The 41723-nt window shown below is 39.6% G+C and carries 37 protein-coding genes and 1 pseudogene; 23 read left to right on the top strand and 15 right to left on the bottom strand.

The annotated features are described in order from the left end of the window. Positions 1-201: 201 nt before the first annotated feature. Both ubiM and U0839_RS02280 read right to left on the bottom strand, forming a co-directional pair. Positions 202-1443: a 5-demethoxyubiquinol-8 5-hydroxylase UbiM gene (gene ubiM / locus U0839_RS02285; RefSeq protein ID WP_198184632.1), complete on the bottom strand. Its 1242-nt coding sequence runs from the start codon at positions 1441-1443 to the stop codon at positions 202-204. A 20-nt stretch (positions 1444-1463) separates the two neighbouring features. Next, complete coding sequence (locus tag U0839_RS02280) at positions 1464-2054, bottom strand: nitroreductase (protein WP_162988599.1); 591 nt, start codon at positions 2052-2054, stop codon at positions 1464-1466. Between the two features lie 246 nt (positions 2055-2300). On the opposite strand from U0839_RS02280, the gene hisB reads away from it, so the two are divergent. The 9 genes from hisB to nth are packed head-to-tail and all read left to right on the top strand — an operon-like array spanning position 2301 to position 7476. Then, complete coding sequence (gene hisB, locus U0839_RS02275) at positions 2301-2897, top strand: imidazoleglycerol-phosphate dehydratase HisB (protein WP_198192870.1); 597 nt, start codon at positions 2301-2303, stop codon at positions 2895-2897. Next, on the top strand, positions 2894-3256 hold the full coding sequence (locus tag U0839_RS02270) for a DUF2628 domain-containing protein (RefSeq protein WP_155565663.1): 363 nt from the start codon (positions 2894-2896) through the stop codon (positions 3254-3256). The genes hisB and U0839_RS02270 overlap by 4 nt, the downstream gene beginning before the upstream one ends. Beyond that, entirely contained in the window at positions 3253-3912 is a 660-nt protein-coding gene (gene hisH / locus U0839_RS02265) for an imidazole glycerol phosphate synthase subunit HisH (RefSeq protein ID WP_155565664.1), read from the top strand. Before U0839_RS02270 ends, hisH begins: the two co-directional genes overlap by 4 nt. A gap of 19 nt (positions 3913-3931) precedes the next feature. Then, positions 3932-4486 carry a GNAT family N-acetyltransferase gene (locus U0839_RS02260; RefSeq protein ID WP_370533601.1) on the top strand — a complete coding sequence of 185 codons (555 nt, stop codon included), beginning with the start codon at positions 3932-3934 and terminating at the stop codon, positions 4484-4486. A gap of 28 nt (positions 4487-4514) precedes the next feature. After that, positions 4515-5279 carry a 1-(5-phosphoribosyl)-5-[(5-phosphoribosylamino)methylideneamino]imidazole-4-carboxamide isomerase gene (gene hisA, locus U0839_RS02255; RefSeq protein WP_370533602.1) on the top strand — a complete coding sequence of 255 codons (765 nt, stop codon included), beginning with the start codon at positions 4515-4517 and terminating at the stop codon, positions 5277-5279. After that, positions 5273-6031: an imidazole glycerol phosphate synthase subunit HisF gene (gene hisF / locus U0839_RS02250; RefSeq protein WP_155565665.1), complete on the top strand. Its 759-nt coding sequence runs from the start codon at positions 5273-5275 to the stop codon at positions 6029-6031. Before hisA ends, hisF begins: the two co-directional genes overlap by 7 nt. A gap of 26 nt (positions 6032-6057) precedes the next feature. Beyond that, complete coding sequence (locus tag U0839_RS02245; protein WP_155565666.1) at positions 6058-6402, top strand: phosphoribosyl-ATP diphosphatase; 345 nt, start codon at positions 6058-6060, stop codon at positions 6400-6402. 11 nt (positions 6403-6413) lie between these two features. Continuing rightward, the gene (locus tag U0839_RS02240; protein WP_155565667.1) at positions 6414-6779 is read left to right on the top strand and encodes a histidine triad nucleotide-binding protein; all 366 of its coding nucleotides are present in this window, start codon (positions 6414-6416) and stop codon (positions 6777-6779) included. Between the two features lie 13 nt (positions 6780-6792). Beyond that, positions 6793-7476: an endonuclease III gene (gene nth / locus U0839_RS02235; protein ID WP_230880509.1), complete on the top strand. Its 684-nt coding sequence runs from the start codon at positions 6793-6795 to the stop codon at positions 7474-7476. Position 7477: 1 nt separating this feature from the next. Here nth and U0839_RS02230 read toward each other — a convergent pair whose 3' ends face one another. Beyond that, positions 7478-9526, bottom strand: coding sequence for a ComEC/Rec2 family competence protein (locus tag U0839_RS02230; protein WP_155565668.1), 2049 nt, complete (start codon positions 9524-9526; stop codon positions 7478-7480). 180 nt (positions 9527-9706) lie between these two features. Between U0839_RS02230 and gltX the strand changes: the two genes are divergently transcribed. From gltX to U0839_RS02190, 8 genes are all read left to right on the top strand, one after another. Continuing rightward, positions 9707-11110 (top strand): glutamate--tRNA ligase, encoded by a 1404-nt coding sequence (gltX, locus tag U0839_RS02225; protein ID WP_413549999.1) that lies wholly within the window; start codon positions 9707-9709, stop codon positions 11108-11110. Further along, positions 11103-12038 (top strand): aspartate carbamoyltransferase catalytic subunit, encoded by a 936-nt coding sequence (locus tag U0839_RS02220; protein WP_155565670.1) that lies wholly within the window; start codon positions 11103-11105, stop codon positions 12036-12038. Before gltX ends, U0839_RS02220 begins: the two co-directional genes overlap by 8 nt. Then, a complete protein-coding gene (locus U0839_RS02215; protein WP_155565671.1) occupies positions 12035-13327 on the top strand; it encodes a dihydroorotase in 1293 nt (430 codons plus the stop codon). Before U0839_RS02220 ends, U0839_RS02215 begins: the two co-directional genes overlap by 4 nt. Beyond that, positions 13324-13968, top strand: coding sequence for a glycerol-3-phosphate 1-O-acyltransferase PlsY (gene plsY / locus U0839_RS02210; RefSeq protein ID WP_155565672.1), 645 nt, complete (start codon positions 13324-13326; stop codon positions 13966-13968). The genes U0839_RS02215 and plsY overlap by 4 nt, the downstream gene beginning before the upstream one ends. A gap of 5 nt (positions 13969-13973) precedes the next feature. Beyond that, the gene (gene dprA / locus U0839_RS02205; protein ID WP_155565673.1) at positions 13974-15143 is read left to right on the top strand and encodes a DNA-processing protein DprA; all 1170 of its coding nucleotides are present in this window, start codon (positions 13974-13976) and stop codon (positions 15141-15143) included. 171 nt (positions 15144-15314) lie between these two features. Further along, complete coding sequence (topA, locus tag U0839_RS02200; protein WP_155565674.1) at positions 15315-17885, top strand: type I DNA topoisomerase; 2571 nt, start codon at positions 15315-15317, stop codon at positions 17883-17885. 220 nt (positions 17886-18105) lie between these two features. After that, positions 18106-19662: a S41 family peptidase gene (locus tag U0839_RS02195; RefSeq protein ID WP_230882767.1), complete on the top strand. Its 1557-nt coding sequence runs from the start codon at positions 18106-18108 to the stop codon at positions 19660-19662. Between the two features lie 298 nt (positions 19663-19960). After that, a complete protein-coding gene (locus tag U0839_RS02190; protein WP_155565675.1) occupies positions 19961-21118 on the top strand; it encodes an OmpA family protein in 1158 nt (385 codons plus the stop codon). Between the two features lie 68 nt (positions 21119-21186). Here U0839_RS02190 and cysK read toward each other — a convergent pair whose 3' ends face one another. After that, positions 21187-22164 (bottom strand): cysteine synthase A, encoded by a 978-nt coding sequence (gene cysK / locus U0839_RS02185; RefSeq protein WP_155565676.1) that lies wholly within the window; start codon positions 22162-22164, stop codon positions 21187-21189. A gap of 196 nt (positions 22165-22360) precedes the next feature. Between cysK and U0839_RS02180 the strand changes: the two genes are divergently transcribed. Beyond that, positions 22361-22810 (top strand): RrF2 family transcriptional regulator, encoded by a 450-nt coding sequence (locus U0839_RS02180; protein ID WP_110438269.1) that lies wholly within the window; start codon positions 22361-22363, stop codon positions 22808-22810. 21 nt (positions 22811-22831) lie between these two features. Here the strand turns inward: U0839_RS02180 and U0839_RS02175 are convergent, their stop codons facing one another. Then, the gene (locus tag U0839_RS02175) at positions 22832-23395 is read right to left on the bottom strand and encodes a hypothetical protein (RefSeq protein WP_413549998.1); all 564 of its coding nucleotides are present in this window, start codon (positions 23393-23395) and stop codon (positions 22832-22834) included. A gap of 392 nt (positions 23396-23787) precedes the next feature. Here U0839_RS02175 and U0839_RS02170 point away from each other — a divergent pair, with 392 nt between their 5' ends. Both U0839_RS02170 and parE read left to right on the top strand, forming a co-directional pair. Further along, a complete protein-coding gene (locus tag U0839_RS02170; RefSeq protein ID WP_155569444.1) occupies positions 23788-24345 on the top strand; it encodes a hypothetical protein in 558 nt (185 codons plus the stop codon). A 67-nt stretch (positions 24346-24412) separates the two neighbouring features. Beyond that, entirely contained in the window at positions 24413-26434 is a 2022-nt protein-coding gene (gene parE / locus U0839_RS02165; RefSeq protein ID WP_413549997.1) for a DNA topoisomerase IV subunit B, read from the top strand. 112 nt (positions 26435-26546) lie between these two features. Here parE and fumC read toward each other — a convergent pair whose 3' ends face one another. The 10 genes and pseudogenes from fumC to U0839_RS02115 form a co-directional block, all read right to left on the bottom strand. Next, a complete protein-coding gene (gene fumC / locus U0839_RS02160) occupies positions 26547-27992 on the bottom strand; it encodes a class II fumarate hydratase (RefSeq protein WP_413549995.1) in 1446 nt (481 codons plus the stop codon). A gap of 119 nt (positions 27993-28111) precedes the next feature. Continuing rightward, positions 28112-29653 (bottom strand): complex I subunit 4 family protein, encoded by a 1542-nt coding sequence (locus tag U0839_RS02155; protein ID WP_370533603.1) that lies wholly within the window; start codon positions 29651-29653, stop codon positions 28112-28114. Between the two features lie 131 nt (positions 29654-29784). Then, complete coding sequence (mutL, locus tag U0839_RS02150; protein WP_413549993.1) at positions 29785-31608, bottom strand: DNA mismatch repair endonuclease MutL; 1824 nt, start codon at positions 31606-31608, stop codon at positions 29785-29787. A 60-nt stretch (positions 31609-31668) separates the two neighbouring features. Continuing rightward, positions 31669-32193, bottom strand: a complete 525-nt coding sequence (locus U0839_RS02145; RefSeq protein WP_155565682.1) for a DUF3035 domain-containing protein — start codon at positions 32191-32193, stop codon at positions 31669-31671. Positions 32194-32267: 74 nt separating this feature from the next. Then, the gene (lspA, locus tag U0839_RS02140) at positions 32268-32774 is read right to left on the bottom strand and encodes a signal peptidase II (RefSeq protein ID WP_255487682.1); all 507 of its coding nucleotides are present in this window, start codon (positions 32772-32774) and stop codon (positions 32268-32270) included. 20 nt (positions 32775-32794) lie between these two features. After that, a complete protein-coding gene (gene ileS / locus U0839_RS02135; protein WP_413549990.1) occupies positions 32795-35671 on the bottom strand; it encodes an isoleucine--tRNA ligase in 2877 nt (958 codons plus the stop codon). Positions 35672-35777: 106 nt separating this feature from the next. Beyond that, a complete protein-coding gene (locus U0839_RS02130) occupies positions 35778-36728 on the bottom strand; it encodes a bifunctional riboflavin kinase/FAD synthetase (protein WP_155565684.1) in 951 nt (316 codons plus the stop codon). Between the two features lie 140 nt (positions 36729-36868). Continuing rightward, a pseudogene (locus tag U0839_RS02125) lies at positions 36869-37042 on the bottom strand (twin-arginine translocase TatA/TatE family subunit); the annotation flags it as partial. A 166-nt stretch (positions 37043-37208) separates the two neighbouring features. Then, positions 37209-37676, bottom strand: coding sequence for a CHAP domain-containing protein (locus tag U0839_RS02120; protein WP_230873441.1), 468 nt, complete (start codon positions 37674-37676; stop codon positions 37209-37211). 6 nt (positions 37677-37682) lie between these two features. Further along, on the bottom strand, positions 37683-38258 hold the full coding sequence (locus tag U0839_RS02115; RefSeq protein ID WP_413549988.1) for a regulatory protein RecX: 576 nt from the start codon (positions 38256-38258) through the stop codon (positions 37683-37685). Positions 38259-38385: 127 nt separating this feature from the next. Between U0839_RS02115 and U0839_RS02110 the strand changes: the two genes are divergently transcribed. From U0839_RS02110 to U0839_RS02100, 3 genes are all read left to right on the top strand, one after another. Continuing rightward, positions 38386-39576 (top strand): aspartate aminotransferase family protein, encoded by a 1191-nt coding sequence (locus tag U0839_RS02110; protein ID WP_155565687.1) that lies wholly within the window; start codon positions 38386-38388, stop codon positions 39574-39576. Positions 39577-39585: 9 nt separating this feature from the next. Continuing rightward, positions 39586-40569, top strand: coding sequence for an ornithine carbamoyltransferase (argF, locus tag U0839_RS02105; RefSeq protein ID WP_155565688.1), 984 nt, complete (start codon positions 39586-39588; stop codon positions 40567-40569). Positions 40570-40653: 84 nt separating this feature from the next. Next, complete coding sequence (locus tag U0839_RS02100) at positions 40654-41574, top strand: Hsp33 family molecular chaperone HslO (RefSeq protein WP_155565689.1); 921 nt, start codon at positions 40654-40656, stop codon at positions 41572-41574. The last annotated feature ends 149 nt before the right edge of the window (positions 41575-41723 follow it).

Below are 41723 nucleotides of genomic sequence, written 5' to 3'. Positions count from 1 at the left end.
ACTGTGATATCATCTTCAATGTTAACTTCCTGTTCCTCTGTAAAAGATTTATACTTATGAATTACTACTTTCTTAAGCTTAATTGCTCTTTTAATTTTCATAATCAATCCAATAATAATTTTATTAAATTATAAAAATTATAACGATGATATAAAAAAGGCGAATAATTTTTTATTATTCGCATTAAAAATTTAACTATAATCAAAATCTTTTCGATAAAATCGATTTTGGAGAAGGCAATGTTGTGGTTTTATCAATTAGGGTATCCACGACTTTATTCTTAACAGGCTTTAGTAAATTGGCCGTTTTAATACCTAACCTCCTTAATTTCCACAATCCCTTTTCTTCACGTGTATAAAGCGTTGCAATAGTGTTTGTCAGGGTAAACATCGGCATGGTTTTGATTCTTAACCGTTTTTCGAAATGACGCAATTGTTTCGATGTGCCGATTTCCTCTCCCCTTTTTAAACCTGCCAAAACTTCATCTGCCAGGATTTCCTGGGCAATCAGGGCAAAATTGTAACCATGGGCTGTGATAGGATGCATTCCAATAGCCGTATCGCCGACCAAGGCAGCATGTCTTGTTTCAAACCGGTTGGCAAATACAGTTTTCAAAGGATAAACATGCCGGGTGGAAACAAGCTCCATTTTTCCAAGCCGTCCATGTATGCGTTTCATTATTTCCAGATTGAATTGTTCGGCTTCCAACGATCTGACCCGATTCATTTCATCAGGAGGAAGAGACAATACAACAGAAGTGACATTATTATTCAATGGCAGTAAGGCAACAGTCTGTCCTTTGTCAAACCATTGCAAGGCAACTTGATGATGAGGCAACTCATGCTTCATACGACATACCATCATATGACGATGAAAATCATGCAGCAAATATCCAATTTCAAGACTGTCTCTTATTTTGGAGAAACGTCCGTCACTTACAACAGCCAGTTTTGTAGAAAAAACTGCATCGTCCTGATCTGCATTGGAATATTCAACCCGGGCATAATCAACAAAGCAATTTAATTTATTACAGCGTGTCTTGGATAAAACAGTAATCCCTTCACGAGATTGAACCTCTTCAAATGTTGCCTTTCGGATCAGATGATTTGGGACAAGATAGCCAAGAGCCTCTTCGCCCTTTCCCTGCGTGTCAAAAATCAAAGGATTGTTTTCTTCCCCATTCTCAACCCTGGCCTCCCTGAGCGAAGAAATTTCATCTTCAGGAATACGGTCCCATATCCCCATTGATTTCATCAATGAAACGGAATGATGGGTCAAAGCTATTTCACGACCATCAAAAGAAGGTTCTTGCAAAGCTGTCATTGGGGCTGGATCAATAACAGTGACTTTCAGTCCAATTCCTTCCAGGGACAATGCCGCACTTAATCCTGCAGGACCCCCGCCAATCACAACAACATCCATCATATCTTTAATCTTTAACATCGTTTCATCTCTTTAACTATTTATGAATCAATTTTGAAATTTACTGCACTTCCCTGCCAGTTAGCGACATAATCATCCACTGAAACCCGTGGAGGTGCCTCAGATCCTTCCACTGGTGTTCCGATAAACATAAACCCGATCATTCTATACGGTTTTTTCAGTCCCAATAATTCCGTAATTTCAGGAACATCAATGGGGCCTGTAATCCATTTTGCACCAAATCCCAGAACATGGACAGCATTCAATATATTCATGGTTGCTGCTGATGCTGCCATCAACTGTTCATCAAGGGAGATAGACGTCTTGTCATCATGAAATTGACGAAATCCAAGTGCCAAGATCAAAGGGGCATTCGAAAAATTTTGCACTATTTTGGTTATATAAGCGGGGGGATAACAAGAATCCGGTTTTGTAAGGATCTTTTCCAATGATCTTACCCATTTTTCTCGATACTCTTTACCAATAATCACAAAACGCCAGGGACGTAAGCGCCCATGATCAGGAGCCCGCATCGCTGTTGATAAAATTTGATGCAATTCATCGTCATTTGGCGCAGGTTGAGTTAATGAACCACATGAAAAACGAGAAAGCAGAAAATCAATATTTGACATAAAATTATCCATTACAATAAAGTTATTTATAATTTTACCATTTATAATGTAAGTTTCATATCAAATCTAAACTTACTGTAATTTCCTCGAGACAAAAATACGTAAAAAGTATTATGAATTTAAGTTTTATTCATAAGAAATTCATCATTTCATAATTTCATTTCTTACTCTTTAATCTTGGCATTCCGGCAAAAGCAAGTTATTAATTGAATGTCAAATATAATTTATATTTTAAAGTTATCTTTTATGAATACGCAAAGACAGGTATCCGTACATCGCAAAACCTCGGAAACAGATATCCAGCTCACCCTGAATCTTGATGGAGCAGGTCAGTCCAATATCGAAACGGGAATCGGTTTTTTTGACCACATGCTGACAGCTCTTACCAAACATGGCTTGTTTAACTTGGACATAATGGTCAAAGGCGATCTACATATTGATTTTCATCATACAGTGGAAGATGTCGGCATAACTTTGGGTCAAGCATTCCAGAAAGCGATTGGAGAGAAAAAAGGAATCTGTCGGTTTGGACAAGCCTCTGTTCCTCTGGATGAGGCCTTGAGCGAAGTCGTTATCGATATTTCTGGTCGCCCATACCTGGCATGGAACGTGTCTTTTCCAACAGAAAAGATAGGAAAGATGGATACCGAATTATTTGAAGAATTTTTTCGTGGGTTTGTGATGAGCGCCCATTTGAATCTGCATGCTATATTGCATGCGGGTCGTAATTCCCATCATATTGCCGAGGCAACATTTAAAGCAGCTGCACGTGCTTTGCGAATGGCTTGTGAATTCGATTCACGTGCTTTGCATTCCATTCCATCAACCAAAGGTGTGTTGTGAAATATTTTACTGTCTATGCAAACCAAAACCAACCTTCCGAATTAAAACTAGTGCCTGAGGGTTTTTCCTGGCTCGTATTTATACTTGGACCTGTTGGTCTTTTTGTCCAAAAAAGCTGGATTCATGGATTAATTCTTTTAAGTATTTGTTTTTCACTGGTTATCTGGATACATCCATCTTTCTTCTTGATGGCTTTGGTACATTTTATAGTAGGTTGCTTTGCCTTCCACTTTCAAAGAACGGAATTGCAATGGGCAGGATGGAATCTTCAAACCGTAATTGCCGCACCCAATAAGAAATTTGCCCTTCTTCGTTTACTTGATAAAAAACCCCGTTTAACAAACTATATCAATTCATGAAACATAAACCCGACAGCATTATTGTTATTGATTATAACGGCGGAAACCTTGCCTCCGCTCAACGCGCCCTGATTGCGGCGGCCCACATGATCAATCTGCCTGTTGATGTTGAAATCAGCAACAAACCAGAACATATTCAAAATGCGGACCGTCTTATATTACCTGGTCAGGGAGCGTTTGCAGATTGCATGAGTGGATTGCAATCCATTCCCGGTTTGCTTGAATCGTTAAATGCCAAAGTTCGGCAAGGGACCCCTTTCCTAGGAATTTGTGTTGGCATGCAAATAATGGCTGAACAGGGATTGGAACATAAAACAACCAAAGGTTTGGGATGGATCCAGGGTAAAATAAAACCTATCGATACAACAGATTTACCTTTACCCCATATGGGATGGAATGAACTAAATTTTAAAGTAAATGCACATCCTGTTATGAATGGAATAAATCCAGGTGATCATGCATATTTTGTCCATTCATATGCTTTGTCCGCTGAAGATAACAAGGATATTATCGCCACAACCGATTATGGCATATCCATTCCGGCCATCATCGCCAAAAAGAATGCGATTGGCACGCAGTTTCATGTCGAAAAGAGTCAACAGGTTGGATTACATATTTTGGCAAATTTCCTAAGATGGAATCCTACCCCCGCTTAGCAAGTATTTATTAATTACAATGGATAACATCAACTCAAACCTACTTCCAAAAATCGAATTAGAACAAATTACCACCCTTGATAATGATGATGATTTGCATGCAATCTGTGAATCTCTGGAAGCCGCGATATTGGCTGGTTATCATTGTCGCTGGGTTAAGGCACCACCAAGACAATTGTTGGAAAGCTATATAAAGGGATCGTTACTTGTTCCCGAAAAAACTCTTTTCACAGGTCGAATGGATGGACATATTGTCGCATTTTGCGAGGTTGAAACACCACTAAAGGAAGAGGAAACTCCCTATATTGCTGCAGAAATCACCATTTTTGCAGTTGCACCCTATGCCATAAATGTCGGCGTCAGTAAACGTTTACTTCTAAAAATCGAACAGACTATTGCCCAACTAGGTTTCCCGATCATTAATGTGCAAATTGATGAAAGTCAGAAAAAATTATTTCAGTTTTATTTGAAAAATGGATATCATCATTGGGCAACCCACCCTTATTATCGAAAAATCAACGGGCAAATTTTCAGGGGATATTTTCTATATAAATCCTTTTTGAACCTACCATAATTTTAACTTCATGAAGTGTAACTTATTTATGTCCAGCTTTTCTTCAGCAGTCCATCCCCTAACATTATATCCCGCGATTGATTTGAAAAATGGTCAATGTGTTCGATTACGTCAGGGTGAAATGGATCAGGCAACAATATATTCTGACAATCCCGGTGAACAAGCTCGAAACTGGAATAATCAGGGTTGTAAATGGTTACATGTTGTTGATCTTGATGGTGCCTTTGCAAAAAAATCTGTTAATACAGAAGCTATTTTAAGCATTCTTGCCAATTCTCAGGTGCCTGTTCAACTTGGAGGTGGAATACGGGACCTAAATGCTATCGAATATTGGCTTTATAAGGGCATAAAAAGAGTTATTCTCGGTAGTGTCGCCGTTAAAAATTCCAGACTAGTTTATCAGGCCTGCAAATCCTTTCCTGGTCAAATCGTGATTGGTATTGATGCCAAAAAAGGATATGTATCCACCGAAGGTTGGGCGGAAACCTCTGAAATGAAAGCCCTGGACCTCGCCTTACGTTTACAGGACAGCGGTGCTTCTGCCATTATCTTTACTGAAATTGAACGAGATGGCATGTTATCCGGACTTGATCTTGAACAAACTGCCAATCTTGCCCATCATCTCCAGATACCGATTATCGCCAGTGGAGGCATTGGTAACCTTGCACATATTGAGGCATTACGAAACGTTGCCAATCAGGAGCCAGGAATAGAGGGTGTAATTGTTGGTCGAGCCCTCTATGATGGACGCATTCGGATCAATGACGCTTTAAGGGTGTTGGAAACATGTTGAAAACCCGTGTCATTCCCTGTCTTGATGTCAAGAACGGACGTGTGGTCAAGGGAGTCAATTTTATCTCCCTACGTGATGCCGGTGATCCCGTTGAACAGGCATTGGTTTATGATAAGGCAGGTGCCGATGAATTGACATTTCTGGATATAACCGCAAGCAATGAAAACAGAAACACCATCATTGATGTGGTGAATCGTACAGCGGAAAAAATTTTTCTTCCTTTGACTGTTGGCGGGGGTATTCGTACACCGGACAATATACGTGCGCTTCTTTTAGCAGGAGCGGATAAATGCGCCATTAATTCCGCAGCCATTAAAAATCCGGATCTTGTTAATGATGGAGCCAATAAATTTGGCAGTCAATGTATCGTTGTTGCTATTGACGCACGATCTGATAATAAAGGTTCATGGGAGGTCTACAGTCATGGTGGTCGTACTCCAACGGGTATTAATGTCATTCAATGGGCAAAGGAAATGACCAGACGTGGTGCTGGTGAGCTTTTAATTACCAGCATGGATCGTGATGGTACGGGAAAAGGTTTTGATCTTGATCTTCTGAAAGCAATTAACAGTAATGTTAATGTCCCTGTGATTGCTTCGGGGGGTGTGGGTCAATTACAACATTTTACCGAAGGCGCGCAAACGGGAGCAACAGGATTACTTGCAGCCAGCGTTTTTCATTTTGGCCAATTTACGATTGAGCAGGTAAAAAAGTCTCTGGCAGGAAACAACATTCCCGTCCGCCTTTCCTGATCTGTATTTAATAAAGGAAACAAGGTATGAAATCCAATCTAAATGGTGAAATTCTTGATCGTCTATATAAAAAGATTGAAGAAAGAAAAAATAATGACCCTCAAAAAAGCTATTCCGCCAAATTACTGAAAAAAGGGTCACACAAGGTTGCACAGAAATTCGGTGAAGAAGCTATTGAATGCCTGATTGAATGTGCCACAAAAAATCCACAAAACCTGATCAGTGAAAGTGCCGATGTTTTGTATCATTTGTTGGCCATGTGGGTTATAACAGATATATCGCCTGAAGATGTTTGGGCGGAACTTCATAAAAGAGAGAAAATAAGCGGGATCGAGGAAAAGGCTTCTCGTAATTTAAAATCTTCAAAATAACAGGTGAAACAATGGCTTCAACTTCAGTTCGTTACGATTCTCAAAATATATTTGCTAAAATTTTGAAAAAAGAAATTCCAGCAAAAACAATTTATGAAAATGAATATGTGTTGGCGTTTCACGATGTAGCCCCCAAGGCACCAATTCATGCCTTGGTCATTCCCAAAAACCCTTATACCTCCTATGCTGATTTTTCTCAACGTGCAGCCCCCGAAGAAATTGTGGCTTTTACCAAGGCTGTTGCACATGTAGCCAATTTATTGGGTCTTGACAAAGATGGTTATCGCATTATCAGCAATATTGGCAGGAATTCCGGTCAAGAAATTTTCCATTTTCACTTTCATATTCTTGGTGGGAAAAAGTTACCATTTGCTTAATTAAAATTTTTCCATGATTATTAAAGCAGATAAAGAAACACCTTTAGCAAAGGCAATGAATAAGAAAGAAATCAAGGAATTCATTCGTCTTCTTGCCAAGGCACGTCCGGACGCTAAAACTGAACTGAATTATTCTTCACCCTACACGCTTCTAGTATCCGTTGTTTTGTCGGCTCAGGCAACTGACATATCTGTTAATAAAGCCACAAATAAATTGTTCAAGATTGCATCTACACCTGAAGCAATGGTTGCTCTTGGTGAGGAAAAATTAGTTCCCTTTATCAATTCCATCGGTTTATGGCGTGCCAAATCCCGAAATGTTATAGCGCTTTCCAAACAATTGATCGAAAATTATAATGGGCAAGTCCCGCAAACGAGAGAGGCTTTGGAAGCTTTACCCGGTGTTGGAAGAAAAACGGCGAATGTAGTATTAAGTGTTGCTTTTGATCAACCTGTCATGGCAGTTGATACGCATATATTTCGAATAGGCAATCGCACGGGTCTAGCTCCCGGCAAGACACCCCTCGATGTTGAAAAAAATCTAGTAACAAATATTCCCCGAGAATTGATTGCGAAATCACATCATTGGTTGATTTTACATGGACGCTATTGCTGTAAGGCTAAAAAACCTGAATGCTGGCACTGTCCTGTTGTGCAAATATGCCATTACCAAGATAAAAACATAAGTCCATTTTGATTTATTCACTCAAAGCTTCGGGTAAATTCGGAATACCACGTTGAATTGGTTCCATAACCCATGGACGATTGCCTCTTAATGACAAATCATTTTTGATCTTGTTTGAATTCAACCATATGCTATGTGATCCATATACCCAGTTTTTTTCTTTATCAACGAATGATATATCAGGACATAAACGCTGTTCCCATAATAAAGAAATTTCCAACCGCATAGCATGACATATTTCAGCTTGGGAAAAGAAATTCTCAGGTTTTTTTAATATGATCAAAACATGTTCATCCAGCAATTTGCAATAAAAATCCTTGCAAAGAATATTTCTGTCATGATTGTGAGAAAATTGAATTCTCACTTTTGATACACCCAAGTATCGTTTCCATCCCTCAATCGTATATTTGTTGCATCCATGCTGACAAATTACCCATATAAACCCAGTTCGTCGAATGGCAATCATTTGTCCATCCGCAGAGGTTACCAGATCAGGATTTTTACCCCATAAACAGGATATAATCCCTATCGTAATCAGAAGAATGCCGATACTTTTTAATCGTGTCACGCATAAACAGATAATGCATAATCCAATAAAATAGCATGTCAACCCCCATCCAGGCATATCCTTAACCCATATAACCGCATAAGGGAAATCATTAACAATTCGGGCTGTATTAATTACCAAATTAATTCCATACGCCATCAAATGTAAAAAATAATAATCAATTCCTGTCCCGATAGTTACCAGGGATAGTAATCCAGTTGGCATGATCAAAAACATTGTTACAGGAACCGCAATCAAATTTGCCAAAATAAAATATAAATTCAGTTCATGAAAATGAGCCATAACAATTGGACATACTGCCAAGCCAGCCAAGAAACTGATCCATGCAGCCTCCAAAATATAGAAAAAAAATTTTTTTAAACCAAAAGTGTTCTTGGATTTTTTCAAAAAACGGTCATATCCCCAACCATATCCTGCAATTATAGCCATCACAGCTGCCATAGACATTTGAAAGGATACGTTCATGATCGATGAGGGTGAAAAAATCAAAATCATCAATGCTGCCAGCATCAAATTATGCATTGATAAACTTCGACGATCCATAGACAGGGCGAAAACGATCAAACTTGCCATTATCAGACTACGAATTGCCGGCAAATGAACTCCTGTAAGAAGAAAATAGATACAACCTGCAATCCATCCAATTGATAACGCAATCATTTTCACTGGCCAATGCAAGGCAATATACTCACTTCGCAATAAAAGCCAGCGTACTGTACCGCCAACAATCAACATCACCGTTCCCAGATGCAGACCAGCAATGGCCAATAAATGGGCCAGTCCGGCCACAGCAAAAACATGTCTGTTTTCTTGAGATAAATTCGCATCAATTCCGGTTAATAGAATTTGCGCAATTGCACCAGTCTCACCAGGCAATAAAATCCTGATACGACAGGCTATTTTTTCACGTATCAATTGTATTGAGTTTTTATCACTTTTTCTAATTACGTTAATAGGAGCGATAGCATATCCATAAGCACCAATATTTTTAAACCAATCATGAAATTGCAAATCATAACTCGCCATTCTAACTGGAGGGAATGGATGCTTCAGCATCGCTTTAACCTCTATCCAATCTCCGACATTAATTTGGGAATTATCGGTACGGAATAATGTAATTTGAATATATCGATGCCATTCTTTCTGTTCAGATTCTGGATATGATAAAAAATGAACATGATGCACTAAAATGCGGGTTTTTCCACTTGATAAAATCTCCATTCGACGAATTTTTCCTTTCATTGTGGCCGCATGCGTTGGCAAACGGTAAAAAGGTTCCTGTCGATGTGTTTGTAACCATGCAAGACAAAACCCTGATCCCAATAAAAAAACAACACAGTGAAAAATATAGAGATTTAGTTGAAGGGGATAACGCCATCGAATGACTGCCATTCCTATCAAACCGAATATTGAAAATATAAAACCATATGATAAATCTGGTTCGCTCGTAAGAGTGAAATAAATCAGACTTCCAAGACCCAATAACACAGGCATCCATAATTTCGAATGGTCAGTTTCCCTTGCCAACAGAGCAATGACATTTTTTATGCTGTCTAAGATAGTTCAAAAACTCCATAAAAATATTTTTTTTCTAGACTTCATATCTTTATTTTTAATAATTAATATAAACATTATTTCAATTCACTTTTCATTCTACGTGCAAGAAAGATACCCATGACCGTTCGTACACGTTTTGCTCCAAGTCCAACGGGATTGCTTCATATTGGCAATGCTCGCGCTGCACTATTCAACTATCTTTATGCCAAACATCATCATGGCGAATTCTTATTACGGATTGAGGATACTGACAGAGAGCGTTCCACTCAAGAAGCTGTTGATGTTATTCTTGATGGACTGGTATGGATGGGGTTAACACCTGACGAACCGCCTGTTTTTCAATCGACAAGAATTAAAAGACACCAGGAAATCGCCCTTCATCTTCTCGAGACAGGAAAAGCCTATAAATGTTTCTGCACACCAGAGGATTTGGCTCAAATGCGTGCCAAGGCACTGGCTGAGGGAAAACCTCCCCGTTATAACGGATACTGGCGTGACCGTGATCCATCCGAGGCACCCTCCAATGCACCTTATACCGTTCGCATCAAGGCCCCCAAAGAAGGTGAAACTGTTATTCAAGACCTTGTTCAAGGAAAGGTCACCGTCGCCAATATCGAACTGGATGACATGATTATCCTACGCGCTGATGGAACACCAACATATCAACACGCTGTTGTCTGCGATGACCATGACATGAATATCACCCACGTTATTCGTGGCGATGACCATTTAACCAATAGTTTTAGACAATTAATGATCTATCGCGCGATGGAATGGAATATTCCCAAATTTGCCCACCTTCCTCTTATTCATGGTCCCGATGGTGCGAAATTGTCCAAACGACATGGTGCAAGTTCGGTTGTTGAATTTCGTGATGAAGGATATTTGCCTGAGGCTTTATGTAACTACCTGCTTAGATTAGGCTGGGGTCATGGAGATGAGGAAATACTTAGTCGGAAAGATCAAATTAGGTTATTTGATCTGGATGGTGTTGGCCGTTCTCCATCTCGAATGGATTATGCCAAATTAACACATGTTAATGGATACTGGTTAAGACAGGCAGATGATGTAAGACTAACCAAAGATGTATTGTCTCGTTTGAAGGGACGGAAAGACCTTGATTTAAGCCAGAATAATGAACAGAAAATCAAACTGTTAATGCCTGGATTGAAAGAACGCGCAAAAAATCTGAATGAATTGGCTGAAAATGCTTCTTTCCTTTGTATGTCAATTCCATTAAATTTTACGGACAAGGCACAAAAATTATTGAATGAAAATAATCGTGCCTTGTTGAGTAAACTTGTCATGGAACTGAATAAACTACCTGAATTCACAAAAGAGTCTGTCAATAACTGTCTACATGCATTTGCTGAAAAGGAAAACCTGAAATTGGGTAAAGTTGCCCAGCCTTTACGGGCGGCTGTAACGGGAAGCACCATGTCGCCAGGAATTGATGATACACTTCTCGCATTAGGCAAAAATGAGGTTTTGGCTAGATTAGGAGCCGTAATTAATGGTTAATTCCTTTGGACAGCATTTTCTTGGTATAGAAGGACTTCCCGAAGACCAAATTGAAATATTATTGGATCGGGCAGAAAACTATGCCTTACTAAACCGTTCTCGCAAGACCCCTCGCAATCTGTTGAGAGAACGTACGTTAATCACCCTGTTTTTTGAAAATAGTACCCGAACTCGTACATCTTTCGAACTGGCGGGGAAACGTCTGGGTGCTGATGTCATTAACATGTCCGTTTCCACTTCTTCGGTCAGCAAGGGGGAAACATTACTGGATACGGCCTATACCTTAAACGCTATGCGAGCTGATTTGCTTGTCATTCGACATGCACAATCTGGTGCCCCTGCGCTTCTTGCCCAAAAGGTCGATGCAAGTGTCATCAATGCCGGCGATGGAACTCATGAACATCCCACCCAGGCTTTGCTTGATGCATTAACAATTCGTCGCCACTTTGGAAAATTGACAGGTTTGACTGTTGCAATATGTGGAGATATAGCTCATAGCCGAGTTGCCCGTTCAAACATAATCCTTCTTAACACAATGGGTTGCAATGTAAGAGTTATTGGTCCAAGAACCTTGTTGCCTTCAACAATCGCTAAAATGGGTGCCACCCCTTATTACTCAATGGATGAAGGGGTTAAAAATGTTGATGTTATCATGATGTTGCGTCTTCAAAGAGAAAGAATGAGTGCTGGATTAATCCCAAGTACCCGTGAATACTTTCGTTTCTTTGGACTGGATCGAAGACGGTTAAACCTTGCAAAGTCAAATGCATTGGTCATGCATCCCGGACCATTAAACCGAGGAATAGAGATTGACAGTCATGTTGCCGATGATCCACATCAAAGCGTCATACAGGAACAAGTCGAAATGGGTGTTGCCGTAAGAATGGCAGTTCTTGAAAAATTCTCTCACATAAAGGCGCAGCCATGAAACCGATTCTTTTCACCAATGTCCATTTAATTGATCCTCAATCAGGATTGGATCAACCGGGAAAACTTCTTGTCAAAAATGATAAAATTGCCGGGATAGATCTTCCGGAAACAGAAGGGCAACCATCAGATTGCGATGTCATTGATGGAAAAGGAGCCATTCTTTGTCCTGGTCTTGTTGATATGCGTGTAACCGTGGGAGAGCCTGGATTTGAATATAGGGAAACCATTGCCACCGCAGCAGAAGCAGCTTCTGCAGGTGGGATAACCACCATGGCAATTCTACCCAATAGTAACCCCGCCATCGATAATCCCGCGTTGGTAACCCTGCTAAAGGCCAAGGGTGAAATAACAAAATCGGTGTCCATTCTTCCTTATGGTGCATTAACTGTTGGTTGTGAGGGAAAGGAACTTGCAGAAATAGGCTTGCTTCAAGAGGCTGGCGCCATTGGTTTCACGGACGGAGACAAGGCGCTTGCAGATACCCGTTTGATGATGCAGACCATGGCCTATGCAAGTGGATTTGACGGATTGATCATTCAGCATCCCGAAGACCCCAGTCTGGCCAAAAATAGCAGTGCCACCCAGGGAGAGCTGGCAACAAGACTTGGTTTGCCTTCTGTCCCAACTGCGGCTGAAGCAATTATGATTGCCCGTGATTTACGATTGGCGGAACAAACAAATTGTCGATTACATTTTGGACATATTTCCACCGCGGAGGGACTTAATCTAATTCGACAGGCAAAATCAAAGGGATTGAATATAAGCTGTGATACCGCCCCGGTCTATTTTGACTTGAATGAAGAGGCCATTGGTGATTTTAGAACCTATGCCAAACTTTCCCCACCACTCCGTTCCGAAGCGGATCGTCTTGCAATCTGTCAGGGATTGGCAGATGGAACCATTGATGCAATCGCCTCGGATCATCTTCCAAGAGATGTGGATGACAAACGTTTACCGTTTGCAGAGGCGGCTCCGGGCGGGACAGGGCTAGTTACCCTTTTAAGTGTTACCCTTATTCAAGTCAAAAATGGCAATCTGCCCCTCGCAAAGGCTATTTCACTTTTATGTAACAATCCTGCGAAAATCCTGCGTCAACCTATCGGAACGCTTGCCAGAGGAAATGTTGCAGATTTATGCTTGTTTGATCCGGATCAAACCTGGCAGGTTGAAGCGGGAAAATTACCAGGACGGGCTCAAAACACCCCATTTGACAATCGTGTCCTTCCAGGTGTCGTCCTTGGAACCTGGAAAATGGGACGCTGTATTTACAAAAGAGAGACCCTATGATTTGGCATATACCCCAATATGCATGGACATTAATGGCAGGCATTATCTTTTTGTCCTATCTGATTGGCAGCATTCCTTTTGGAATGTTGGTTAGCTATATTGGTGGAATGGGAGATATTCGCCAAATCGGTTCAGGCAATATTGGCGCCACAAATGTTTTACGTACAGGCAAAAAAAAACTAGCGGTTTTAACTCTTTTACTCGATATGGGGAAAGGTTCTTTTGCAATATGGTGTGCCTATATTTTTGCCATTAACTATACAGTTCAGGCCGAATCACTTGCCGCAATTTTTGTAGTAGTCGGCCATTGTTTTCCCGTTTGGATAAATTTCAAAGGTGGAAAAGGTGTTGCTACGGGGTTAGGTGTCAGCCTTGCCTTAACACCTATTGCTGGCCTATTATCATGTATTGTATGGTTACTTGCCGCCAGACTGTCCCGAATTTCCTCTGTAGGTGGATTGTCCGCATTTGTTGCATGGCCTTTATTCATTATGATTTTTAATCATCTTGATCTTAAAACCCCTCTTTTATTTCCCGCCCTTCTTATAAGTTTACTCATATTTTTTCGTCATAGAACCAACATATACCGTCTCAGCAACGGTACAGAACCTCGGATTGGTGAAAAAAAACAAACAAATTAAGCTAAATGTCCAAAAAACCATTGTCTTCCACCCTATCTGTAAAACAATTACTTCCATATTTAAAACTTGCTAGAACGGAAGGGATCGGTGGAATCCGTTATCGACAATTACTTGACCATTATCAAACCCCTGAAGCTGTTTTGGAAATTTTACCAAAATTAAAACGTTCAAAAGATTCAACAAAAAAATTTCAAGTTCCTGATAATAAAAAACTTCATAGAGAAATTGATCAAACACTTGAATTGGGTGGGCAATTCGTTCTTCGTGGAACTCTGGAATATCCGCCCTTGCTTGATATGCTTGAAGATGCCCCTCCTATTCTGATTGCCATAGGCAATATCGAGTTATTAAAAAAGAGAAATGTTGCTATTGTCGGGGCGCGTAATGCTTCTATACATGGCATTAAAATGGCAGAAAATCTTGCGGCTGATCTGTCCGCACATCAAATTGGCATAACCTCTGGTCTAGCCAGAGGTATTGACAAAGCAGCTCATAAAGGGGCCTTATACACAGGTTTCACCATTGCCGTAATTGGTTGTGGAATCGATATTTTTTATCCAACAGAACATAAAGACCTTCAAAAATCAATAGCAGAAAAAGGGGTTGTTTTAACTGAATTTTCTATTGGAACCCAACCTCAAGCCATGCATTTCCCACGCAGAAACCGTATTATTGCTGGATTGAGCTGGGGATGTATTGTCATTGAGGCTGCCCAGCATTCCGGCAGTCTTATCACGGCTAAACAAGCGCTTGATTATAACCGTCCCGTTTTTGCAGTACCAGGATCTCCCATTGATCCACGTTGTAAAGGAAGCAATAACTTGATTAGAATGGGGGCTATATTAACAGAAAATGCCATGGATATAATATCCGAACTCCCCCATCCCCTTATCCAAGAAAACACCCCTTCCAATACAGATCTTTTTACCTATTCTCCTGAACCTGAAAACATATCCCACCAGAACAAGAATTTTCCACAGGTCAATATACCTGATAAAAACAATTCAAGAACAATTGAAGATGATATTCTCTTCCTACTTTCTGCCACCCCTACACCTATCGATCTAATCTTGAGAAATGTTCATTACCCTACCAATGAAATTCAGAGTGCTCTTACCTTGCTTGAAATCCAGCAAAAAATTTTTCTTTGCCATAATGGCTATATTTTAAAATGAGGAAATCAAACAAATTCTTGAATTTTTCTTCCATTTTCGTTTTAATATGTAAATCATATCCATTTAAAAAATTAATTAAAAACCAAAATAGCAGTTGCTTCTTACTAAAGAAAAGATAGTATTCTGTTTCTAATTGCAGAACTCATTTTTACTAATCCGTCTGGAGAGAAAATGACAGACGTCATCGTTGTTGAATCGCCTGCCAAGGCCAAAACCATAAATAAATATCTTGGAAACAAATACACTGTTCTCGCCTCTTTCGGGCATGTCCGAGATCTTTCTCCGAAGGATGGAAGTGTTAGGCCGACTGAAAATTTTGCCATGGATTGGGAAACGGATGAACGTGGAAACAAGCAGATCAAGGCGATTGCCCAGGCCTTAAAAAATGCCAAAACACTTTATCTTGCCACTGACCCCGATCGTGAGGGGGAAGCAATTTCCTGGCATGTCCAATCCATCCTGAATGAAAAGAAATTACTTAAAAATATTAATGTCGAGCGTATTACCTTCAATGAAATTACCAAACAGGCAGTTCAATACGCTATTCAACATCCCCGGAAACTGGACCAACCTTTGATTGAAGCATATCTTGCACGACGTGCACTTGATTATCTGGTAGGCTTTACATTATCACCAATTTTATGGCGAAAATTACCTGGATCCCGAAGTGCAGGACGAGTCCAATCTGTTGCCTTGCGTCTTGTATGCGAACGTGAAGCTGAAATCGAGATTTTTCAATCCAAAGAATATTGGACCATTCATGGCACTTTTATCTCTTCATCCAATAAGGATTTCACGGCAAAACTTACCCATTTAAAAAACAAAAAACTTGAACAATTTGATCTAAATACGAAAAATCTGGCAAAAGAGGCTTGTACATATTTAAATAATCAACAGTTTAGCGTTCGTACCATAGAGCGAAAAAAAACAAGAAGGAATCCATCCCCCCCCTTTACCACCTCGACATTACAGCAGGAAGCATCAAGAAAATTAAGAATGAGCGCACAAAACACGATGCGTACCGCGCAACAACTTTATGAGGGAATTGAAGTCAAGGGGGAAATCGTTGGTTTGATTACCTATATGAGAACCGATGGAGTACAAATGGCAAATGAAGCAATTCAGGCCATTCGTAATCATATCAATACCGAATATGGCGAAAAATTTGTACCAAAATCACCACGCAAATACACAAGTAAGGCAAAAAACGCCCAAGAAGCACATGAAGCCATACGACCTACACATATCAATTTCACTCCTGAACAAATCAGTTCTTATTTAACAGCTGATCAGAAACAGCTTTACGATCTTATCTGGAAAAGAGCTCTTGCCAGTCAGATGGAATCCGCAGAACTTGATCAAATTTCCATAACAATAACAGATGAAAAGCAGGAAAATTGCTTTAAAACAACGGGATCAACAATAACATTTGAGGGTTTCTTAAAAGTTTATACAGAAAGTTTTGATGATACAGATAAAGATGAGGCGGAAAATAAAAACAACAAAGGGTCACTCCTACCCCCCTTAAGAGAAAAAGAGACTCTTCAAACCAAAGAAATTTTGCCTAGTCAGCATTTTACCCAACCTTCTCCACGCTATAGTGAAGCTTCACTTGTTAAAAAAATGGAGGAACTGGGTATTGGTCGTCCATCCACTTATGCATCCATTCTCGGGGTTTTACGTGACAGAGGTTATGTTACTCTTGAAAATCGCTATTTTATTCCTCAGGATCGTGGACGTTTGGTTACTGCTTTTCTAACATCTTTCTTTAAACGTTACGTTGATGTCGATTTTACCGCCACGTTAGAGGGACAACTTGATGAAATTTCCGATAGTAAAATAGATTGGAAAAAAGTTTTACAGGATTTTTGGAACGATTTTTCCAATGCCATCGAGCAAACAAAAGAACTGAAAATCTCTGATGTTATTGATGCGCTTGATCATGATCTTGGCTCTCACTTCTTTTCTGAAACAACGGACGGGTCCGACCCCAGAAAATGTCCTGCCTGTGAAAATGGCAAACTTCATCTAAAACTGGGTCGCTATGGGGCGTTTATAGGATGTACCAACTATCCTGAATGTCAATATACTAGAAAGTTAAGTCTGGATAATGCTGATCAAGAAGATAATGAGATTTTAAAAGAAGGCAGCAAAATCCTTGGAAATAATCCAGAAAATAATGAAGTAATCTCACTTCGTAAAGGACCTTACGGATTATATATACAATCTGGTGAGGCTGATCCTGAAAATAAAAAGATCAAACCCAAACGTGCCGCTATTCCAAATAATATTAATGGAAACACACTTACCCTGGATCAGGCCATTGCCCTGTTATCTTTTCCAAAATTACTTGGAGAATATCCTGAGACAGGTGAAAAAATAGAAATCGGGTTGGGACGTTTTGGCCCTTATATCAAAATGGGAAATATTTTTGCCGCCTTGGATAAAAATGAAGATATTTTATCAGTAGGATTGAATCGAGCCTTGGAGGTTCTTGCAAAAAAAATGGCTTCTATCCGTAATCTGGGGCTTCATCCAAAAGATAAGGAACCTGTTTTATTAAGAAAAGGACGTTTCGGATTTTATATACAGCATAAAAAATCTGTTGCATCCCTACCAAAAGGTGATAACGGAGATAATACAACCCTAGAGGACGCATTGAAACTTCTCGAAGAAAAAGGAAAAGAGTTAAAGAAAACGCCAACAAAAAAGAAAAAAACAGTAAAAAAAACAAAAAAATAATATGATTTTCAGCTAGATTATTGTGTTTTTTACGTGACAGATTTTGTTATTTTTATATTTAGGTTTTAATAATCTTAAAGTTGCTATAGCTTTTTTAATATTGGCTAACCTTATATTTAAAATATTTTATTGTCTTTGGAGAACAATCATTTTCCTCCTAATACGACATTTCTGTTTCTTTAGACTGACGCAAAATGCGATATGTTTTCTATATTTCATTTTGCAAAAATACAAACCTTTATTTTATTGTCTGTATATAATTCTTGCATTTAATACCTATACCCCTATATACGCACAATCTACTACATCCACAAAACCAAAAGATATCGCCCCGTTTAATCAACATAGCTACGAAAATGTCATCGCCACCGCATTGACTTTTCTACAACCCAGAATACTGGAAGAACATACGATAAAAGAATTGTCTTTATGGGGACTGAATGGCTTAAATGCCGTTGACCCCTCTTTATCAATTCATGAAATCGAAGATAAGCTTGTTCTTCAACAGTCTCAAAAAATTCTAGCTAACTATCCCTTGCCGGCAGATAACGATATACCCCAATGGGCAAAGACCATAACGGATATTTCTACCAAGGGATGGGAAAATTCCAATTTAATTCAATTGGCAAACAATCAAGGTCTTACCCAAGCTTTTTTTGATGAATTATTTGATCATATGGATCCCTATTCAAGATATGTCGCTCCCAATTTTGCATCCACGGATCGTAATCAACGAGGAGATGGTGAGGCAAATATCGGAATTACCATCTCCAAAGATAAAAACTATATCGTTATCAGCTCTATCAATACCAATGGTCCCGCTTGGTCAGCAGGACTTAACGTAGGTGAACGTATCTATAAAATAGATAGCAAACGTACCTATAAACAATCTGTTGATACAATTAATAACTGGCTAAAGGGCGGCAACAATTCATCTTTGACTCTTGTCTTGGGCTCACACGGTAGAAAAAAAACAAGAATCGTACGTTTGAAAAGAGAAATTGTTCCTCCAGCGACCGTATTTGCATTTACAAATGATGACATAATCATTTTGAAAATAACCTCCTTTTCAACTTTCACTGCGGAAGAAATCAATCAGTATCTTGATCAAGCTGTTCAAGATATGAAATTAAAGGGACTGATTCTCGATCTCAGAGGAAATAGAGGAGGTGTTTTGCAACAGGCCATAACAAGCTCTGCATTATTGCTGGATCATGGTATTGCAGCAACGACACAAGGACGAGATCAAGAGTCCAATCACGTATGGGCAGTACAGGGAGGAGACATAACCGATAATGTTCCCATTGTTATTTTGGTTGATGGCAGAACTGCAAGTGCTGCCGAAATTTTAACCGCTGCGTTATCCGATCATAAGAGAGCCGTCGTAATCGGCAGCACAACTTTGGGTAAAGGTCTTGTACAAACCATTGCACAATTACCTGATGGAGGAGAGCTCTTCGTTACATGGAGCAGGGTTATCGCCCCCTTGGGATGGCCAATTCAGGGCTTGGGCATCATTCCGCAAATATGCACAAGTCGTGGAGTTAAATTCACTCAAAAACAAATGAATGAATTAATTAATGATCAATCTTCCTATGCACGTGATGTTATCTTTTCCAGACAATCACGTTTTCCGGTTGAAGCAAAGGACATTCTTCAAATTAGAAATGCCTGTCCCCCTGCCATCGGTTCAGATATTGATCTTGAGATTGCCGATGATTTGCTTCTTAACCCAAAGCTTTACCAAAAAGCACTTGATATGATCCCGAATGATTAAGTTGTATAGACAACCAAATTGGATTTTTCACGGTATTAATATTTTTTTTGATTATTACATTGCCAAATGATAACAATTAAAAATTGCTCTCTTGTATTTATTTAAGTTTGAAAATAGTATATTGCTTCTATTCAAGTAAATTTAAACCATGTGTTGTTTCAATGACATTTGATATATTTTTCGAACAAAAAATTTTTTTTACTTCTTTCTTCACTAAAAAAAGGGTATTTCAGTTCGAAGAATATTTTACTAAAACAATTTGCAGCTGATAGCTAGATTTAAGGAGTGAAAAATTAAGATGAGTTTGAAATTCCCTCTATTTGCTGCATCTATATTTAATATTTCTACCCTTTTATGTTTAACCACTTTTCTCATGCCCTCAACCACGATAAAAGCACAACCGGTTAAAGGTTTGTATGTAACAGGTGCTGGCGGGCTTAGTATCAATCAAGATCAAGTTGTGCGTCAAAATCCCATTATGCCTGATGGTCGCGATAAATATACACCAGGGGCCACTGCAGTAACGAGTCTAGGATATGGTCTTGGAAACGGTTTTCGAGTTGAAGTGGAGGGAAATTATCGCAACAATCCCTTGAAATATCAAAATCTCGGTTCCTATAAAGCCCGTGGTGAGGGCCGCCAGCAAACTTATGGATTTATGGTTAACGCCCTTTTTGATATGGATGTGGGAAGCCCTTATATATTCCCATATTTCGGTGCGGGAATTGGTTATGGATGGTCTACAATGAATGGGGTAAAACTTCGCACCGCGGATCATCGTCTTACTGAACACATGGGAGGTACATTCGGACAATTCGCTTACCAGGGAATTGGAGGGCTATCATTTCCAACCCCTTGGATTGTTGGATTGTCCTTCATTACAGAATATCGATTCTGGACAATGCTGGCACCCCAAAGTCATACCGCCGATGTATGGGGTACCCAAGGAGGAAGAAACATTACCCATCCTTATGGTCATACCAAAGGCAATCGGGATACAACCACCTATTTTAACCATTCCATTTTACTCGGGTTACGTTATGAATTTAACCCTGCCCCTCCTCCTGCAACACCTGTTGATGAACCCCCTGTAGTTCCTAAGGCCAGAAAATCAAGATTATATCTTGTGTTTTTTAACTGGAATAGTTACAGCCTGAGTAATCGAGCGCGACTTATTGTCCGAGAGGCTGCCCAAGCCTACAATAACGTGGAAAACACCCGTATTGAAGCGGATGGTTATACAGATACATCTGCTAGTCCCGATATTAAGGGAAAAAAATACAATATCGAACTTTCCCTAAAAAGAGCCAAGGAAATCAGATCCGAATTGATACGAAATGGCGTTCCGGCCGGCAATATTGATATACATGGATATGGATCACAAAATTTGCGAGTACAAACAGGACCCAATGTACGGGAGGCACGTAACAGACGTGTGGAAATAATTTTACGCTAAATAGTTTCATCGTGGAGGGAATATCACATATTCCGGATTTCCCTTACGATACGGTTTTAAATAAGGATTTAAACCAATCCATTGAACAAAGGTGTTGATAGATAACGTTCCGCAAATGAAGGAACAATCGTTACAATGACTTTACCTTTGTTTTCTTTACGGGCTGCCAACTGAATACTCGCAAACAGAGCTGCACCTGAAGAAATACCCACAGGAATACCATCCAATCGAGCAACGCGTCTTGACGTGGCAAGAGCGTCATTTTCTGAAACCATCAGAACCTGTTTAAGTAAATCGGTATCCAAAATACCCGGTTTAAATCCTGCCCCTATTCCCTGAATACCATGAGGACCAGGCTCCTCTCCGTTAAGAACAGCACTTTCTGCAGGTTCAACACCAAATATCTCCACCTTTGGATTATGTTTCCTCAATCCTCTGGCAATTCCTGTAATGGTTCCACCCGTTCCGATACCGGCAACAACAATATCGACTTTTCCCTGCGTATCCTGCCAGATTTCTTCCGCAGTGGTATACTCATGGACAAGTGGATTCACGGGATTTTCAAATTGTTTTGGCATCCAGGCATGAGGTGTATTTTCTACAATTTCTTTTGCTCGAGCAATTGCCCCAGCCATTCCCAGATGACCTGGGGTCAGCTCAACCTGTGCATCAAGAAAACGCATCATTTTTCGACGCTCAATCGATGCCTTTTCAGGCATTGTAACGATCAGCCGATAACCTTTCGCTGCCGCTATAAATGCCAAGCCAATTCCTGTATTGCCTGATGTTGGTTCAACTAGTACACTTTTATGAGGACTAATAATCCCTTCTTCTTCCGCCTGATATACCATTGCGGCGGCAATTCGATCCTTGACTGAAGATAAAGGGTTAAAAAATTCTAGCTTTAATAAAATATCAGCTTCGATATTATCCTGCTTTATTAGATTTCCTGGCCTTACAAGCGGTGTCCCACCAATTGTATCAATCAAAGAATTATAAATTTTACCTCTAGGTTGTGCCAACCCAAAACGATTATTTTTTGTCATAACAATTCCCATTACTCGTTGATTAAGGATAATAATCGCTATAAATAACCTATTTATGCAAAATATTTCCACATCACAGATTTTATTTATAAAAAATACTATTTTTCATCTTAAATAATTATTATATACTATTAATATTAGGATATAAATTTTAAATTAACTAAATATTTCTTTAAAACCTTAGGAAAAATATTTAATGCTCTTAAGACAAGATCGTGCCATTATCGCTATTCTTATTGTAACAGATATCGCCTTTTACTCAAGTCACAATAATACCGTAAGTGCTTCTGACATTTCTTCAAGGACAAAACTACCAAAAAGAAGTATTGAACCGATTTTACAACTTTTATCCAGAGCTTCAATCTTGGAAAGTACTCGTGGACCACGAGGTGGGTATCATCTGGCTAAACCAAAAAGACTACTTTCAATCGCTGATATCATTAAGGCCATTTCGGTTGATGAAAAAGAAAAATATGAAGAATTTACGTTTCCACTTTTTCAACAAGTTATCAAACCATTATGGCAATCTATTGATCAAAAAATCATGAAGGAAATAGCTTCAATAACGATGCAAGATCTCATCAGAAAAGCCGAGGAAAAAGGAATGAAGCGTCCTCGTCCCACAGCTATTAATTTTACTATTTAACGTAATGGTAAATTCAAATCATTATTTAGCTTTTCTTACGGTTTTTCGATGATGGGAGACAGCTCTATGACGTGTTGCCTTTTTTCGAGAGGTCGTATTTTTGTTCGCGGGTTCTATAGCGGGTTTAGGAATCTGAACACCTGTATTGTCTACTGTTACATCTACTGACAAAACCGTTTTATTGCCCCCATCCTGATGTAAAAGATTCACAATGAATCTATCTGTTCCTGCATATGCCAAAGATGGCATGTATCTTATATAGGTTCTTTTATCATAATTATAAACAAATGTCTTGCCATGTTCAGGAACAGTTGCAATACCAAAAGAGATGAAGTTGTTTTTGGAGTCAGGTTGCACAATATTGAATTCACATTGACCATCATCACTGCGGACTGTCATCGTCGTTTTCCAACTTCCATCCGCTTCTTTGACTATAGGTGTTATTTGACAAACAGATGATTTTTTTGAATATTTAAAAGGATTGGCAGCCTCCCTATCGGGTTGGGCCACTGGTTGCTGATTATGTTGACAAGCTGCCAAAGCAATTCCCAATGAAGCCAAAATAAAAGATGAACGCAAACGCACGAAACTAGCCTCCATTTATTAAATCCTACCTATAACTTGGCAGTTTACAATTACAAACTTGATGAGAATATCAGTTTAAAACCGGATTGGTAAAAAAGATGTAAGAATTTATACCTACTCTTTGTATCAATATACACATCCACTTACAAAGATCACTACCAGATAAAAACAAAATCACCAATAACTTTATGATATTTTAGATGAATTTTAGCTTTTTTATTTTCGTTTATTATTGCAAAATGTGAATATAAACTATTGCATTATGTACAATTCCTGTTATATCCGATTTAATAATATCATATACAACTGCAATAAACTTTTATAGAATAAATCCAATATTCTTTTAACTACCCAACCAATCTTTTTAGTTCATATCCGATTTGGAGCACTCAATGTCTCTATTAGTTAAACGCTTTCTCTTTTCTGGATTAATCGCTGCGGGAATGTTTTCGAATCCATCATGGGCTTCAACGGCCACTTGCAATAATTCCCCTTCTCACGAAGCTTTTAATATAGAAGGCTTGAAAAGCGAATTAATGGTGACAGCCCTTTCATGTCAGGCTCAAAATCAATATAACGCCTTTATAAATCAATTCCGCCCGATTGTTAGCAGTGAGGAAGTTAAATTGAAGGGTTATTTCCGGTCAAGTTACGGAAAACGCTCAGGAAAGGCATATCAAAAAGCATATGATGATTACATCACACAGCTAGCCAACGTACAATCCTCTCAGGGACTTAAAGCGGGAACAATTTTCTGCATTCAAAGAATGTCCATGTTTGATGAAATCAAACCATTGAAAACGGCAAGTGAATTGTCTCAATATGCAGAGGCAAAAGATATTCTCCAACCAGCATCTTATGAAATCTGTCAGGCACCTGCAACACATAAAAAAGGCAAAGTCGTTAGAAAAAGACGAATCACACGCAAAGTTGCTGTTCACAAGAAATAATTTCAAAATTTAAGAGTCATGAAGAAAACATTTTGTAAAAACGTGTTTTTATGCGAAATACACTTATATGAGCGATTTATTTTCTTCAAACAATTCTTCTAAAACCCATTTTGCAGACAAGAAAAATGTAAAAGGGATAAAATCTGTTACCAGCGATTATAACGCCAAAGACATAGAGGTTCTTGAAGGTTTGGAGCCTGTCAGAAAGCGGCCTGGTATGTATATTGGTGGTACGGATGAAAACGCCCTGCACCACATGGCAGCTGAAATATTGGATAATGCCATGGATGAGGTCGTTGGCGGTTTTGCAAACACCATTCACATAAAACTTGAACAGGATAACAAATTAACCATTCGCGATAATGGACGCGGAATTCCTGTTGATCCTCATCCAAAATTTAAAAATAAATCAGCCCTGGAAGTGATTCTAACCACGCTTCATGCAGGAGGGAAATTTTCCAATAAAGTCTATAATACTGCTGGGGGTCTTCATGGAGTTGGATCTTCTGTTGTCAATGCCCTATCTTCTTGGATGGAAATCGAAATTGCCCGTGATAAGATGCTGTGGAAACAAACCTATGAACGCGGATTACCGATTACTCCATTAATTGAATGTGGTTATGTACAAAATCGCAGAGGAACCCAAATCAGTTTTATTCCTGACATCGAGATATTTGGCAAACTGCAATTTTCACCGAAACAGTTGTATAAACTGTGCCGCTCCAAGGCGTTTCTTTATAAAGGTGTCACCCTAAACTGGTCGTGTGATCCTGAATTAGTGAATAACACTGATATTCCAAGGGAGACAATCCTGCATTTTGCTAATGGACTTGAAGACAGTTTGAAAGAAGAAACCGACTCGGACCAGTTGATCTGTCCTATATGGTCCGGTGACGTCAATTTACCCAATGATTCAAAAGGTGAAAATACAGGCAAAATTGAATGGTCTTTGGCATGGCTGGAAAAAGGTGAAAGCGGTTTGGCATCGTTTTGTAATACCATACCGACGCCATTGGGTGGAACCCATGAACAGGGCTTCAAAAATGCCCTGTTAAAAGGAATTCGGACATGGGGGGAAAACCGGTCCAATAGAAGATCCTCAATCATCACTTCTGATGATATGCTGGGATCTCTTGCGGCAAAATTGTCCATCTTTATTCGGGATCCAGAATTCCAGGGACAAACAAAAGAGAAACTAAGCTCAAAAAATACAACCAAACTTGTTGAAACCGCACTACGGGATCGTTTTGATCACTGGTTGGCAGCCGATCCAAATCAGGCGGATCAACTTTTCTCTTTCCTTCTTGATAAAGCTGAAGAACGTTTACAACGTAAAGAAAACCGGGAAACAGTAAGAAAAAGCGCAACAAAACGTTTAAGATTACCAGGTAAGCTGACCGATTGCACAAGTTCTAATACCAATCAAACAGAAATCTTTATCGTAGAGGGAGATTCTGCTGGAGGATCGGCCAAACAAGCCCGTAATCGCGAAACTCAGGCAATTTTACCTTTGAGAGGTAAAATTCTCAATGTTGCAAGTGCTTCCAATCAAAAATTAAATAATAATCAGGAATTAAAAGATTTAATAGAAGCCTTGGGTTGTGGCATAGGTTCCGCATTTGATATCGATAAACTACGCTATGGTCGCATCATTATCATGACAGATGCGGATGTTGATGGTGCGCATATTGCTTCTTTATTGATGACTTTTTTCTATCAAGAACTTCCAGAACTTATTCTTCAAGAAAAAATTTATCTGGCTCAACCACCCTTATACCGTCTTAGCCAAGGAGATAAAATTATTTATGCCATGGATGATAAGGATAAAGACCGTAATTTATCAAGGTTGAACCAAAAAAAAGGTAAAATTGAAGTTTCTCGTTTTAAAGGTTTGGGTGAAATGCCACCCAAGGATTTAAAGGAAACGACAATGGATCCCAAACACCGTATCCTATTGAAAGTCATCATTCCTCATGATGAAAAAGAAATCACGGAAACACGTGTTTCTGATTTAATGGGAAGAAAATCAGAAATGCGCTTCCAATTCATACAGGAGCATGCCGGTTCTGTTGATTTACTGGATATTTAATTCAATTATATTATAAATATTCGTTTTATCTGCCATGGAAAGGAATTATTAAATTCCTTTCTATTCGTTGTTAAAACATTTTATCGATGCCTAGAAAATTAAATCTTTTTATTTAGGCACCTTCAACACCATGTCCGGCCATCAACCGAGGTTTTACATGCTCGTCAAACTGCTTTTCATCAATCAATCCCGATTTTAAAGCCGCCTCTTTAAGACTTAATCCTTCAACATCCCCCATATGGGCAATTCTCGCCGCTCCATCATATCCTACGACAGGTGCCAGAGCTGTAACAAGCATTAATGAATTATCAATATATTTTTGAATACGCGCATTATTTAATGTTGTCCCTTCGACTGAAAATTCACGAAAGGCTTTGGCTGCATCCCTTAACAATCGGCTGGCGTGTAGCGTATTCATGATAACCAGCGGACGCGTTACATTTAACTGCAAATTACCCTGTGAGCCAGCAAAGGCAACGGCAGCATCAAGACCCATGACCTGCATGCAAACCATAATCATTGCCTCACATTGAGTCGGATTGACCTTTCCAGGCATAATTGACGACCCCGGTTCATTTTCAGGCAAATGAAGTTCTCCAAGTCCACATCGTGGTCCTGAAGCGAGCCAACGAGTATCATTTGCTATTTTTAATAGAACAACCGCAACGCCACGTAACGCAGACATCGTGGCCACCATAGCGTCAAGTCCACCCAAGGAGGCAAACTTGTTGGGCGCTGTTACAAAAGGATAGCTGGTGATTTGAGCGATTTTTTTAGCAATCGCCCTGGAGAAACCTTTTGGCGCATTCAATCCTGTTCCAACAGCTGTTCCACCTGCAGCCAGTTCAAACAATTCTTTCTCTACTGATTTTAAACGATGTAAACTTTCCTTTAATTGAGCAGCCCAACCAGACCATTCTTGACCAACGGTTAAAGGAACTGCATCCTGTAAATGGGTACGACCGATCTTTACAACATCCATCCATTCCTTAGCTTTACGCTCAATGGCATTATGTAATTTTTGTAATTCTGGAAAAAGATGCCTTTCCAATTCCATTACCATAGCGACATGCATAGCTGTCGGGAAACTATCATTGGAAGACTGTCCCATATTCACATGATCATTGGGATGAACAGGTTTTTTGGAACCGATCTCCCCCCCTAAAAGCTGAATGGCCCGATTGGCAAGCACCTCATTTACATTCATATTGGTTTGTGTACCTGAACCCGTTTGCCAGACACAAAGCGGGAAATGATCATCAAGCGCACCCTCGGCTGCCTCTTCAGCAGCCTGAATGATTGCTTTTGCCTTCGTTTCATCCAAACGGCCCGCTTCACAATTCACCTCTGCGGCGGCATGTTTAACAATACCGTAGGCATGATAGACCTCACGCGGCATGACATCCCCACCAATATTGAAATGATGCAAGGAACGTTCAGTCTGTGCTCCCCAATAACGATCCGCAGGGACCTCTATTTTTCCCATTGAATCACTTTCTTGACGCAATCCTTTTTTATCAATTCCAATTACCATTTCGCCAGAAACAGATTTGATCATAATTCACCTTTTAAAAAAATTATTAAAATAATCACTATAAATCATAAAAAAAACCCACGCATAAGCCAAGAGAGGCAACGTGGGTATTAATCAAATATATCCGCTTAGACTATCAAATCTTAGCGAACAAAAATACTGTGCATATTATTAATATTATCGGCCACAATATGACCATGATTCATCAATTCTGCTATACGGTCTGAATTTGTAAAGGCAGTCACTACCGGATTAAAAACCGATAAGAAACTGTCTGGATAAATCCCCATCCACAGGATAATTACGGCCAATGGTACCAAGATTGTCATTTCTCTTGCGTTTAGATCCCGAATTGAATTGATAACCGGATTAACAATTTTTCCAAATATGACATTGCGATACATGACCAGCATATAAACAGCACCTAATATCATGCTTGATCCTCCCAGGAAAGCAACCCAGAATGATATATGTAAAACTCCAATCATGACCAGCAATTCACCCACAAACGAACCCGTACCAGGCAATCCAACATTTGCCATGATAAAGATCATTCCAAGCAAGGCCAGTTTGGGCATTTTACTAGCGATACCTCCAAACGCCTCGATATCTCTTGTACCAATACGATAGGTGACAGCGGCAACACATAAAAAAAGTGCCGCAATTGTTACCCCATGAGTAAGAACCTGTAATAGGGCGCCATCAATTCCCTCTGGTGTCAGAGAGAAAAATCCTATGGCAATAAGACCCATATGAGAAAATGATGAATAGGCTATAATCCGTTTAATATCTGTTTGTTTATAAGCGATTATTGCACCATAAATAATCGCACATATACCCAATCCCATAATCAGCATTGCATAACGGTGAGATGCCTCAGGCAACATTAAAACACAAAATCTTAATAATCCATAGGCGCCTGCCTTAGACATGACGCCAGAAACCAGCAAGGTGGTCGACGCTGGACCCTCAACATATGCGGCTGGTAACCAGGCATGCAGAGGAAAGAGAGGCAATTTGACTCCAAACGCGAGGATAAAACCCAGCAATAACCACCCCTGGACAGCAGGTGAGAAAGATGCGTGCATTAAAACGGGAATATCCGTGGTACCTGTATTCACCCATATCCACAAAATCCCAATCATCATAAATAAAGAACCAGCAAACGTGAATAGAAAGAATTGCAAAGAGGCAAAAATCCGTTTCGGACCTCCCCAGATTCCAATTAACATGCTGCTTGGCAGCAGGGTCGCTTCATAAAAACAGTAAAATACAACCATATCTAGGGCGGAAAACAGGCCAACCAATGTCGTTTCCAACACCAGAATAGCAACCATATAATCACGGATACGATCCGTGATCATCTGCCATGCGGCCATTATTCCAATCAGGGTCAATAAAGTTGATAGGATAATAAAAAATAAACTGATCCCATCCACGCCAACATGATAGGAAACACCAAATCCCGAAATCCATGAATTTTGAATTTCAAATTGATATCCATCGTGTCGAGGATAAAATTCACTCCACATAACAATTGACAGACCAAATGTTATGATACTTGTCCATAAAGCAATCCAACGGGAAGTGCGTGCAACCTCTTCAAAGGATCCACGCATAAGAAAGATGACCAAAGCCCCAAGCAAAGGCAAATACGTTACTAATGTAAGCAGTACTGAATGCACGGTATTCTCTTTTTTAATCTATTTAAACGTAACAATTGTTCGATTATATACAACTTTCTGACCATATTGCCCAGAAAGTTTTTATTTTTGTCAATATTACTTAAAATTAATTTTTCCTTAATATCAATTTATTAAGAGCGATGAAATAATTTTTCCATATCTTTTTTGCTCCATTTCAGCCATGTCGGTCTTCCATGTGAACAGGTTCCTGCCCTTGGAGTGGCCTCCATCTGACGTAAAAGGGCATTCATCTCTTCCTCATTCAAAGAGCGGCCTGCCCTTACACTGTTATGACATGCCATTCTGGCAAGAATAGCATCGAGTTGGGTATGGACAGATTCAATATCATTAACCGACATCTGTTCTTTATCCTGCAATTCTTCGGCAAGATCAATCAAAAGCGACTGTGCGGAAATGCTTCCCAAAAGTTGTGGCAAAGCCCTGACCAGAATCGTTTTTTCACCAAAAGATTCTATTTCTATTCCCAAATCGGCCAAACTGTCCTTAAAACCCATAAGACAACGATAATGAACAGCAGATAATTCAATTGCTTCCGGTATAAGTAAAGACTGTGTTTGTATTCCAGTCTCTAAATACTGTTGACGTAATGCCTCATGAGTTAAACGTTCATGAGCTGCATGCTGATCAACAATGACAAATTCTTCATGTTCTGTTACCGCAACAATATACGTTTTGAAAATTTGTGCCACGGCATATCCCAGAGGCAAGGTTGCAGTAGTTTTTTGATATTTTTTATCAGGTAATCTTGATAACGTATCGCCAACATCCTTGAAAGATAATCCTGCTCCCAATTCAAAACTGTCCCCGGCACATGCATCTTCTTCTTGAAAAAATTCTTTATTGTTCTTACCCATTCTTTGCTGATACGCGGGATATCGAATAGAAGCTTTTTTGGGATGATATTGTGTGGTGGGAAAAACATGCAAAGATTCAGGATTAACATTTGCAACTCCCACACCAATAGCCAGACTCTTTTGAATGCTACCAATTATCAAGGCTCGAACTGCAGCTTCGTCAGCAAAACGCAATTCAGTTTTGGCAGGGTGTACATTCACATCTACCTGATCCAAAGGTAGCTGCAGAAAAAGTACGGCAACAGGATAACGTCCTTTTTCAAGAACTTGACGATAACCAACACGAATAGCCATTTGCATTACTGGATCAGCAACAGGCCGATCATTAACAACCATAATTTGACCATTTGTTGTTGCCCGATTTACAGATGGAGCACTGATGAAACCGGATAATTTCAAATCCCCCCGATCGAAATTCAACATAATCAGTTCTTCATCATGAATATCAGAAAACACTGCCAAAATACGGTCTTTTTGCGATTGAATCGGTAGATTCAAAACGGTCTTACCATCTTTTATAACAGTGAATGAAACATCGGGGTGAGAGATGGCCAAACGCTGTATAATCATTTCACACCGATTATATTCAACTCGAGCGGTTTTCAAGAATTTACGTCGTGCAGGAAGCGCATAAAATAAATCTTCTACAATAACTTGTGTTCCCATTTGACCAGCGGACGGACTGGGGTTTAAAATCTTACCACTTTCAACCGAGATCTGCCACGCACTTTCCGCCGATTTGACACGCGAAATAATTTTCAATCGGGCGGCGGCCCCAATGGAAGGCAGAGCTTCTCCCCTAAATCCCAATGTTTTAATATTTACAAGATCATCTTCAAACAATTTTGAAGTACAATGTCTTGAAACTGCAAGAGGCAGGTCATCAGCCTCTATTCCACAACCATTGTCAATGACCTGAATATGATCAATACCACCGTTGTCAAGATTGATCTCAATTCTGCCTGCCCCTGCATCAAGCGCGTTTTCCACAAGTTCTTTAACAACGGCGGCAGGACGCTCAATAACTTCTCCTGCAGCAATTAAATTAACTGTATGTTCGGATAAAGGGCGAATAATCATTATTCTAATAATGACTTGGAGAATTGCAAATTTTTTTATAACCCTTTTTTGTCAAAAAACCTATTTTTGTGTCGTCGTTGGTGTTGCCCCGTCATCAGGACGTAAACCCAAACTCAAGTTATTATGCAATCGTTTATTTTCAGCCACACTGTCAACAGCCAAATCTGAAGGTTTGCCATTTTTCCAGAACATGACCTGGTCAACAAAACCATTCTGCGTGACCAACTCATTATGACGTTCCTGATCAGCTGATTGATTGGCATCCTGAATCAACCGGGTTTGGCCCTGGCTTGGAACATCTTTCATGCCTTCCAAGGCAACATCGGGAGAAAGAATTTCCAATGCCTGCTGACGTATGGACTGTTCTTGAGGTCTGACTCCATTTTCATCAGGCTTCATCAAACTATCATTAGGTGGCATTGATAAAGGCGCGCGAGTCGTAACGGTATATTCATCAGGCATTGATCTTTTGATACCAAATGCACGGGAAACATCCTGACCGGAACAGGCAGAAAGCAAGACAACAACACCGATTAGGGATCCCATGGGCAATAAAAATTTCAAACCTGATTTACGCATTATCATCCGTCTTATTCCTTAACAAAATCCGTAAAAGCAATAATAGTTAATAATATGAATCTATTTCGTATCATATTAAACTATTCTTCCCAACCAAAAAAAGCATCCATTAACAAGATAATCACACCACAAACAATTGCGCTATCTGCAACATTGAAAACATACCATGACCACCCTGCAACATGAAAGTGAATAAAATCAACCACTGCGCCAAAGCGCAAACGGTCTAAGATATTTCCCAACGCTCCGCCAACAATGGCACCCAGACTCATGATAACCCAGATTTTACGGGCACGAATCATCCATATGAATAAACTTGCCGCAATCACAAAGGCGGAAACAGAAAAAATAACGGATCCCCATGAACCAAACTGACCCAACATGCCAAAAGTAATTGCCCTGTTCCATACCATAGTGAAGTTGAAAAATGGAATCACTGGAACAGAACCTTTTTGGGGCAAATTTACTATATTGAGAATACAGTATTTGCTGATCTGGTCCAGCAAGAATATCAGAAACAGCATTCCCAATCCCCAATACCATTTTTTCAAATGATTAACTTGCATGACAACGGAACTTTTATTCATGAAAATCCCTAAACCAAATATTACGAAACAACATCAATGCAACGCAAGCACAATTCTGGATAACTTGAATTGCCTCCCACTTCATCGAGAACTTTCCAGCAACGTGCACATTTATGTCCTGTTGCTACCCGAATACGAGGTGCGGCATGACCCTCTCCACCCTGTTTGGTTTCCACTGAATACAAAGATGCCGAACCCGGTATAATATTAATATCAACCCGGGACACAATAACCAGTTCAGCCCAGTCATAATGGCCAAACAAGGCGGCTTCTTCCTCTGAAAAATTCAATTCTACAGCAGCTTGGAGCGAAGACTTGATAATCCCTTCCCGACGCATATTTTCAATTTCCGTTGTAATGATACGACGAATGGAGCGTAATTGAATCCAACGTTTTGCCAAATTATCATTCGACCATTTCACAGGTATGAGAGGAAATTCTTCCAAATGAACAGTTGCATTCTCACCAAAGCGAGCAGTCCATGCATCCTCTGCAGTAAAGCATAATACCGGTGCCAACCAAGTACATAAACATCTATGCAATACATCCAATACGGTTCGAACCGCCCTACGACGTATATTTTCTTTTTTATCACAATAAAGTGAATCCTTGCGGATATCGAAATAGAAAGCCGACAAATCACTTGTACAAAAATAGTGTAAAGCAGGATAAACCCCAACCCATTCATGAGTATGAATAGCTTTTTGAATAACCTGATTCATTTCATAAATACGATGCAGAACCCATTGCTCAAGTTCAGGAAGATCCTCATAATCAAGTTTTTCCTTATCTGAAAACCCTTCCAAACCTCCAAGAACCCAACGTAACGTATTTCTCAAACGTCGGTATAATTCACCTTGCTGTTTTAAAATCTCTTTTCCAATTCGAAGATCTTCATTCGTATCAGAGTTCATTACCCATAAACGCAAAATGTCTGCGCCAAGTTCATCATTGACATTCTGGGGTGCAATAACATTACCGAGGGATTTTGACATTTTACGTCCCTGTTCATCCATTACAAATCCATTAGTGACAATGGCCTTGTAAGGTGCAACTCCACGTGTTCCCACACATTCTAGCAACGATGACTGGAACCAACCACGATGCTGGTCGGAACCTTCCAAATACAAATCCGCAGGAAAATCAAGTTTGTCCCTACCCAAGACAAAAGCATGCGTTGAACCACTTTCAAACCAAACATCCACAATGTCAAACACCTGTTCGTATTCTTCACTATTGTAATTTTCACCAAGAAAACGCGAGGGAGAAGAATTATACCATGCATCTGCACCTTCTTTTTTGAAAGCTTCTACAATCCGTTGCATAACTTCAGCATCCCTTAAAACCTCACGGGTTGCCTTATTGACAAAAACGGCGATTGGCACACCCCAGGCACGTTGCCGGCTAATACACCAGTCGGGACGCGAGGCAATCATGCTGGTCAAACGGTTACGGATTTGTGCGGGAACAAATGTAACATCCTCTAGAACTGACAATGCATTCTCACGAATTTTTCTATTATCATCCATTGCTATGAACCATTGCGGGGTAGCACGGTAAATAATCGGGGCCCGTGATCGCCAGGAATGAGGATAAGAATGCACGATGGAGGATTGGGCAACAAGACCAGTAAATGGTTTGTTTGCATTCCTTGCCTCATCTCTGGATAAGTTTAACTCTTCACAGACAGCTTCAGCCGCCTTGAAAACATGGATACCGGCAAATAGAGGGACATCCGAAGCGTAACGCCCATCATCTTCAACATATTCCGTTACACCAATTTGATGTTGCTGACATAAATAAAAATCATCTTCACCATGTGCGGGAGCACAATGAACCAATCCTGTTCCCGCTTCAGTCGTGACGAACTCGCCTGCTAATAAAGGGACATCAAAATCATAGCCTTTTCCCCGCAAGGGATGCGCTGCAACTGCACCTGCCAACGCGTTTCCTTCAAGCGATGCCTCTTCCTTGAATTCCGTAATACCTGCCTGTTCACAAAATGAGGTCAGCAAATCCTGTGCAATAAGAAAATTAGCTCCAATGGACACGTGGGAATCAGCGTTAACAGCTTTAACACTGATAATCTGATAGGTTATATCGTTATTGTAAGCTATGGCTCGGTTCGCAGGAATTGTCCATGGAGTCGTTGTCCAGATAACAGCCGAAACATTTTCCAATAAATGCTGGGGGGTTGGATCTTTGACAAAAGGAAAAGCTACAAATATAGTTGTCGATGTATGATCGTGATATTCAATCTCGGCCTCAGCCAGAGCCGTTTTTTCAACCGGGCTCCACATAACCGGACGCAGGCCACGATATAAACTGCCATTTAATAGAAAACGACCAATTTCTTCAACAATGGCTGCCTCTGAACTGAAATCCATTGTTGCATATCGGTGATCCCACTCTGCCTGAACCCCAAGTCTCTGAAATTCGGATGATTGAATCGACAACCAGTTTTGGGCATAGCTGCGACATTCTGCCCGAAATTGCAATACCGGAATATCATCCTTGTTTTTACCTGCCTTGCGATATTTCTCTTCTACCTTCCACTCAATGGGCAAACCATGACAATCCCAACCGGGAATATATCGAACAACCTCTCCATTCATACGATGGGAACGATTAATCACATCCTTGATAATCTTGTTAAGCGCATGTCCGATATGCAAATGTCCATTGGCATAGGGAGGGCCATCGTGCAGGGTAAAGACCTTTTTCCCTTCCAAAACCCGTTGATCCGATTGCCGGATAATAGCCTCATCCAATCGTATTTTTTTCCAACGTTCCAAAATTTCAGGTTCCCGTTGAGGTAACCGCCCACGCATTGGGAATGAGGTTGAAGGTAAAAAAACTGTATCTCTATACAGGTCGGTAGATTTGGATTCAGCCATGATTTCGTTCTAACTGTAAAATTAAAGTAGATTAAGACAATATTTGATTTTATAAAATAAAACCAATTTCTAAAAAATAAAATTTATCATTATTAATAATTCTTTTTTACAAGGAATTAACAGAGTCATTTCTTATTTTAAAAAATTCTTTCGCATTATTTGCATCCCGGGCTATTTGTTTTTTCAATTCATTCAAATCACTAAAACGTTTTTCATCACGAATAAAATGATACAAATAAACCGTAATCTTTTGACCATAAATATCCTGGTTAAAATCAAACAAATGAGCTTCCAGACAGGCTCTGGTCTGTTTTCCAATTGTTGGACGGTATCCGAGATTGGCCACTCCTTCGTGCATTCTCCCATTGGCCAACCGAATTTTAATCGCATAAACCCCGCATTTGGGCTCTACCTGTTCCCCCAACTGTAAATTCGCAGTTGGAAAACCAATTGTCCTTCCCCTTTTATCCCCATGCTCCACTATATTCTGAATGCACCAGATCCTACCCAAATAATGGGCGGCCTTTTCAGGATTTCCATTTTTCAGACAGGAACGGATAAGGCTGGAAGAAATCACCGTTCCCTCTTCCCGCAAAGGTTTTACAATCGTAACGCCAATACCCAGTTTATCCGCTTCAGAAATCAAAAAATCGGTATTTCCTTGACGATTGTGCCCGAATACAAAACCCTCACCACAAGCTACATGAAAAATCCCGAATGATTTATAAAGAATTTGATGAATAAAATTCTTTGCATCTAGCGCAGCAAATTCTTGATCAAATGTTATCTGAAAAATATTATCAACACCCAGGGCGGACAAAGCTGCATTTCGCTCATCTGCATTCGTCAATCGAAATGAAATTTCCCTGCCTTCGAAAAGCTGTCTTGGATGAGGTTCAAAAGTTACTACAGATAAAGAACGGTCTGGAAACTGTTTTTTTAAAGTGTCCAATAAATAAGCGTGCCCACGATGCACACCGTCAAAATTGCCCAAAGCTGTTACAGAACCCCGGGCTGATAGCGGAATTGCCTGTCCGTTTGTATAGATAGTCGTCATAAACGGCAAATTTTCTTTCGTTATTAATCTAAAACCTCTTCTGAAACAACAAAACCTTATTTCTGTGTTTCGGATGATACAGGGGTTTTTTCCTTATTATCGTTAAAGGAAACAGAGGTATCCCCTTTGTTGTCGACATCTGGCAAAATTGTCTTGCTTTGTGGAGAAGAGGTTTCATCGTCGGCAATATTTTTCTTGAAAATCTTGATACCCTTGGCCAGATCTCCCATTAATGTTGAAATCTTTCCTGATCCAAAAACCAGCAAAACCACAATCAATACAATCAGCCAATGCCAAATACTCATACTGCCCATAATATATTTATTCCTTACACAACTTACACATGCAGACAATTTTCGGAAAATTCAATCGATTTTTTCTAACTTAAACACAGGAAATATCATAATTTAATTAAAATTATCATACTATATTTTACTTTTAACACCAAATTGCAAATCACGCGGTTTTTTGTTGCCTTGATCACGACTTGTTGGGAATAATAAAACCATAAGTCGCATATCGCTTGATACCGATCTTTCCCGTAGGAGCCCACCAAACCCTTACCAAAGACCAGTCATTACGTGATGAAACATCTATAATTGGCGCCTTGTGATCAATTCTCTGCGCTTCCCAATTGGCATGATCAACAATAATCGTGCGTGAATCCTGAAGTTTTTTTACGACAGAAACATGCCCATAAGGCAATCTGGAAGTTTTACGAAAAACCAATATTGCCCCCGGTTCTGGCCTTTTGGTTCTATAGTATTTCCCTCTTGACTGATACCACCAACTATAGGCTGCCCCCTGAAGTTCAACACCAGTGATCTTGCGGGCATAGGGTGCACATTGCAAGGAGCCATGATAGCTTCTTCCCCCTCCACAGGCAGCCAGCAAGGGAAGAATTCCAAAAAACATAATTAAGACGCGAACAAAAAATCCTGATTTCATTTTCCCCTATAAAGAACGTATTTTATTGATACATTCTTCTGCCTCTGCATGGGTCATCGATAAAACTTCTTTTGAGATTGTAAACGAAAATCCACGCCTTGCAAGGATCATTTGTTCACGATCCTTCAGTTCAGCTGTTTTTTTTAACAAACGCTGACGAAATGGTCCAATCTTCCTTTTCCATGCATAGGCCAAAGCGGATAGCAGCTCAAGATGATCATCATGATATTCTTGCAAGGAGGACTGAATTAAGGAGGGATTGATTCCCTTTTGTATAAAACGTTCCTGAATTTGTTTTTTGGAACAACCCGCACGGATCAAAGATGGCATTTTGGAAAAAATAAATCTGTCATCATTAATACCGCCATTTTGCTTCAATTCATTGACAATCTGATCAATCTTATCGTATGCTTTCTTGAGAATTTCATCGTAATCTTGATCGTCCTCCTTTTGAATTTGTTTAATCCAACGATTGACTTTCTGTCTTAAAAGTTTAACCAATCCTGCCTCGGTATTATTATAACGGGCAAGATAATTCAGTGCATACTCTTTTAAGTCAGGAAGCTGTATCCTGTTTGACATGATTTGCATCACTTCCCTTTAAACATTATCCAATCAATTACCCTTGATTATATTAGGAATAAATTGACTTTTTTTTCTCAATCATTAATTATGTCTGTTTCCTTCAATAAAATCGACAAGAGAGATTATGATTTCCGCTTTGATGCCCACCTATAATCGTGCAAACCTTGCCTTTGACCATGGAAACGGCGTGTGGCTTTTTACGGTTGATGGACGACGATTTCTGGACTTCGGGGCCGGAATTGCAACATCATCTCTAGGTCATAATCATCCCCTTTTGTGTAAAGCTATTTCGGAACAGGCAAAAAAAGTCATTCATGTTTCCAATTTATACCAAATTCCTCAGGCAATAAAATTAGCCGAAAGATTAATAGCGATAAGTTTTGCCGACAGTGTGTTTTTTTGCAACTCTGGGGCAGAGGCAAACGAAGGAGTCATAAAGGCTATTCGTCGCGCCCAATATAAAAACAACCATCCAGAAAGAACAGATATCATCTGTTTTAATCACGCTTTTCATGGAAGAACTATTGCAACTTTGAATGCGACAGGCAATCAAAAATATCTGGAGGGTTTCGGGCCTAAAATACCTGGAATCAAACATATTCCAATACATGATATTGACCTGGTGAAAGAAGCCATTGACCAGAATACGGCAGGATTTCTGATCGAACCCATACAAGGCGAAAGTGGAATCACTGTTATTTCTCCTGATTTTCTAAAGGCATTGCGACAAATCTGTGATGAGAATGATCTTTTCCTAGGATTTGACGAAGTTCAGTGCGGAGTTGGCAGAACAGGTAAATTTTTTGCCTATCAATGGACAGATATTGAACCTGATATTCTTTCATTGGCAAAGGGTATCGCCGGGGGCGTACCCATGGGCGCTTTTCTTGCCAAGGAAAAAATCGCCAAACACATGACCTTTGGAACGCATGGATCAACCTTTGGAGGAAACCCTCTTGCATGTGCGGCTGGAAATGCAGTTATGGATATCATATTGAAACCTGGATTCCTGAAAAATATACAGGAAACAGGACTATATCTAAAGGAACAACTGCAACAATTAACCAAGATTTATCCAGATGTTTACGCTGAAGTTCGCGGAAAGGGTCTTTTATTGGGATTAAAGGGAACCATTCCTGCAAACGAGATACAAAATGCGGCCCTAGAGCAAAATCTACTGACCGTATTGGCAGGAAATAATGTCATTCGCATAATTCCTCCCCTAATTATAACCAAGGAGGAATGTCTGGATGGTATTCACCGGTTAAGAAATGCTGCCGAGCAATTACGTAAAAACCTGAAATCTGTTCAATGAGTAATTTCTATGAATAACCCAATTATTTCTCAATCAAAAAAAATAAAACACTTTTTAGAACTCAAAGATATTAGTAAACAAAATTTAAGAGATATAATCACCCTCGCCTCTCAAATCAAAGAAATGCAGGAAGATAGAAAATATCCCTCACATCCTGCCCAACCTCTGAAAGGACGTTCAATCGCACTTATCTTTTCCAAACCTTCAACCCGTACGCGCGTATCTTTTGAGGTGGGAATTCATCAACTGGGCGGTAATCCGATTGTTTTATCAACCAGTACAATGCAGATTGACCGGGGCGAAACCATTGCCGACACTGCCCGTGTTCTTTCAAGATTTGTGGATGGCATAGTTCTTCGAACAGGCTGTACCGAACATTTGACCGAATTGGCACAATTAAGTTCAGTCCCCGTTATTAACGGACTGACTCCCGCCTCGCATCCGGGACAAGTCATGGCTGATGTCATGACCTTTGAAGAACATAAAGGTCCTATCAAGGGACGTGTAATTGCCTGGGTTGGCGATGGTAACAATGTTGCAAATTCTTTCATTGAAGCTGCCGCACAATTTGATTTTACTCTTAAATTAGCCACCCCACCCGATTTATTGCCCTCAAAAACCATACTGTCATGGGCCAAAGAAATGGGGGCAGACATTCAACTGACCACAGATCCAAAAGAGGCAGTTAAAGATGCGGATTGTATTGTTACCGATACCTGGGTTAGCATGTCTGATAATGATTCTGAAAAACAACAACGTTTGAAATTATTGCATCCTTATCAAGTTAATCTCGATTTAATGAAACTAGCCGCCCATGATGCCATTTTCATGCATTGCTTGCCTGCCCATATCGGTGAAGAGGTAACCGCTGAGGTTTTTGAAAGTAAACAATCAGTTGTTTTCGATGAAGCTGAAAATCGTCTTCACGCACATAAAGCCATTCTGATTTGGGCTTTGATGGGTGATAATTGGCGTGATTACGGCTCCCGTTAATTCCATTCTTGAAATAGACAATATTTAGCCTATCTTTTCAAAAAAGATTTCTCGGCTATTCGTTTTTTTCTTGAGAAGATAACCATGAAAAACCTTCATCATTCCAATAATGATCGACCCAATGTTCCAGATATTACCTACGGCAAGGGAATTACGCCTTTTTTCTTCCCTTCGGCAAGAGGAAGGCTCATTCGTTTGGGACCTGTAGCTCATTCCATTCTTGAACACCACAACTACCCAGACTGTATCACCAGACTGGGAGGTGAAGCTTTGTCATTAGTTGCTGGCCTGGCTTCATCATTAAAATTTGAGGGATCCTTTTCTTTGCAAATCAAGGGAGAGGGAGTCGTGTCAATGTTGGTTGCTGATTGTACCCATAAAGGCGAGCTACGCTTCTATATCCGTTATGACAAAGACAAAATAAATGATTTTACTGAAAATGCATCAGCAAAAACACTTTTGAAAAAAGGATTATTCGTTCTGACCGTAGACCAACAAGACAAAAAAGACAATTATCAGGGGATGGTTGAACTGACAGGAGAAACACTTGCAGAAATGGCCAGTCACTATTTTGAAAATAGTGAGCAGTTTCCCTATTCAATTCAGTTATATTGCGAATGCTATCAAAATAAATGGCAAGCTGGCGGCCTAATTCTTGAAAAAATTGCCCATGAAAATTCAATCGTTTTGAAACCAGCCGCTGAAAATGATGAAAAAGAATGGGAAACAATATGTATTTTAGCCAACACTTTAAAAGCTTCAGAGTTATTTGATAAAAATCTGGCTTCAGAAAAATTACTTTATCGTCTTTTCAACAGTTTGGAATTTTCTGTTGGCAAGCCGAAAAGTGTCGCTTATGGTTGTCGTTGTTCCCGATCAAGGTTACAAGAGGTCTTGAACAATTTTTCCAAAGATGAACTTGATAGCATGGCAGAAAATGAAAAAATTATCATGACATGCGAATTTTGCTGTTACGATTTTATTTTTTCTCGTAAAGAAATCTAATAAAAATAATATCGATTAATAAGCAAATTCAAAATAATGTTAAAATTTTCTATTTGTTGAATATAAACAAATGTGAATTCTATAGAATTTTTACTAATTATAATATTCACTTTTTAATTTTTAAATGACCAAAAAACAGATAAAAAACT

Source organism: Commensalibacter sp. A3DC, from assembly GCF_047307945.1.
GTDB classification, from domain to species: Bacteria; Pseudomonadota; Alphaproteobacteria; order Acetobacterales; family Acetobacteraceae; genus Commensalibacter; species Commensalibacter melissae.
This window is presented reverse-complemented; position numbering and strand designations above follow the sequence as displayed.

Bases quoted from the DNA above. Each gene is read 5' to 3' on its own strand.
- hisA (WP_370533602.1), top strand. From the start codon at position 4,515: ATGTCCAGCTTTTCTTCAGCAGTCCATCCCCTAACATTATATCCCGCG.
- cysK (WP_155565676.1), bottom strand. From the start codon at position 22,164: ATGACAAAAAATAATCGTTTTGGGTTGGCACAACCTAGAGGTAAAATT.
- U0839_RS02230 (WP_155565668.1), bottom strand. From the start codon at position 9,526: ATGCCTGTGTTATTGGGTCTTGGAAGTCTGATTTATTTCACTCTTACG.
- U0839_RS02215 (WP_155565671.1), top strand. From the start codon at position 12,035: ATGAAACCGATTCTTTTCACCAATGTCCATTTAATTGATCCTCAATCA.
- U0839_RS02280 (WP_162988599.1), bottom strand. From the start codon at position 2,054: ATGTCAAATATTGATTTTCTGCTTTCTCGTTTTTCATGTGGTTCATTA.
- gltX (WP_413549999.1), top strand. From the start codon at position 9,707: ATGACCGTTCGTACACGTTTTGCTCCAAGTCCAACGGGATTGCTTCAT.
- plsY (WP_155565672.1), top strand. From the start codon at position 13,324: ATGATTTGGCATATACCCCAATATGCATGGACATTAATGGCAGGCATT.
- hisB (WP_198192870.1), top strand. From the start codon at position 2,301: ATGAATACGCAAAGACAGGTATCCGTACATCGCAAAACCTCGGAAACA.
- fumC (WP_413549995.1), bottom strand. From the start codon at position 27,992: ATGATCAAATCTGTTTCTGGCGAAATGGTAATTGGAATTGATAAAAAA.
- argF (WP_155565688.1), top strand. From the start codon at position 39,586: ATGAATAACCCAATTATTTCTCAATCAAAAAAAATAAAACACTTTTTA.
- hisH (WP_155565664.1), top strand. From the start codon at position 3,253: ATGAAACATAAACCCGACAGCATTATTGTTATTGATTATAACGGCGGA.
- U0839_RS02260 (WP_370533601.1), top strand. From the start codon at position 3,932: ATGGATAACATCAACTCAAACCTACTTCCAAAAATCGAATTAGAACAA.
- hisF (WP_155565665.1), top strand. From the start codon at position 5,273: ATGTTGAAAACCCGTGTCATTCCCTGTCTTGATGTCAAGAACGGACGT.
- U0839_RS02245 (WP_155565666.1), top strand. From the start codon at position 6,058: ATGAAATCCAATCTAAATGGTGAAATTCTTGATCGTCTATATAAAAAG.
- U0839_RS02190 (WP_155565675.1), top strand. From the start codon at position 19,961: ATGAGTTTGAAATTCCCTCTATTTGCTGCATCTATATTTAATATTTCT.
- U0839_RS02170 (WP_155569444.1), top strand. From the start codon at position 23,788: ATGTCTCTATTAGTTAAACGCTTTCTCTTTTCTGGATTAATCGCTGCG.
- U0839_RS02145 (WP_155565682.1), bottom strand. From the start codon at position 32,193: ATGATAATGCGTAAATCAGGTTTGAAATTTTTATTGCCCATGGGATCC.
- U0839_RS02110 (WP_155565687.1), top strand. From the start codon at position 38,386: ATGATTTCCGCTTTGATGCCCACCTATAATCGTGCAAACCTTGCCTTT.
- U0839_RS02130 (WP_155565684.1), bottom strand. From the start codon at position 36,728: ATGACGACTATCTATACAAACGGACAGGCAATTCCGCTATCAGCCCGG.
- parE (WP_413549997.1), top strand. From the start codon at position 24,413: ATGAGCGATTTATTTTCTTCAAACAATTCTTCTAAAACCCATTTTGCA.
- lspA (WP_255487682.1), bottom strand. From the start codon at position 32,774: ATGAATAAAAGTTCCGTTGTCATGCAAGTTAATCATTTGAAAAAATGG.
- U0839_RS02120 (WP_230873441.1), bottom strand. From the start codon at position 37,676: ATGAAATCAGGATTTTTTGTTCGCGTCTTAATTATGTTTTTTGGAATT.
- mutL (WP_413549993.1), bottom strand. From the start codon at position 31,608: ATGATTATTCGCCCTTTATCCGAACATACAGTTAATTTAATTGCTGCA.
- U0839_RS02180 (WP_110438269.1), top strand. From the start codon at position 22,361: ATGCTCTTAAGACAAGATCGTGCCATTATCGCTATTCTTATTGTAACA.
- dprA (WP_155565673.1), top strand. From the start codon at position 13,974: ATGTCCAAAAAACCATTGTCTTCCACCCTATCTGTAAAACAATTACTT.
- U0839_RS02115 (WP_413549988.1), bottom strand. From the start codon at position 38,258: ATGTCAAACAGGATACAGCTTCCTGACTTAAAAGAGTATGCACTGAAT.
- U0839_RS02100 (WP_155565689.1), top strand. From the start codon at position 40,654: ATGAAAAACCTTCATCATTCCAATAATGATCGACCCAATGTTCCAGAT.
- ileS (WP_413549990.1), bottom strand. From the start codon at position 35,671: ATGGCTGAATCCAAATCTACCGACCTGTATAGAGATACAGTTTTTTTA.
- nth (WP_230880509.1), top strand. From the start codon at position 6,793: ATGATTATTAAAGCAGATAAAGAAACACCTTTAGCAAAGGCAATGAAT.
- U0839_RS02240 (WP_155565667.1), top strand. From the start codon at position 6,414: ATGGCTTCAACTTCAGTTCGTTACGATTCTCAAAATATATTTGCTAAA.
- ubiM (WP_198184632.1), bottom strand. From the start codon at position 1,443: ATGTTAAAGATTAAAGATATGATGGATGTTGTTGTGATTGGCGGGGGT.
- U0839_RS02220 (WP_155565670.1), top strand. From the start codon at position 11,103: ATGGTTAATTCCTTTGGACAGCATTTTCTTGGTATAGAAGGACTTCCC.
- topA (WP_155565674.1), top strand. From the start codon at position 15,315: ATGACAGACGTCATCGTTGTTGAATCGCCTGCCAAGGCCAAAACCATA.